53 protein-coding genes, 2 tRNA genes, 2 rRNA genes and 1 other RNA gene (2 of these 58 cut by a window edge) are annotated in these 56567 nt (G+C 56.1%); 33 read left to right on the top strand and 25 right to left on the bottom strand.

Going from position 1 to position 56567, the window contains the following annotated elements:
• On the bottom strand, positions 1–337 hold the 5' end (the start) of the coding sequence (locus tag D0C27_RS14675) for a pirin family protein (protein WP_086061432.1). 365 nt of this gene lie to the left of the window's left edge; only the first 337 of its 702 coding nucleotides appear in the window; the start codon lies at positions 335–337; its stop codon lies off the left edge, out of view.
• Positions 338–434: 97 nt separating this feature from the next.
• Here D0C27_RS14675 and D0C27_RS14670 point away from each other — a divergent pair, with 97 nt between their 5' ends.
• From D0C27_RS14670 to D0C27_RS14655, 4 genes are all read left to right on the top strand, one after another.
• Positions 435–1352, top strand: a complete 918-nt coding sequence (locus D0C27_RS14670) for a LysR family transcriptional regulator (RefSeq protein WP_088452283.1) — start codon at positions 435–437, stop codon at positions 1350–1352.
• A gap of 61 nt (positions 1353–1413) precedes the next feature.
• Positions 1414–1881, top strand: a complete 468-nt coding sequence (locus tag D0C27_RS14665; RefSeq protein ID WP_060186612.1) for a DUF1348 family protein — start codon at positions 1414–1416, stop codon at positions 1879–1881.
• 261 nt (positions 1882–2142) lie between these two features.
• Complete coding sequence (locus tag D0C27_RS14660) at positions 2143–3129, top strand: phosphate acetyltransferase (RefSeq protein ID WP_009454816.1); 987 nt, start codon at positions 2143–2145, stop codon at positions 3127–3129.
• Positions 3129–4316, top strand: a complete 1188-nt coding sequence (locus tag D0C27_RS14655) for an acetate/propionate family kinase (RefSeq protein ID WP_137431228.1) — start codon at positions 3129–3131, stop codon at positions 4314–4316. Before D0C27_RS14660 ends, D0C27_RS14655 begins: the two co-directional genes overlap by 1 nt.
• 15 nt (positions 4317–4331) lie before the next feature.
• Here the strand turns inward: D0C27_RS14655 and D0C27_RS14650 are convergent, their stop codons facing one another.
• The 4 genes from D0C27_RS14650 to D0C27_RS14635 all read right to left on the bottom strand — a co-directional run bounded on the left by D0C27_RS14650 (position 4332) and on the right by D0C27_RS14635 (position 8369).
• On the bottom strand, positions 4332–5633 hold the full coding sequence (locus D0C27_RS14650) for a sulfate adenylyltransferase subunit 1 (RefSeq protein WP_060186614.1): 1302 nt from the start codon (positions 5631–5633) through the stop codon (positions 4332–4334).
• Complete coding sequence (cysD, locus tag D0C27_RS14645) at positions 5633–6544, bottom strand: sulfate adenylyltransferase subunit CysD (RefSeq protein ID WP_009454833.1); 912 nt, start codon at positions 6542–6544, stop codon at positions 5633–5635. The genes D0C27_RS14650 and cysD overlap by 1 nt, the downstream gene beginning before the upstream one ends.
• 9 nt (positions 6545–6553) lie before the next feature.
• Positions 6554–7291, bottom strand: coding sequence for a phosphoadenylyl-sulfate reductase (locus D0C27_RS14640; protein ID WP_035273336.1), 738 nt, complete (start codon positions 7289–7291; stop codon positions 6554–6556).
• 187 nt (positions 7292–7478) lie between these two features.
• Positions 7479–8369, bottom strand: coding sequence for a DMT family transporter (locus D0C27_RS14635; RefSeq protein WP_026485485.1), 891 nt, complete (start codon positions 8367–8369; stop codon positions 7479–7481).
• Between the two features lie 152 nt (positions 8370–8521).
• Here D0C27_RS14635 and D0C27_RS14630 point away from each other — a divergent pair, with 152 nt between their 5' ends.
• The 3 genes from D0C27_RS14630 to ahpF all read left to right on the top strand — a co-directional run bounded on the left by D0C27_RS14630 (position 8522) and on the right by ahpF (position 12422).
• Positions 8522–9958 (top strand): PLP-dependent aminotransferase family protein, encoded by a 1437-nt coding sequence (locus D0C27_RS14630; protein ID WP_083054464.1) that lies wholly within the window; start codon positions 8522–8524, stop codon positions 9956–9958.
• A gap of 191 nt (positions 9959–10149) precedes the next feature.
• Positions 10150–10713, top strand: a complete 564-nt coding sequence (gene ahpC, locus D0C27_RS14625) for an alkyl hydroperoxide reductase subunit C (RefSeq protein WP_009454841.1) — start codon at positions 10150–10152, stop codon at positions 10711–10713.
• 116 nt (positions 10714–10829) lie between these two features.
• Entirely contained in the window at positions 10830–12422 is a 1593-nt protein-coding gene (gene ahpF / locus D0C27_RS14620; RefSeq protein ID WP_026485487.1) for an alkyl hydroperoxide reductase subunit F, read from the top strand.
• A 1258-nt stretch (positions 12423–13680) separates the two neighbouring features.
• Here ahpF and D0C27_RS14615 read toward each other — a convergent pair.
• Entirely contained in the window at positions 13681–14589 is a 909-nt protein-coding gene (locus D0C27_RS14615) for a LysR family transcriptional regulator (RefSeq protein ID WP_060186616.1), read from the bottom strand.
• 263 nt (positions 14590–14852) lie between these two features.
• On the opposite strand from D0C27_RS14615, the gene D0C27_RS14610 reads away from it, so the two are divergent.
• The 8 genes from D0C27_RS14610 to D0C27_RS14575 all read left to right on the top strand — a co-directional run bounded on the left by D0C27_RS14610 (position 14853) and on the right by D0C27_RS14575 (position 23276).
• Positions 14853–16376: an acetyl-CoA hydrolase/transferase family protein gene (locus tag D0C27_RS14610; protein WP_060186617.1), complete on the top strand. Its 1524-nt coding sequence runs from the start codon at positions 14853–14855 to the stop codon at positions 16374–16376.
• Positions 16377–16522: 146 nt separating this feature from the next.
• Positions 16523–17158: a leucine efflux protein LeuE gene (gene leuE, locus D0C27_RS14605; protein ID WP_026485490.1), complete on the top strand. Its 636-nt coding sequence runs from the start codon at positions 16523–16525 to the stop codon at positions 17156–17158.
• 63 nt (positions 17159–17221) lie between these two features.
• On the top strand, positions 17222–18208 hold the full coding sequence (locus D0C27_RS14600; RefSeq protein ID WP_009454851.1) for a diaminopimelate dehydrogenase: 987 nt from the start codon (positions 17222–17224) through the stop codon (positions 18206–18208).
• Between the two features lie 134 nt (positions 18209–18342).
• Entirely contained in the window at positions 18343–18534 is a 192-nt protein-coding gene (locus D0C27_RS14595; RefSeq protein WP_009454854.1) for a YqaE/Pmp3 family membrane protein, read from the top strand.
• An 86-nt stretch (positions 18535–18620) separates the two neighbouring features.
• The gene (locus tag D0C27_RS14590; RefSeq protein WP_080748106.1) at positions 18621–20207 is read left to right on the top strand and encodes an ABC transporter ATP-binding protein; all 1587 of its coding nucleotides are present in this window, start codon (positions 18621–18623) and stop codon (positions 20205–20207) included.
• Entirely contained in the window at positions 20194–21255 is a 1062-nt protein-coding gene (locus D0C27_RS14585) for an ABC transporter permease (protein WP_026485492.1), read from the top strand. The genes D0C27_RS14590 and D0C27_RS14585 overlap by 14 nt, the downstream gene beginning before the upstream one ends.
• Positions 21255–22172: an ABC transporter permease gene (locus D0C27_RS14580; RefSeq protein ID WP_009454860.1), complete on the top strand. Its 918-nt coding sequence runs from the start codon at positions 21255–21257 to the stop codon at positions 22170–22172. The genes D0C27_RS14585 and D0C27_RS14580 overlap by 1 nt, the downstream gene beginning before the upstream one ends.
• Positions 22173–22196: 24 nt before the next feature.
• A complete protein-coding gene (locus tag D0C27_RS14575; RefSeq protein ID WP_009454862.1) occupies positions 22197–23276 on the top strand; it encodes a BMP family ABC transporter substrate-binding protein in 1080 nt (359 codons plus the stop codon).
• A gap of 229 nt (positions 23277–23505) precedes the next feature.
• Here the strand turns inward: D0C27_RS14575 and D0C27_RS14570 are convergent, their stop codons facing one another.
• Positions 23506–24912: an MATE family efflux transporter gene (locus tag D0C27_RS14570; protein ID WP_035273323.1), complete on the bottom strand. Its 1407-nt coding sequence runs from the start codon at positions 24910–24912 to the stop codon at positions 23506–23508.
• A 3-nt stretch (positions 24913–24915) separates the two neighbouring features.
• Entirely contained in the window at positions 24916–25353 is a 438-nt protein-coding gene (locus tag D0C27_RS14565) for a PaaI family thioesterase (RefSeq protein ID WP_035273402.1), read from the bottom strand.
• A gap of 145 nt (positions 25354–25498) precedes the next feature.
• Here D0C27_RS14565 and D0C27_RS14560 point away from each other — a divergent pair, with 145 nt between their 5' ends.
• Positions 25499–25990: a copper chaperone PCu(A)C gene (locus tag D0C27_RS14560; protein WP_060186618.1), complete on the top strand. Its 492-nt coding sequence runs from the start codon at positions 25499–25501 to the stop codon at positions 25988–25990.
• Between the two features lie 66 nt (positions 25991–26056).
• Here the strand turns inward: D0C27_RS14560 and D0C27_RS14555 are convergent, their stop codons facing one another.
• The 9 genes from D0C27_RS14555 to D0C27_RS14515 form a co-directional block, all read right to left on the bottom strand.
• Entirely contained in the window at positions 26057–26863 is an 807-nt protein-coding gene (locus D0C27_RS14555; RefSeq protein ID WP_035273317.1) for an alpha/beta fold hydrolase, read from the bottom strand.
• Positions 26864–26953: 90 nt separating this feature from the next.
• Positions 26954–27643 carry a tol-pal system protein YbgF gene (gene ybgF / locus D0C27_RS14550; RefSeq protein ID WP_022983212.1) on the bottom strand — a complete coding sequence of 230 codons (690 nt, stop codon included), beginning with the start codon at positions 27641–27643 and terminating at the stop codon, positions 26954–26956.
• Between the two features lie 216 nt (positions 27644–27859).
• A complete protein-coding gene (gene pal / locus D0C27_RS14545) occupies positions 27860–28363 on the bottom strand; it encodes a peptidoglycan-associated lipoprotein Pal (protein ID WP_009454878.1) in 504 nt (167 codons plus the stop codon).
• Positions 28364–28397: 34 nt separating this feature from the next.
• Positions 28398–29708 carry a Tol-Pal system beta propeller repeat protein TolB gene (tolB, locus tag D0C27_RS14540; protein WP_009454880.1) on the bottom strand — a complete coding sequence of 437 codons (1311 nt, stop codon included), beginning with the start codon at positions 29706–29708 and terminating at the stop codon, positions 28398–28400.
• A gap of 15 nt (positions 29709–29723) precedes the next feature.
• Entirely contained in the window at positions 29724–30836 is a 1113-nt protein-coding gene (gene tolA, locus D0C27_RS14535) for a cell envelope integrity protein TolA (protein WP_137431227.1), read from the bottom strand.
• Between the two features lie 50 nt (positions 30837–30886).
• Positions 30887–31333 carry a protein TolR gene (tolR, locus tag D0C27_RS14530; protein ID WP_035273311.1) on the bottom strand — a complete coding sequence of 149 codons (447 nt, stop codon included), beginning with the start codon at positions 31331–31333 and terminating at the stop codon, positions 30887–30889.
• Positions 31333–32007 (bottom strand): protein TolQ, encoded by a 675-nt coding sequence (gene tolQ / locus D0C27_RS14525; RefSeq protein ID WP_009454887.1) that lies wholly within the window; start codon positions 32005–32007, stop codon positions 31333–31335. The genes tolR and tolQ overlap by 1 nt, the downstream gene beginning before the upstream one ends.
• A gap of 2 nt (positions 32008–32009) precedes the next feature.
• Complete coding sequence (ybgC, locus tag D0C27_RS14520; protein ID WP_035273401.1) at positions 32010–32435, bottom strand: tol-pal system-associated acyl-CoA thioesterase; 426 nt, start codon at positions 32433–32435, stop codon at positions 32010–32012.
• Between the two features lie 66 nt (positions 32436–32501).
• Complete coding sequence (locus tag D0C27_RS14515) at positions 32502–34238, bottom strand: proline--tRNA ligase (protein WP_060186622.1); 1737 nt, start codon at positions 34236–34238, stop codon at positions 32502–32504.
• Positions 34239–34302: 64 nt separating this feature from the next.
• Between D0C27_RS14515 and D0C27_RS14510 the strand changes: the two genes are divergently transcribed.
• Genes D0C27_RS14510 through D0C27_RS14500 form a run of 3 tightly spaced genes read left to right on the top strand, consistent with a single transcriptional unit; the run spans position 34303 to position 37056 of the window.
• Positions 34303–34869, top strand: a complete 567-nt coding sequence (locus D0C27_RS14510; protein WP_009454891.1) for an RNA pyrophosphohydrolase — start codon at positions 34303–34305, stop codon at positions 34867–34869.
• Positions 34850–35536, top strand: coding sequence for a response regulator (locus D0C27_RS14505; RefSeq protein WP_022983208.1), 687 nt, complete (start codon positions 34850–34852; stop codon positions 35534–35536). The genes D0C27_RS14510 and D0C27_RS14505 overlap by 20 nt, the downstream gene beginning before the upstream one ends.
• On the top strand, positions 35533–37056 hold the full coding sequence (locus D0C27_RS14500) for a sensor histidine kinase (RefSeq protein WP_137431226.1): 1524 nt from the start codon (positions 35533–35535) through the stop codon (positions 37054–37056). The genes D0C27_RS14505 and D0C27_RS14500 overlap by 4 nt, the downstream gene beginning before the upstream one ends.
• Before the next feature lies 1 nt (position 37057).
• Here the strand turns inward: D0C27_RS14500 and D0C27_RS14495 are convergent, their stop codons facing one another.
• Complete coding sequence (locus D0C27_RS14495; RefSeq protein ID WP_137431225.1) at positions 37058–37981, bottom strand: NAD(P)-dependent oxidoreductase; 924 nt, start codon at positions 37979–37981, stop codon at positions 37058–37060.
• A gap of 224 nt (positions 37982–38205) precedes the next feature.
• Between D0C27_RS14495 and D0C27_RS14490 the strand changes: the two genes are divergently transcribed.
• The 4 genes from D0C27_RS14490 (at position 38206) to D0C27_RS14475 (ending at position 43300) form a co-directional block, all read left to right on the top strand.
• The gene (locus tag D0C27_RS14490) at positions 38206–39243 is read left to right on the top strand and encodes an ABC transporter substrate-binding protein (RefSeq protein ID WP_009454900.1); all 1038 of its coding nucleotides are present in this window, start codon (positions 38206–38208) and stop codon (positions 39241–39243) included.
• An 83-nt stretch (positions 39244–39326) separates the two neighbouring features.
• On the top strand, positions 39327–40412 hold the full coding sequence (locus D0C27_RS14485; protein WP_022983206.1) for an ABC transporter ATP-binding protein: 1086 nt from the start codon (positions 39327–39329) through the stop codon (positions 40410–40412).
• 12 nt (positions 40413–40424) lie between these two features.
• Positions 40425–42110: an ABC transporter permease gene (locus tag D0C27_RS14480; RefSeq protein WP_022983205.1), complete on the top strand. Its 1686-nt coding sequence runs from the start codon at positions 40425–40427 to the stop codon at positions 42108–42110.
• Positions 42111–42265: 155 nt separating this feature from the next.
• Positions 42266–43300 (top strand): NAD(P)/FAD-dependent oxidoreductase, encoded by a 1035-nt coding sequence (locus D0C27_RS14475; RefSeq protein ID WP_137431224.1) that lies wholly within the window; start codon positions 42266–42268, stop codon positions 43298–43300.
• Between the two features lie 190 nt (positions 43301–43490).
• Here the strand turns inward: D0C27_RS14475 and D0C27_RS14470 are convergent, their stop codons facing one another.
• Complete coding sequence (locus D0C27_RS14470) at positions 43491–44996, bottom strand: tripartite tricarboxylate transporter permease (RefSeq protein ID WP_022983204.1); 1506 nt, start codon at positions 44994–44996, stop codon at positions 43491–43493.
• 17 nt (positions 44997–45013) lie between these two features.
• Positions 45014–45472 carry a tripartite tricarboxylate transporter TctB family protein gene (locus D0C27_RS14465; RefSeq protein WP_009454910.1) on the bottom strand — a complete coding sequence of 153 codons (459 nt, stop codon included), beginning with the start codon at positions 45470–45472 and terminating at the stop codon, positions 45014–45016.
• 340 nt (positions 45473–45812) lie between these two features.
• Between D0C27_RS14465 and D0C27_RS14460 the strand changes: the two genes are divergently transcribed.
• The 3 genes from D0C27_RS14460 to ssrS all read left to right on the top strand — a co-directional run bounded on the left by D0C27_RS14460 (position 45813) and on the right by ssrS (position 46769).
• Positions 45813–46217 (top strand): hypothetical protein, encoded by a 405-nt coding sequence (locus tag D0C27_RS14460; protein ID WP_035273300.1) that lies wholly within the window; start codon positions 45813–45815, stop codon positions 46215–46217.
• A 3-nt stretch (positions 46218–46220) separates the two neighbouring features.
• Entirely contained in the window at positions 46221–46532 is a 312-nt protein-coding gene (locus D0C27_RS14455; protein ID WP_009454914.1) for a cell division protein ZapA, read from the top strand.
• Between the two features lie 53 nt (positions 46533–46585).
• Positions 46586–46769, top strand: a non-coding RNA gene (ssrS, locus tag D0C27_RS14450) — 6S RNA.
• Positions 46770–46823: 54 nt separating this feature from the next.
• Here the strand turns inward: ssrS and lgt are convergent.
• Complete coding sequence (gene lgt / locus D0C27_RS14445) at positions 46824–47621, bottom strand: prolipoprotein diacylglyceryl transferase (RefSeq protein ID WP_026485505.1); 798 nt, start codon at positions 47619–47621, stop codon at positions 46824–46826.
• Positions 47622–47705: 84 nt separating this feature from the next.
• Here lgt and D0C27_RS14440 point away from each other — a divergent pair, with 84 nt between their 5' ends.
• A complete protein-coding gene (locus D0C27_RS14440; RefSeq protein WP_230940653.1) occupies positions 47706–48074 on the top strand; it encodes a c-type cytochrome in 369 nt (122 codons plus the stop codon).
• Positions 48071–48601, top strand: a complete 531-nt coding sequence (gene msrA / locus D0C27_RS14435; protein ID WP_060186626.1) for a peptide-methionine (S)-S-oxide reductase MsrA — start codon at positions 48071–48073, stop codon at positions 48599–48601. Before D0C27_RS14440 ends, msrA begins: the two co-directional genes overlap by 4 nt.
• Here msrA and D0C27_RS14430 read toward each other — a convergent pair.
• The 4 genes from D0C27_RS14430 to D0C27_RS14420 form a co-directional block, all read right to left on the bottom strand.
• A complete protein-coding gene (locus D0C27_RS14430) occupies positions 48598–49578 on the bottom strand; it encodes a hypothetical protein (RefSeq protein WP_009454922.1) in 981 nt (326 codons plus the stop codon). The two genes, msrA and D0C27_RS14430, sit on opposite strands and share 4 nt — an antisense overlap.
• Positions 49579–49808: 230 nt before the next feature.
• Positions 49809–49973 carry a hypothetical protein gene (locus D0C27_RS19300; protein ID WP_009454924.1) on the bottom strand — a complete coding sequence of 55 codons (165 nt, stop codon included), beginning with the start codon at positions 49971–49973 and terminating at the stop codon, positions 49809–49811.
• An 11-nt stretch (positions 49974–49984) separates the two neighbouring features.
• The gene (locus D0C27_RS14425; RefSeq protein WP_137431223.1) at positions 49985–51091 is read right to left on the bottom strand and encodes a YeeE/YedE family protein; all 1107 of its coding nucleotides are present in this window, start codon (positions 51089–51091) and stop codon (positions 49985–49987) included.
• A gap of 11 nt (positions 51092–51102) precedes the next feature.
• A complete protein-coding gene (locus D0C27_RS14420) occupies positions 51103–52068 on the bottom strand; it encodes a sulfurtransferase (RefSeq protein ID WP_009454928.1) in 966 nt (321 codons plus the stop codon).
• A gap of 969 nt (positions 52069–53037) precedes the next feature.
• Here D0C27_RS14420 and D0C27_RS14415 point away from each other — a divergent pair.
• From D0C27_RS14415 to D0C27_RS14395, 5 genes are all read left to right on the top strand, one after another.
• The gene (locus D0C27_RS14415) at positions 53038–53295 is read left to right on the top strand and encodes a hypothetical protein (RefSeq protein WP_137431222.1); all 258 of its coding nucleotides are present in this window, start codon (positions 53038–53040) and stop codon (positions 53293–53295) included.
• A gap of 807 nt (positions 53296–54102) precedes the next feature.
• Positions 54103–55639, top strand: a 16S ribosomal RNA gene (locus tag D0C27_RS14410).
• A gap of 93 nt (positions 55640–55732) precedes the next feature.
• Positions 55733–55809 (top strand) — tRNA-Ile (locus D0C27_RS14405).
• An 11-nt stretch (positions 55810–55820) separates the two neighbouring features.
• A tRNA-Ala gene (locus D0C27_RS14400) sits at positions 55821–55896 on the top strand.
• A gap of 378 nt (positions 55897–56274) precedes the next feature.
• A 23S ribosomal RNA gene (locus D0C27_RS14395) occupies positions 56275–56567 on the top strand (it continues 2590 nt past the right edge of the window).
• Together the 16S and 23S rRNA genes with 2 tRNA genes alongside form the textbook arrangement of a ribosomal RNA operon.

Genomic DNA, 56567 nt, shown 5'->3' with positions numbered 1-56567 from the left:
TCCGTGTCGTCCCGCTTTCCAGGTTGTACTCCGCATGGCGAATACCCGTGCCGGCACTCATCACCTGCACATCACCGGCTTCAGTACGACCCTTATTGCCCAAACTGTCCTGGTGGCTGATCGCCCCTTCACGCACATACGTAATGATCTCCATATCGGCATGATCGTGAGGTGGAAATCCGGTGTTGGACGCAATCGTGTCGTCATTCCAGACACGCAGGGCACCCCAGCTCATGCGAGCGGGATCGTAGTAATTAGCAAAAGAAAAATGGTGCTTGGCGTCCAGCCAGCCGTGGTTGGCGCCGCCCAGTTCATTAAAAGGCCGATGTTCAATCATGATGCGCTCCTTAATATTGGATACTAAAAAGAATTCTAGGCGTCTTGCTGATTGAATAAAATAGAATCAATAGCATAGAATTCATTCCAAAAACGACATGAAAACATTACCGGATCTACAGGCCTGGGCCATCTTTGCCACTGTGGCGGAAACCGGCTCCTTTGCCCAGGCAGCCGAAGTTCTGGGCCTGTCACAACCTACTGTCTCCAAGGCAATCACCCGGCTGGAAAAACAGCTGCATGTGTCCCTGTTCCACCGTACCTCCCGACGCCTGTCCCTGACAGAAACCGGGCAGGCCAGCCTGGAACAGGCCCAAGCCGTTCTGGCTGCCGGACAAAACGCGGAAGCCCTGGCACGCGACCAGAAAGAAAGCCTGCAGGGACGTATCAAGATTGCTGCCCCCATGTCCTTCGGGCTGGAGCATCTGGCCCCTTTGCTGCCCGCCTTCATGGAAAAGCACCCGGCCGTGCTGCTGGATCTGCACTTTAACGACGCTCAGGTCAACATCGTGGAACAAGGTTTCGACATGGCCTTGCGTATCTCGACCATGGATGATTCCAGCCTTCTGGTGCGCCGTCTGTGCAATTTGCGCCTGCGGCTGGTTGCCGCCCCCAGTTACCTGGCCAAGTACGGCAGACCCTCACACCCCAGCGACCTGGCTCAGCACATGAGCCTGCGCTACGCCTACGAGCGACGCGGCAGTGTCTGGCGCTTTCAGCAAGGGCAGGAGTATTACTCCCAAACCGTGCCCTGCGCTTTGCAAGTCAACAATGCCCAGGCCTTGATCCCACCCTTGCTTCAGGGCCTGGGGCTTAGCGTGCTGCCTCAATTCCTGCTGGGCGATATGGTCGAGCAAGGCCAGTTGGAAATCGTGTTGCCGCAATGGGATTTGCCCAGCCTGACCTTGCATCTGCTGACGCCTCCGGGCCGCTCGCGCTCGGCTCGTGTGCAAGCTTTTATCGATTTTCTGGTCGCAGGATTTGAACGGGCAGCCTGGGCAGATACCGGCCAGTAAGAGACTGCTTACGTTTTGCCGCTAGACTGTCCGGTCCACTCTTGTTTTCTAGGAGATCACTATGGATACACGTCCTCCCTTGCCACCTTTCGATCTGGAGAGTGCCCGCCAGAAAGTGCGTGCCGCCGAGGATGCCTGGAATAGTCGTGACCCGGTCAAGGTTTCGCAGGCATATACCGTGGATACGCGCTGGCGCAATCGCAGCGAGTTTCCGCAGGGGCGAGATCAGGTTCAATCTTTTTTAGAACGCAAATGGCAAAAAGAGCGTGAATACCGCTTGATTAAAGAAATCTGGGCCTGGCATGAAAATAGAATTGCCGTGCGCTTTGCTTATGAATGGCAAGATGAGTACGGTCAGTGGTGGCGCAGTTACGGAAATGAAAATTGGGAATTTGACGAGCATGGCTATATGGCGGTGCGCCATGCCAGCATTAATGATGTGGCAATTACAGAATCCGAACGCAAGTTCCGTTGGCCCTTGGGGCGGCGCCCCGATGAGCATCCGGGTTTGAGTGATCTTGGCCTTTAATTAGACCTGGGTGGCTGATCCTGGATACGTTCAGATTGCGGTGGTTCGGGACGAATAAGCCACCACGGAAATAAAAATCCGGTTTGCATTTGGCTAAACCGGATTTTTTTTAATATTTAATCTTTATGCTTCATTCTTCATGGTCTGGAAAGAATAAAGGGCGAAATATTGAAGTTTCCCTGTTCGCAATCAAAGACACACGCTTGGATAAATGGTTTAGTGTTGGGTTAGCCTTCGTTCATCTCCAAGGAGTCTTCTATCATGAATCACCCTGCTGGCCCGGATACGGCCGCCGTGGATCGCACTGGGCCTTCCAGTCATTATTCCCGATTGATCGAGCAAGCTCGCAAAGAGCACAGTCGAATTTGTGTGGTGGCTCATCCCTGCGATGATGTGTCCCTTGGAGCCGCCTTGCAGGCACGGGCCCAAGGCCTGTTCGAGATCGTGCTGGTTGGCCCGCAGGCCCGTTTGCATTCCGTAGCGGCAGAGCATGGTTTAAGCCTGGAAGGGGTCACCTTGATTGATACCCCCCACAGCCATGCCTCGGCAGAGCGAGCCGTAGAGGAAGTGCTGGCCGGCCGTGCCCAGTTGCTGATGAAAGGCAGCCTGCATACGGATGAACTGATTCAGGCCGTGCTGTGCACCCAGGGCAAAGGTTTGCGGACTGGTCGCCGTTTGAGTCATGTTTTCATCATGGATGTGCCCAGCTATCCGGAGCCCTTGTTTGTGACGGACGGTGCCATCAATATTTTCCCCGATCTGAGCACCAAAGCGGATATTGTGCAAAACGCCATTGATCTGCACCACGGCCTGGGCTTGGGCAAACCGTTGGTCGCCATCCTGTCTGCGGTCGAGCAAGTGACCGAAAAAATCCCGACCACGCTGGAAGCGGCGGCCTTGTGCAAGATGGCTGATCGCGGCCAGATTACGGGCGGTGTGCTGGACGGCCCCTTGGCGCTGGATAACGCTATCAGCCCCGAGGCGGCGCGCATCAAAGGAATTGTGTCGCCCGTTGCGGGCAAGGCGCAGATTCTGGTGGCCCCTGATCTGGAGGCCGGCAATATGCTGGCCAAAAACCTGACCTTCCTGTCCGGCGCCCAGGCTGCCGGTATCGTGATGGGGGCTCGTGTGCCTATCATTCTGACCAGCCGAGCCGATAGCGCCCAGACCCGCATGGCCTCTTGCGCCGTTGCCAGCCTTTACGCGGGCTATCTGGAACGTAAAGTTGCTGTGGAGGCTGCGCACTAATGAGCGAGCAGATTCTGGTCATTAACGCAGGCAGCTCCAGCCTGAAGTTTCATATGTACAAGGTCCAGCCGGGCGACCATCTGGATTTTGAGTTTGGCGGTCAGGTTTCGGGCATTGGCAGTAGCCAGCCAGCCTTCAAAGTTAAAGATGCCCAGGGCCAATCCATGGTCAAGCAGGATCTGGATGGCGAGCAGGCCAGGGACCTGCATACAGCGCAGGCTTTGGTGGCGCGCTGGCTGCTGGAGCATGTGGATGGTCGGCCTATTGCCGTTGGCCACCGTATTGTGCACGGGGGCGCCCGCTACGACAGCAGCGTTCCCTTGACCCCGCAGGTGCTGGAGTATCTGGACAGCCTGTCACCTTTGGCACCACTGCATCAGCAGAACAATCTGGCTCCTGTTCGCGTGATCTTCGAGCACTACCCGGAGATCTTCCAGGTAGCGTGTCTGGATACGGCCTTCCATCAAGGACATGCCCCGCATTTGCAGCACTTTGCCTTGCCTGGTCGGTTCTTTGAACAGGGCGTGCGCCGCTACGGTTTCCACGGCCTGTCCTATCACTATATTTCCCAGCACCTGCGTCGCGAAATTCCCGAACTGGCTGACGGGCGCGTCGTCGTTGCCCATCTGGGTTCCGGAGCATCGGCTTGCGCCTTGAAAGAAGGCCGCAGCGTTCACACCACTATGGGCTTTACGGCGCTGGACGGCTTGCCTATGGGGACTCGTCCGGGGCGTCTGGATGCCGGTGTCGTGCTGTGGATGCTGGAGCAGGGCATGGAGCACGACGAGATCCAGTCCGTGCTCTACACCCAATCCGGCCTGAAAGGCTTGTCCGGCGATCAAGCGGATATGCGTGCGCTGGAAGCTTCCGATGATCCTCGTGCCAAGCTGGCGGTGCAGTACTTCTGCTATCACACGGCAGAGAATCTGGCGGGTTTGTGCGTTGCCTTGAAGGGGCTGGACGCCTTGGTCTTCACGGCGGGGATTGGCGAGCACAGCCCGTCTATTCGGGCAGGCATCGCCAAGCACCTGGAGTGGATGGGGGTGGAGATTGATCCGGCTCGTAATCAGGCAGGGGAAACCGTGATTTCTACCGACAGCAGTGCCGTGCGTGTATTGGTGATTCCAACCAACGAGGAACTGATCATTGCTGAACAGTCCCTCGCCTTGGTGCGTGCCAAACAGTAGGCCCGCTACACGTTTTTAGGCGGTTTTTTGAACCAGACCGGCAGCCACGGTCTGGTTCGTGCTGGGGTCGATCAAGATAAAGGAGCCCGTGCTGGAGTGATCCTGATAATCGTCCAGCACCAGCGGGTCACGGCTGACCAGACTGACACGACCAATATCATTCAGGGATAAGCTGCCAGTGGCTTGCTGCTCTTGCAGGCTATGTACATCGCGCAAGGCATGAACGGCTTGCACCTTGGCTTGGGTCAGGCGTGTGCCTTGTTTTAACCAGTAAGAGCGGGTGGTGTTCAAGGCCTGCTCGTCCAGCCAGCACAGCTGCGCATCAAAGTGTTTGCTGGTGCTTACTTCTTCATGGGCCAGTGTCAGCAAATCGCCCCGTGAAATGTCCAGTTCACGATCTAGCACTACAGTCACGGCGTCCCCGTCGCTGACAGAAGTTTGTTCTGTGCCCGCGCGAAACAGCTGTGTGATCACCGCCGTTTTTCCGCTAGGCCATACCTGAACGCTATCGCCCACCTGGATGCGGCCGCCACTGAGCTGACCGGCGTAGCCACGGAAGCCATCAGCACGGCTGCCGCCATGACGCGCCACCCATTGCACAAACAAACGGGCAGGGCGCTGAATGTTCTCGCGCAGATCCAGCGATTCCAGCAAAGGCAGCAGTGGCAAACCTTGATACCAAGGCGTGTGTGGCGAAGCCTGGGTGATGTTCTCGCCCTTCAGTGCCGAGAGTGGAATGATATGAAAGTGTTCAATCCCCAGCTGGGTAGCCAGTTGGCGATAGGCTTCATGGATGCGGTCGAACACGGCTTGGTCCCAATCGACCAGGTCCATCTTGTTCACTGCCACCACGATATGGCGTAGGCCCAGCAGCTTGGCAACGGTGCTGTGGCGCTTGGTCTGGGTCAGCAGTTCACCGTCCTTGGCGCGGTGCGCATCAATCAGAATGATGGCGGCCTGGGCGGTGGAGGCGCCCGTAATCATGTTGCGGGTGTACTGCTCGTGACCGGGGGTATCGGCCACGATGAATTTGCGTTTGGGGGTCGCGAAGTAGCGATAGGCCACGTCAATCGTGATGCCTTGTTCGCGCTCGGCTTCCAGGCCGTCGGTCAGCAGGGCCAGATCGGGTTCGGCGTCCTCGCCACGCTTGTATTTGGAGCGCTGGATGGCCGCAATCTGGTCGGCAAACACGCCCTGGCTGTCTACCAGCAAGCGGCCAATCAAGGTGGATTTTCCGTCGTCCACGGAGCCAGCGGTAATCAGACGCAGCACGCCTTGATCGGCAGCCTGCAGCCAGGCGTCATTGACTGTGTTCATTAGAAATATCCTTGTTTCTTGCGGTGTTCCATGGAGGCTTCGGACGTCTGGTCATCCATGCGGGTCGCACCACGCTCGGTAATGGTGGCCAAGGCGGTCTCAGCAATAATGTCTTGCACCGACGCGGCAGTAGAGAGCACCGGGCAGGTGCAGGAAATATCGCCTACGGTGCGGAAACGCACATCGCGCCATTCGGAGGTTTCCCCATCCAGCAAGGGAGTCAATGGCGTGATGGGTACGATCAGCCCCTGACGCTCCACCACTTCGCGCGAGTGGGTGTAGTAGATGGATGGCAGATCAATGGCTTCACGCTGGATGTATTGCCATACGTCCAGCTCGGTCCAGTTGGAAATCGGGAAGACGCGCAGGTTCTCGCCCTTGTGAATACGGGTATTGAACAAGTGCCACAGCTCGGGGCGTTGCGCTTTGGGGTCCCATTGGCCGAATTCGTCGCGAAAAGACACGATGCGCTCTTTGGCGCGGGCTTTTTCTTCATCACGGCGGGCGCCACCGAAACAGGCATCAAAGCCAAACTCGGCAATCGCTTCCAGCAAGGTGACGGCTTGGGCACCGTTGCGGCTGGCGGTTTCATTGCGCAGCACCACGGTGCCGCGCGCGATGGAATCCTCCACGCTGCGCACAATCAGTTCGGCGTTCAGCTCGGCGGCGCGGCGATCCCGAAATTCGATCACTTCCGGGTAGTTGTGGCCGGTGTCCACATGCATCAAGGGAAACGGCAGCGGGCCGGGCGCAAAGGCTTTCTGGGCCAATTGCAGCAGCACAGCGGAGTCCTTGCCGCCGGAGAACAGCAGCACGGGTTTTTCAGCTTCAGCCGCGATTTCACGCAGAATAAAAATGGCCTCGGCTTCCAGCCAGTCCAGATGAGTACGGGTAGAGAGTGGTTCGCCCATGGGGTTCCTTCAGGTGTTGACACTGCTATTCAGATTGCTGGCATGCAGGCCGCATTCCAGGCTGTCGCGCTGTTCCCACCACCAGCGCCCGGCGCGCACGTCCTCACCGGGGCGAATGGCGCGCGTACAGGGCTCGCAACCTATGGAGGGGTAGCCCTGGTCGTGCAGCGGGTTGTAGGGGATGCTCAAGCCACGGATCACGGCCCAGACATCGTCCTGAGTCCATTCGATCAAGGGATTGAATTTCTGCAGCCCAAAGACGCTGTCGTATTCCTTGCTGGACAGTTCGGTGCGGCTGGCTGTTTGTTCGCGGCGCTGACCGGTAATCCAGGCTGATCGGCCTTGCAAGGCACGACGCAGTGGCTCCACCTTACGGATCGCGCAGCATTCTTTGCGCAGCTCCACGCTTTCGTAAAAAGCATGTGTGCCATGCGCGCTGACGTGTTCCTGCACCCGGTCCGGATCCGGGTGAAAAAACAGGATGGGGCGTTCGTAGTGCTGCTGGATGTCCCGCCCCAGCTGCAAGGTCTCTTCGTGCAGACGACCAGTATCCAGGGTGACAGTTTGCAACTCGGGGGTGTAGATGGACATGGCGTGAAACAGCACCATGTCTTCCGCAGCCAGAGAACTGGCCAGAACGGCATCCGTGTGTTCGCGCGCGATGTATTGCAGATCGTCGCGCAGCTGTTTCCACAGCATCAGTGGCCGGGCGCTCAGGGCAAGCGCGGCAGGGGCTTGGGCGGGCATGATCAGATGTCCTTGCGGCAATACCAGTACCGGCCCTGCTCAAAACGGAGTCACGTGGGCCGCGCTATCGCCTTTACATGGTTCATGAAGTGATGAGCCAGTGTGCTTGCGCGAGCCCTCGCTGGGAACGAAGTATTAGTTAGGTGAATATGCCCTTGCTGTATTTAGCCGCCTTGTCATTGTGTTTTCAGGCCCGTCGGCTGGCGGCAATAATGGCGATGATGACGATGCAGGACAGCCAGGTCAGCAAGTCCACTTGCTCGCTTAACCATACTGCCGAAATCAGCACGGTCAGGAAGGGTTGGGCCAGTTGTACCTGACCAATACGGGCCACACCACCCATGGCCATGGCCTTGTACCAGGGGAAGAAACCCAGCAAGGAAGAGAACAGGGCCAGGTAGAGCAGAGCCATGACAGATTGGGAAGAGGGCATTTCTGTCATGGGAAAAGTCAGCCACAGGGTGGCAGGAATGGTCAGCGGCAAGCTGGCTGCCAGGCACCAGCAGATGGTGCGCCAGCCACCCAGGGTACGGGCAACACGCCCCCCTTCGGCATAGCCTACGCCAGACATGAATACCGCCAGAGCCAACCAGATATCGCCGGTTTGCAGGGCGCCTTCACCGATATAGAAAGCGTAGAGCAGCACCAGTACGGCACCCAGCAGGCTCAGCATCCAGAAGCGGCGGCTCAAGGGTTCACCGCTGCGGGCGGAGGCAACAATGGCGGTGGCCAAAGGAATCAGCCCGCTCAATACGGCCCCGTGCGAGGAAGGCACGGTCTGCATGGCAATCGAGGAAAACACGGGCCAGCCTACGATCACACCTGTACAGGACAGGGCAATCCCGCGCCATTCCGACGCAGTGGGGCGACGGCTGCGGGTTGCCAGCAAGATGATGGCCGCAAACACCCCCGCGATACTGGCTCGTGCCATTCCGACCAGCCAAGGGTCAAAGCTTTGCACCGCCAGCCGTGTCATGGGCAAGGTGAAGGCAAAGACGGTAACCCCGATAAAAGCGTAGAGATAGATCAGCAATGCTGGGGCGGTACTGGGCATGGGAAGACTGGTGCTGCGGCTCATGAAAATCACCACGGATAAGAAATAGGTTTATCACAGCTTTGAGCTTAAAATAAATAAACAATACAGTTGCGATACAGTTCATCAATCAGTCGGTCAAGCTGTACTGGTCAAACTTCCGCTACAGTTGGTTTTCTCGCTTGGAGCTCAGCATCATGGAATGGTTGGATTGGCAGCCCGTGCGCGGTTCGGACGTGACACTTAGCGATCAACTGGTCGCCTGGGTGCAGCAGGCCCTGCATTTGCGGTATCGGGGCGGCAGTCGCTTACCCTCTGTGCGCCGGTTGGCGCAGTCTGCCGGGGTCAGTACGCATACTGTTGTGGCCGCGTACGACAAGTTGATGGCCTTGGGCTTGGTGGAGTCCCGGCCCGGTTCCGGTTTCTTTGTGCGGGTGCGCAGCCCTCGACGCCTGCGTTCCGAATCCCTGCATGTAGAAAAGAATGAGCCGCGCAAAATAGATGTGAACTGGATGTTGAACAGTTTCATGGGGCATAGCGACAGCGCGGGCATTCCCAGTCAGTGGCTGGATAACGAGATGATTCTGGCGGCCTTGCGGCAGGTCAGCCGTAGCGCCGGCTCCAACTTGCTGGGCTATGGGCATTCGCATGGCTACAGGCCCTTGCGTCAGCACATTGCGGGACAGCTGGAAGATAGCGGCATACAGGCAGATCCTGATACGCAGCTTTTATTGTGCAGTGGTGTTACGCAGGCGCTGGATTTACTTCTGCGCCATTGGTTACGGCCTGGTGATGCGGTTGTTGTGGAAGATCCGGCCTGGTATCTCTTGTTTGCTCGCCTGGCGGTGGTGGATGTGCGAGTGCTGAGTGTGCCACGCCGCGCAGATGGCCCGGACCTGGCGGTACTGGAACAGCTGGCGCGCGAGCATCGTCCACGTCTGGTCATTTTGAATACCGTGGTGCATAACCCCACCGGCTTTAGTTTGAGTCCGGCGGTGGCGCACAGCATTCTGACTTTGGCCCAGACCTGGGACTTTCACATTATTGAAGACGATACCTATAGCGAGCTGCACGCCAATCCAGCCTGCCGTCTAGCGCAATTGGATCAACTGAACCGGGTGACATTGGTGGGGGGCTATTCCAAAGTCATGGCAGCTGGTTTGCGGGTGGCGTATATGGCAGCTGCTCCTGAACTGCTGCAGTCTTTGGTGAATCTGAAAATGCTGGCAGGGCTGACGTCACCGGAGCTGGGTGAGCGGGTCATTCACCGGGTGCTGGTAGATGGACCCTATCGCAAACACCTGGAGCGGTTGCGCCGTCACGCCAACGCCGACAGGCATAAAACCCTGGAGCAATTGGCGCATGTAGGCCTGGCGCCGGACGCACCACCCCAGGCGGGCATGTTTGTCTGGGTGGATACGGGTGTGGATACGGAAAGTCTGGTGCGTGCTTTGGGGCGACCAGGGCATTTATTGGTGCCGGGGGCCTTGTTTTCCCCGCAACAGCAACCATCTACATATATGCGTATTAATGTTTCTTTAGGCGACGATGCGCAGTTTTGGCAGGATTTTGCCCGTTGTTTGTTCAACGCCAAGCAGTCCTCCAGCCCCGTGCCCAGCGAAGTAGCCTTATAGCTTGAACGCTGATAGTTGCACTGTCATCTAGCTCTGTTAGCATAAGTCTGTGCGACGCATAGAAAGAAGTTTTTATGCGACGCGCGATAGCTAATAGCAATGAACGTTATTGCATTAATCAATTTTACTAATCGGCAGTGGCTTCCTATAATGGCTTTACTGTCAATGATTAATCACTCACCGGAGCAAATATGTCTTTGATCAACACCGTCATCAAACCTTTTAAAGCACAAGCTTTTCACAACGGCAAATTTATCGAAGTCAGCAACGAAACCGTTGCCGGTAAGTGGGCTGTTTTCGTTTTCTACCCAGCCGACTTCACGTTTGTTTGCCCAACCGAACTGGAAGACCTGGCTGACCACTACGCCGAATTCCAGAAAATGGGCGTAGAAATTTACTCGGTGTCCACCGACACTCACTTTGCTCACAAAGCATGGCACGACACTTCGGAAGCCATCAGCAAAGTTAACTACCCAATGATCGGTGACCCAACTCATCAGCTGTCGCGCAACTTTGACGTGCTGATCGAAGAGGAAGGTATCGCTCTGCGCGGTACGTTCGTGGTGAACCCAGAAGGCGAAATCAAGGTCCTGGAAATCCACGACAACGGTATCGGCCGTGTGGCTTCCGAACTGCTGCGCAAAGTTAAAGCTGCTCAGTACATCGCCGCTCACCCCGGTGAAGTTTGCCCAGCTAAATGGGAAGAAGGCGCCAAGACGCTGACTCCTTCCCTGGATCTGGTTGGCAAGATCTAAGACCTTTTAAACACGGGTCTTTAGCGGTGGTCGGCGCGCTGCGCCGCCACCCCGGTGCCTGACCGGTTCAGGCACCTCAAGTTGTTTCGTTCAGTACAGGATAAAGGGCGTTTCACATGTTAGATGCAAACATCAAAACTCAATTGAAGGCATACCTCGAGAAGATCACGCAACCGATCGAGATCGTTGCGACGCTGGATACTGGCGCCAAGTCCGTCGAGCTGCGCGAACTGTTGCAAGAAATTGATGGTCTGTCCGACAAGACCAGCTATCGCGAAGATGCGGATGCGCAAGAGCGCAAGCCTTCCTTCCAAATTAATCGTCCCGGTACCGACATTAGCGTGAGCTTTGCGGGTATCCCGATGGGACACGAATTTACCTCTTTGATCCTGGCCCTGCTGCAAGTGGGTGGCCACGAGATCAAACTGGATGCCGCTGTGATTGAGCAGATCCGTAATCTGCCCGGCGACTTTGTTTTTGAAACGTATTTCTCGCTGTCGTGCCAGAACTGTCCTGACGTGGTGCAGGCCTTGAACGCCATGTCCGTGATCAACCCACGTATCAAGCACGTGGCGATTGACGGTGCCCTGTTCCAGGACGAGGTTCAGCAGCGCAACATCATGTCGGTTCCGGCTGTGTTCTTGAATGGCGAAATGTTCCATCAAGGCCGTGCCAGTGCTGAAGAGTTGCTGGCCAAACTGGATACGGGCGATAACTCGGCTCGTGCCGAAGCCTTGAATGCCAAGGACGAGTTTGATGTGCTGATTGTGGGTGGTGGTCCTGCAGGTGCTGCCGCTGCTGTGTACGCCGCTCGCAAGGGTATTCGTACGGGTGTATTGGCCGAGCGTTTTGGTGGTCAGGTTCTGGACACCATGTCGATCGAGAACTACATCTCGGTGGTCGAGACTAATGGTCCTGCGTTTGCAACGGCGCTGGAGCAGCACGTCAAAGCCTACGATGTGGACATCATGAATCTGCATCGTGCCCAAGGCATTCGCCGTGAAGGCAAGCAGGTCATTGTGGATGTGGATGGCGGTGCTCAGCTCAAGGCCAAGTCCGTGATTCTGGCTACTGGTGCCCGCTGGCGCGAACTGAATGTGCCTGGTGAGCAGGATTACCGTAACCGTGGTGTGGCGTACTGCCCGCACTGTGATGGTCCTTTGTTCAAGGGCAAGGATGTGGCGGTGGTTGGCGGTGGTAACTCCGGCGTTGAGGCGGCAATTGACCTGGCTGGTTTGGTCAAGCACGTTACCTTGATCGAGTTCGGTGATGCCTTGCGTGCTGACCAGGTCTTGCAGACCAAGCTGCGCAGCTTGCCTAATGTGACGATCATCATGCAGGCTCAGACCACTGAAGTTCTGGGTGATGGCACCAAGGTGGTGGGTCTGAATTACCTGGACCGTGCTACTCAGGAAGCCAAGAGCCTGAAGCTGGATGGTGTGTTCGTTCAGATTGGTCTGGTGCCCAACACGGAATGGTTGAAGGGCAGCGATGTGGGGCTGTCGCGTCATGGCGAGATCGAGGTTGATGCTCGCGGTGCGACTTCGCTGGCTGGTGTGTTTGCCGCTGGTGACGTAACGACCGTTCCTTTCAAGCAGATCGTGATTGCTGCTGGTGAAGGTGCCAAGGCTGCGTTGAGCGCTTTTGATTACCTGATCCGTAGTTCGGCTGAAGTTGAAGAGCCGGTTGCAGAGAAAGTGACTGCTTAATTATTTCTGATTGTTGGACCTGGCTGTTCAAGAGGGCCACCCTGTTTGGGGTGGCTCTTTTTTTGTCTGTGGGTGGGGTGACAAATAGTTGTTGTGTATCAGGAGTGCTTCAGCATTGAACCTGTTCTTTGAGAAAAGTCGTCTCAGGAAAGACGCCGCTCAAGCCGTCTGCCCCTGCCTCGGGGCTTGACTACTTGCCGGTGCTGCGCACCGGTACCCTTGTCTGTTCTGGAATCCGGGCGCCCTGTGAACTCCCGGGGTACTTGGTCCCCCGGACCAAGTACAAGCGTCCCGCTCGAACAACACAGGGCTTGCATCCCGGATTCCAGAACAGCCCGCGGCAAGCAGTCTGAATCGCCCCGAGGCAGGGGCAGACGGCTTGAACGGCTCGATGCATGAGATGGCGCGATTTTTCAGTCGTTTCATGTACGAGAAATTGGCAGGGATGTGGAACAAAAGAGGTGTTTGATTTCCTACGTTCCATGTGGAGACAACTGGCGGTTTGTGATGTGTCCTGAGCAGATGGTCATGATCCTGCCAACTAGCTGTTGATGGACGCTAAATTGGCGGGGTTTCTTGTTTTCTGTTGGTCTATCTACCTACCTACCTACCTGTCTGCTTGTCTATTTGGCTGTCTGTCCATTTATTTCTTCGTGTTTACTTGTCAGTCGATCTGCTTGTCTGGCAACTAAGCACCTACCCGCCCACATGTTTTTTGATGCAGTGGCAAATCATGATCATCTTGCTCTAATTTGAATGTGCTGATGCTGATTTGTGATTCAGCTCTACATGTAAATACTTCCTCACTGCATACACCGTCTCAGGCTTAGAAGTTGGCTTGATGCTTGCTGACGCTATAAACCACTGCTGCGGCCTGCGGGGGCGCGGGGCGATTCAGACTACTTGCCGCGGGCAGAAAGACAGGACGGGATGCAAGCATTCTGCTGTTTGAGCGCGACGCTTATAGCTCGTCCGGGGGACGAGCTATCGCGCGAGTTCAGAATGCGCCCGTCCTGTCTTTCTGACAAGGGTACCGACGCGTAGCGTCGGCAAGTGGTCAAGCCCGGCGCCCCCGCAGGCCGCAGCAGTGGTGCTTTACAGAGATTGCCTATGCATTAATCCAGGCTCTTCCAAACCGAAGCGACGTCACATAAGAAAGACATGCTCCTGCATGTACATAGCTATTCAATGCGATTGGGCCGGCCTTGGCCTAGTGTCGAGTACACGATGAGTATTCAAGGGCTAATAAATAGTCCTGCTATAAATCCCCTTCAAGCTCAGGCCAGTTCCCGCCCAATACATCCGCACAGACCTGCAGCCATGCTCTGGCCGCCTGCGACAGATACCGCCCATTCCACAGTAGCGCCACTTCCCAGTTCAATGCCGGTTCCACCACTTCTTTGGCAATCCAATCCCCCGGTTCCAGCCGAGAAAGAAACGGCTGGGGCAACAAAGCGACTCCCATTCCCGCCTGTGCCATGGAAGCCACCCAATCCCATTGATTGCTCTGGGCAGCAATATTCGCCCGCAAGCCCGCATGGGCGAAAGCACGTCGCAACATACGGGTCAGGGCATAGTCTTCGCCCAGGAATATCAAAGGATGTTTCTCCAACTCCCGTAGCTTGATCTTCTTTTGCGCACCGGACAGCGTATCTTTATGGCCAATCGCCCAAACCGCATGTTTGGCCACGGGGGTAGCCGACACATTCAGCTCGGGCCCCAAAGGCAGAATACTCAGCCCCATTTCAACCGTGCCCGCCGCAACCATACGCTCAATCCCCATGCCGGTTTCTTCATGCAGAATCAGCTCGATCTGCGGATGCCGGTTCTTGAAGGTCTTGAGCACTTCCGTAAACAGCACATTAATCATGGGCGGAATACCCAGATCCAGGCGGCCGCGTTGCAAGGCCTGAACTTCGTGAACCTCTCGCAGCAAGCCCTGCATGCTCTGCAGAACTTCCTGCCCCCGCTCCAGCACCACCTTGCCACAATCGGTCAACTGTAATTGACGGTGATCGCGAATCAGCAGGGGTTCGCCCAGCTCATCTTCCAGCTGCTTCACCATCTTGCTGATGGTCGATTGCGTCACGTTCAGGCTCTGCGCAGCTTGCGTAAAGCTTTGATGTTTAACGGTTTCAATGAAGTATCGCAAGGATCGGATGTCCATGATTGGCTGGCCTTTTATCTATGACTTTTACGACTTCTTGGGAGTTATTTTATTCATTATGGCGATGCTATGCTGGCTTTGTTCAAAAAACATAAACGCCTGTTGTCAGGGCGATTTCGGCTTTTTATCTCCGGCTTGTACAGCCCCTATTTTTAAAGCGTGATGTCGTTCTGTTGCGTGAAGATTTCGCCTGGCGCTTTCGGCCCTGGCTCCTTCCGAAAGCAACAACAGGTAGATCAATGACACAGAGACAGGAGCACACGATGTTCAAGGATCGCATTCGTTCCCCCGAATTGGAAGGCAAAGTCATGACCGCTCAGGAGGCAGTCGCCTTCTTCAAAGACGGGATGAATGTCGGGATGAGCGGTTTTACCCGTGCAGGGGACTGTAAGGTCATGCCTCGTGCCTTGGCCGAGCGCGCCCAGACCGAGCAATTAAAACTGAATGTGGTGACCGGCGCTTCGCTGGGTAATGATAGCGACGGCATGATGGCCGAGGCTGGTGTGCTGGCCCGCCGCTCGCCGTTTCAAGTGGACTCGGTGCTGCGCCGTCATATTAATGAAGGCAAGGTCCTGTTTACCGATCAGCACTTGTCCTTGACGGTGGAGCACATGCGTTCGGGCAACCTGCCTGCCATCGACATCGCTGTCATTGAAGCGGTTGCCATTACAGAAACTGGCGCAATTGTGCCGACGACCTCGGTAGGCAACTCGGCCAGCTTTGCCCAGCAAGCCAAACAAATCATTGTTGAGCTGAACCTGAGCATGCCAGTGGAAATGGAAGGCTTGCACGATATCTATGTGCCCGAGGCTCGCCCCAACCGTCAGCCTATTGAACTGACGGATGTGGACCAGCGTATTGGCACCACCGCCATTCAGGTGGATCCTTCCCGCATCGTGGGTATTGTGGTGACCGACGCTTTGGACAGCCCCTCCAGCGTGCTGCCACCTGATGAAGAAACCCAGGCAATTGCCGGTCACATTATTGAATTCCTGAAAGGCGAAGTAGACGCTGGCCGTATGAGCCATTCCTTGCTGCCCTTGCAGGTGGGAATCGGTACGATTGCCAATGCCGTCACTTACGGCCTGCTGGATTCTCCCTTCACCGACCTGAAGATGTACTCGGAAGTATTGCAGGACAGCGCAATTGCCATGTTGGACTCCGGCCAGTTGAGCTTTGCCTCGGCTTCGTCCTTGACGCTGTCTGCTCCCAAGATGGCGCAGTTCCTGGAAGGCCTGGAAAACTACCGCGACAAGCTGGTGCTGCGTCCACAGGAAATTAGCAATCACCCAGAATTGGTGCGTCGCTTGGGCATTATTGCGATCAACACCGCCCTGGAATTTGATATCTACGGCAACGTGAACTCCACGCACGTCTGTGGCACCCACATGATGAATGGCATTGGCGGTTCCGGCGACTTCGCCCGTAATGCGCACCTGTCCATTTTTGTCAGCAAGTCCGTTGCCAAGGACGGCGCCATCTCGAGTGTGGTGCCTATGGTGTCGCACGTCGACCACTGCGAGCATGATGTGGCCGTGCTGGTCTCCGAATGGGGCCTGGCTGATTTGCGCGGTTTGGCTCCTCGTGAACGTGCCCGCGTCATCATCGAAAAATGTGCCCACCCCGACTACCGTCCTGCTTTGCTGGACTATCTTGAGCGCGCCAGCCAACGTGGTGGCCACACGCCCCACATCCTGGAAGAGGCCTTGTCCTGGCACGTTCGTTTCCAGCAAGAAGGCACCATGAAACAGGAGCAGTTCCAGACCCAGGAACTTGCGACTGCGTAGTCCATCAGGTCTGGTAATGCGTAGCCGAGTCAGTCCGGCAGCGTAGACCTTACAAATTGACCTGATCGCCCCTGGCATTCCACCCGTGCCAGGGGCATTTTTTTAGCGCTAAAATTGCGGATTCTGCTGCGTTTAGCGAGGCCGGCGTGTTCGAACAAATCGGTATTGTCAATTTCTGGGCCTTTGTGGTGGGTACGGTGTTTATCGTGCTTTTGCCCGGACCCAATTCTTTATACGTCCTGGCCAGTGGCGCCGGACATGGCGTGCGCGAAGGCTATAAAGCAGCCTTGGGCGTGGTCGTGGGCGACGGCATTTTGATGACGCTGACGGCCTTGGGCGCTGCCTCGCTGCTCAAGACGCTGCCCATGTTGTATATGGGCATACGCTGGCTGGGTGCGGCCTATTTGCTGTATTTGGGTGTGCGGCTGTTACAGTCGGCCTTCAGGCAAGGCGGCCCGGTTCAGTCTGTGGACACGCGCTTGCGTCACGAGACCCGCTTTCGCAAGGCCTTGCTCCTGAGTTTGTTGAACCCCAAGGCCATCTTGTTCTTCCTGTCCTTCTTCGTGCAATTTGTGGACCCGTCCAAAGGTCACACGGGCCTGGCCTTTATGTTGCTGGGCCTGGTGGTGGAACTGATCAGCATTTGTTATTTGTCTTTGCTGATTTTTGGTGGTGATCGCCTGGCAGGAATTTTCCGACGCCATCAGCGTCTGTCCCGGATGGGCAATGGCTCGGTGGGGCTGCTGTTCATGGGCTTTGCCGCCCGTATGATCAGCGACTAAGCCAGTTGCTTCAGAGCGCAGCAGTTCTGACAGCACTTATTTATCAGTTTTAAGGAAAACACCATGAGTAGCAAAATCCGTGTCGGTATTGCAGGTTACGGCAATTTAGGGCGAGGCGTAGAGCTGGCCCTGGCACAAAACCCGGACATGGAGCTGGTCAGCGTTTTTACTCGTCGTGACCCTGCTTCCCTGCGTCTGCAAAGTGCAGGCGTGCCCGTGCGTGCCCTGGACCAGATCGAACAGTACCGCAATGATATTGACGTGCTGATTCTCTGTGGTGGCTCTAAAAATGACTTGCCCGAACAAGGCCCGGCCTTGGCCCGCTGGTTCACGACGGTAGACAGCTTTGATACCCACGCCCGTATCCCCGAATACTATGAAGCCGTGGATGCCGCCGCCAAAGGCGCAGGCACGACCGCCTTGATCGCGGTGGGTTGGGACCCAGGCCTGTTCTCGCTGAATCGCTTGTATGGCGAGTGTGTCTTGCCTGTTGGCCAGACGTACACCTTTTGGGGCAAAGGCTTGAGCCAAGGTCACTCCGATGCCATCCGCCGTGTGGCCGGTGTAGCCGGTGGTGTGCAATACACCTTGCCTATCGAAGCAGCGGTACAGCGTGTGCGCAACGGGGAGCAGCCCGAGCTGAGCACCCGTGAAAAACACAAGCGTCAGTGCTTTGTGGTCCTGGAAGAGGGCGCCAGCGCCGACGCCGTACGTGAAGCCATTGTGACCATGCCTGACTACTTCGCGGACTACGACACGGAAGTCAACTTCATTGACGCTGAAACCCTGGCACGCGATCACGCGGCCATGCCTCACGGTGGTTTTGTGATTCGTAGCGGTCAGTCCGGCGCGGGTTCGCAACAAGTGGTGGAATACGCCTTGAACCTGGGCAGCAACCCGGAATTTACCTCCAGTGTGCTGGTTGCCTACGCGCGTGCGGCTTACCGCATGAACCAGCAAGGTCAAATCGGTGCCCAGTCCGTGCTGGACGTGGCTCCTGGCCTGTTGTCGCCTAAATCGCCTGCGCAATTACGTAAAGAATTGCTGTAAATCCTGGTTTCAGGCTGCGGCCCGGCTCAGCTTGCCTGAGTCGGGCCGCAGGTCTTGCTGGTTTGCGCACAAATGATTCAGTGGGTCAATAAAGGGTAAAATAGCGCCCATTCCTCACTAAATTGAGTGTTCTCATGCGCTTATTGATCGCACTGCTCCTGCCCTGGTTGGTCTTTTTCACGATCGGTCGGCCTGTAGCGGGCATTATTTGCCTGATTTTGCAGTTGACCGTCATTGGATGGATACCGGCCGCTATTTGGGCGGTATATTCTCTTAGCCAATACAAAACTGACAAGAAAATCGAGCAAGCCCTGGGCAAGCGTTAAGCCCTAGGTTTTCCTTCCTTTTTGCACGTCTGAGCAGGCCATGATGCGCTTGCTCGGGCGTTTTATACTTTTTTGCTGATACAGCCATGACCCTATCGTCTCCCGTGGGCCATTCTTCTGAGTCCGGTGAGCAAACGGTATCCGTAGACCCCAAGGCTGTGCCACGCCTGGAACTTCGCAATATCACCAAGGCCTATCCGGCGGTGGTAGCCAACGACAATATTTCCCTCTCTATCCTGCCGGGGCAGATTCATGCCGTGCTGGGGGAGAATGGCGCGGGTAAATCCACCTTGATGAAGATCATCTACGGTGTGGTCAAACCCGATCAGGGCCAGATTCTGTGGGACGGCCAGCCCGTCCAGATCAGCAGTCCGGCGGCGGCCCGACAGTTGGGCATCGGTATGGTGTTCCAGCATTTTTCCTTGTTTGACACCCTGACTGTCACGGAAAACATTGCATTGGGTCTGCCTGCTTCGACCAATATGCAGGAGCTGGCTGGTCGAATTAGTGAAACGGCCAGTCAATATGGTCTGGATCTGGACCCCCAACGTCATATCCATACGTTGTCCGTGGGCGAGTGCCAGCGGGTTGAAATTGTGCGTGCCTTGCTGGGCAAGCCCAAGCTGCTGATTCTGGATGAGCCAACCTCGGTATTGACCCCACAGGCAGTACGCCGCTTGTTTGGCACTTTGCGTCAACTGGCTGCTGAGGGTTGCAGCATTGTCTATATCAGCCACAAGCTCGATGAAATCCGTGAGCTGTGCAATGCCTGTACGGTCATGCGTATGGGCAAGGTCACCGGCTATTGCGACCCTCGCGAAGAAACCACGGCCAGCCTGTCGCGCCTGATGATTGGCGCCGAGCCTCAGTCTCTGGGTGAGCGCAGCATGCAACAAGGCGGGACGCTCTTGCAGGTGCGTAATCTGCAGTTGAGCAAATCCCATCCTTTTGCCTGTGAATTGCAGGATGTCAGTTTTGATCTGCACCAGGGTGAAATCCTGGGGGTGGCGGGTATTTCCGGTAATGGTCAGCAGGAGTTGCTGGCGGCCTTGTCAGGTGAAGATACCCGCGCACGGGCAGACATGATTTTGCTGGATGGTCAGGCGATTGCCCAACGCGATGCGGCTTGGCGACGAGATCAGGGCATGGGCTTCGTACCTGAAGAACGCTTGGGACGCGGTGCTGTGCCGGAATTGTCATTGGCTCAGAACCTGCTGCTGTCTCATCAGAACCCGGAAACGGTGAAGCGCGGTTTTCTGCGTTTTCCCAGCATTCGCCGTCTGGCAGGCGGGATTATCAAGCGTTTCCGCGTCAAGACTTCCAACGAGCAGGCCGCAGCCAACAGCCTGTCAGGCGGGAATCTGCAAAAGTACATTATTGGCCGTGAGGTCACCCGTCAGCCTCGCATTCTGGTCATTGCCCAGCCCACCTGGGGGGTGGACGTAGGGGCTGCCGCCCAGATCCACGCCGAGCTGCTGGCCCTGCGCGATGCGGGCTGTGCCTTGCTGGTCATTTCTGAAGAGCTGGATGAATTGTTTGCGATTGCCGATCGCCTGATTGTTATCTCCAAAGGTCGTATGTCTCCCTCTATTCCCGTGGCGCAAGCCAGTGTTGATCAGATTGGGCAATGGATGAGCGGTTTGTGGGAGGAGGGTGAACATGCTCAGGCTTGAGACTCGTGCCACGCCCTCTACCTTGATGGCCTGGTGCTCCCCTTTGCTGGCTGTCTTGCTGACCATGGTGGTCGCCGGAACCTTGTTCTGGTCGCTGGGCAAGAATCCTCTGGCGGGTTTGAACGTATTTTTTCTGGAGCCTTTGCGTGACCTGAATGGTTGGGCCGAGGTGGGCGTCAAACTGGTGCCCTTGCTGCTGATCTCGGTCGGTCTGGCCATCTGTTTCAGAGCCAATATTTTCAACATCGGGGCGGAAGGGCAGTTGGTGATGGGCGCCTTGGCAGCCGGGGCCTTTATTCTGCAAGTGGACGATGGCGATAACGGTGGTTTTTTCCTGATTACCGTGGCTTTGGCCTGCGGCATGCTGGGCGGCATGGCCTGGGCTGCTATTGTGGCTTTCCTGAAAGATCGCTTCAATGCCAACGAGATTCTGGTGTCCCTGATGCTGGTCTATGTGGCCCAGCACTTGCTCAGCTATCTGGTACACGGTGCCTTGCGCGATCCCGATGGCTTTGGTTTTCCGCAGTCCAGCCTGTTCTCGGACGGCTTTTTGTTGCCCGCGGTCTTGCCCGGCACGCGCTTGCATAGCGGTATTGTGCTGGCAGTGATTGCGTCGGTGGCGGCCTGGCTTTTCCTGACACGCAGCATGGCCGGTTTTCGCTTGCGCGTGGGGGGTATGGCCCCATTGGCTGCTCGTTACGCCGGTTTTTCCTCCCGTAAAGCCTTGTGGAGTTCCTTGCTGATTTCGGGGGCATTGGCCGGTCTGGCTGGTGCAGCGGAAGTCATGGGCCCGGTTGGGCAACTGACTCCTTCGATTTCTCCCGGCTATGGTTTTGCGGCCATTATTGTGGCCTTTGTGGGGCGACTGCACCCGCTGGGACTGATTTTTTCCTCTTTTGTGATGTCCTTGCTCTATATCGGTGGGGAATTGGCCCAAAGTCGTTTGGGCTTGCCCAATGCGATTACCGGTATTTTCCAGGGCATCCTCTTGTTTTCCTTGTTGGCTTGTGACGTGCTCATCACCAAGCGTTTGGTCTGGAGAAAGTAATGGACGCGATTGCACCTTTGCTCGCCGCAACCATCAACGCAGGCACCCCTTTGCTCCTGGCAGCCTTGGGTTTGCTGATTAATGAAAAGTCGGGCGTCATCAATCTGGGCTCGGAAGGCATGATGCTGATGGCGGCCATTGTGGGCTTTGCGGTGGCCGTGCAAACCGGTAGCCCTGCTTTGGGCTTTGTGCTGGGCGCGGTGGTTGGCATGGTCATGGCAGCCGCCTTTGCCTGGCTGACCGTCTGGCTGGGCGCGAATCAGGTGGCTTGTGGTTTGGCCCTGTCCTTATTCGGGGTAGGGGCCTCGGCCTATATTGGCTTGCCCTTTACCGGCAACTCCCTGGTCGTGACCAAACTGTCCATTCCCGTGCTGAAAGATATTCCCCTGATCGGGCCTGCTTTTTTCCAGCAGCATTACATGGTCTATGTGTCCTGGGTGCTGTGTATTGCCGTGGCCTGGTTCCTGACTCGTACCCGCTCCGGTCTGGTGCTGCGCGCGGTGGGTGAATCGCCTGCCTCGGCGCACTCGCTGGGCTACAACGTGCGCTACATTCGCCTGGGTGCCTTGATGTTTGGTGGTGCCTGCTGCGGTCTGGCCGGTGCCTTCATCTGTCTGGTTTACACGCCCATGTGGGTCGAGAATATGGTTGCCGGGCGCGGCTGGATTGCGTTGGCGCTGACGACGTTTGCAACCTGGCGTCCCTGGCGCGTCATGCTGGGCGCTTACTTGTTTGGTGGGGTCACGATCCTGACCTATCATGCGCAGGCTCTGGGTGTTCCGGTAGCCTCGCAATTGCTGGCCATGATGCCGTATCTGGCCACGATTATTGTGCTGGTTTTAATTTCCCGAAACGCTAACTGGATCAGGTTGAATATGCCTGCATCGCTTGGCAAAAACTTCAATCCCAACAACTAGAGGACTGACATGACTGGAAACTTTATGCGCAAGGCTCTTTTGGCCGCTGCCATCGCTTCCCCCCTGGCCGCCTTGCCTGTGTCCGCTCAGGCAAACGATCAAGAACCCCTGAAAATCGGTTTTGTGTATGTCAGCCCTATCGGTGAAGCCGGTTGGACCTGGCAGCAAGACATTGGCCGTCGTGAAATGGAAGAGGCCCTGAAAGGCCGCGTGGTCACTCAGTACGTAGAAAACGTGCCTGAAGGTGCTGACGCAGAGCGCGTCATTCGCGATCTGGCCCAGCAAGGCAACAAGCTGATCTTCACCACCTCGTTTGGTTACATGAACCAGACGCAGAAAGTGGCCAAGCAGTTTCCTGACGTGAAGTTCGTGCACTCTACCGGCTACAAGACGGCTCCTAACGTGGCCACCACCAACGCCCGTTTCTACGAGTCCCGTTACCTGGCTGGCGTATTGGCCGGCAAGATGACCAAGTCCAATGTGGTCGGTTACGTGGGTGCTCACCCCATTCCTGAAGTGCTGCAAGGCATCAACGCCTTTGCCATCGGTTTGAAGAGCGTGAACCCCGAAGCCCAAGTGCGCGTGGTTTGGGCCAATAGCTGGTACGACCCAGGTAAAGAGCGTGACGCAGCGGTCACGCTGCTGGGTCAGGGGGCGGACGTGGTGACTCACCACACCGACTCCACCGCCACCGTGCAAGCGGCTGAAGAAGCTGGCAAGTACGCGATTGCCTACCACTCCGACATGAGCAAGTTCGGTCCTAAAGCTCAACTGGCTGCCGTGACCCACCACTGGGGTGATTACTTCACTCGCAAAGCCACTGAAGTTCTGGATGGCAAATGGCAGAACGACAGCACCTGGGGCGGCCTGAAGTCCGGTATGGCTGCTTTGGAAGGCTTCGGTCCTGAAGTGCCGGCTGACGTGAAAGAGTTCGTTCTGGCCAAACAGGCCGAGATCGTGGCTGGCACACTGCAACCCTTTGCCGCTCCTATCAAGGACAACGATGGCAAGGTGCGTCTGGAGTCCGGTTTCCTGGATGACGATGCCTTGAACCGCATGGACTACTACGTGGAAGGCGTGGCCAGCAAACTGCCCAAGCAGTAAGCTGCCCCGCAGTCTGTAGATAAACAAAGCCCCTTGTCGGACTCTCCGACAAGGGGCTCTGTTATAAGTGGCCCGTGTGGCTTTTCAGGCTGCTGCTGGGATCAAGCCCGAGCTTGTTCGGTGTTTGTTCCGGGGCTGGTTTGTCATCCGTTCAGGAAGACAAAGCTGACGCACAGAGCTGCAATACAGAGTCGCCATGCAAAATTGATCTATGGAACCGACCTCAGAACTATGCTGCCTGTGCAGGCCGCTTGCGGCCCAAGCGTGTCGATGCTCGCATCCAGCGCAGCGTCATCAGCACGGCAACCACAGACAAACCTGTCACCAGCCCGATCCAGATTCCCATCCCACCCATATTGAACTGGAAGGCCAACAAAGAGCCCGTAGGAACGCCCAGCACCCAATACCCTAGCAAGGCCAGCAGCATGGGTATGCGCGTGTCATGCAGGCCGCGTAGCATCCCTGCAGCCACGGCCTGAGCACCATCACTGATCTGAAACAGCGCCGCCAGCGCCAGGAAGGTAATGGCCAACTGAATAACGGCCTGGTTTTCGGCGACATCCAGATCCAGAAACAGGCCAATCAGGGTCAAGGGGGCGAACCAGAATACCAGAGCCGCCAGCCCCATGAAGCCTACCCCCAGAATGTAGGAAATCCAGCCGGCGCGGCGGGCACCCAAAGGATCGACCCGGCCTGCAGCCAGCCCCACACGGATGGTGGCAACCTGACTGAAGCCCAAAGGAATCATGTAGGACACCGAGCAGATCTGCATGGCAATCGCGTGTGCGGCCAGATCAGATTGCCCCAGTACGCCCATCATCATGACGGCGGCGTAAAACACCAGGGTTTCCAGGGTGAAGGTAATCGCAATGGGGATGCCCAGCGCCCACATTTTCCACAGACGCTTCACACTCCACTGCCAGGCATCGTTGAACAGGTAGTAGCGTCGGAAGCGCGGATCGCGCAGTACCACCCAGCTCAAACCTGCGAACATGAAGATGCTGGACAAGGTGGTGGCCAGACCTGCGCCTGCCAGTCCCATGGCGGGCATGCCCAGATTGCCAAAGACCAGGAGCCAGCCCAGCACGGCATTGATACCGATCGCGGTGATGGCCACCGCCAAAGTCCATCCCGGCTTTTCCATGGCGGCCAAGAAGGAGCGCAGCACGATGTAACCCAGATAGGGCAGCAAAGCCCATTGCAGGGTGTGCATATAGGTCACCGAGCGCGCCGCGACAACAGGGTCCTGGCCCATCATCAGCAAGATATGCTCGGCATTCCACAACACAATCCAGGCAGGCAGGGTAATCAGTAAAGCCGTCAGAAAGCCGTGACGGATGATTTGCTGGGATTCGCGTACATTGCGCAGTCGTCGGCCCAGCGTTGTGGCCAGCATGGGAACGACAGCGGACACCAGCCCCATGCTGAAAATCATGAAGGCCTGATACAGACTGGCGGACAGTGAACCGGCAGCCAGCTCATCAGGGCCCAGTCGGCCCATGTAAATCAGGTTGGTTGCCAACAGGCTGACTTGAGCCAGGTTGGTCAGAATCAGGGGGCCGCCCAATCGCAGGGAGGATTGCAACTCCGCCAACCAGAGCTGGCTCGGGCTGGTAGTTTGAGACTTTGCAAACATGGTTTATTTGGCGCGAGGCAGGGACCAGGTGCTGATAACTTGTGCGACTGCCGGGCCACCGTTGGCCGGTTCGAGCAGTACATCGCCCGCGCAGGTACGGCCGGTCTTGTGAATCCGGGCATGAGCCAGAATATCGCCGGGAGGGGCCTTGCGCAGGAAATTGATGGTCAGGCTGGAGGTGACAGCATCGGGGTTGCCCGTGGCTCCGACTACAGCGGCATACAAGGCCAGATCAGCCAGCCCCATCAGCATGGGGCCTGCCACCATGCCGCCCATGCGCTGGTGGGCATTGCGCTCGGGCAAGCGCAAACAGGCGTTGTCGTGGCCTATGTGGACAACATCAATACCCAAAACGGCGGCAAAGGGATGCAGACGCTCTAGAAGATCACGAAACTGAACAATATCGATTTTAGGCTCGGGTGCAGAGTGTGTGCTGGTCATGACGTCGTCACTGAAAAGAAGGCCGTTGTAAGAAGGGCATACTGGCTGGTACTGTATCAGATCGTCCCGCGTATCGGGGTAGTTCGGCGCCCGGCTGTTCAGGGCTGGACCCATTCCAATCGATCAACAAGAAGCGAGGAGCATCATGAAACGCAGCGCAATTGTGTTTGCCTTGAGTTTGCTGGCATCAACCGGCACCGTGATGGCACAGGGGCATGGAGGCCATGGTCATGGCACGCCCGAACCGGTACGCGCCTTGAGCACGCAGGTCCATGCCAGCCAATGCTGGGTGCGCATGATGCCCGAGCCCACACCTTCCGCCGCCTATCTGGAACTGGAGAACAAGGGTGAGCAGTCCGTAGCCGTGACAGGAGCCAGCTCATTGTCCTTTGGGCATGTGATGTTGCATCAAACTAGCGAGAGCGAGGGGATGGCGCGCATGTCGCATGTCTCCGAGGTGGAGATCCCGGCAGGGGGAGTATTAAGCCTGAAGCCGGGGGCTTTCCACGTGATGCTGGGTCAGGCCAAAGAAGACTTGGCCCTGGGGGAGCGCGTCATCTTGAGCATTCATCTGTCGGACGATACTCAGGTCCAGGCCGAGTGCGAGTTGCGACCTGCCAAGACACAGGCTTATTAAACGTAATTAGCGTTTGGATAGAGACCGGGAGCTGGCCGCTGCATGCGGCCAGTTTTGCATTGGGCTTCAGGCTTGCAGCGCGTCCAGCACCGCCTGGTTGAACGCCTTGGGATTGGCCAGATTCATACCGTGGGCAGCCAGCGGGATGCGGTGCATCTGATCCTCGCGTCGGTGCTGACGAATGATGTCCATGCAATGGTGATAGCGTGTGGGGCTGTTTTCGCCTGTGATGAAACTTAAGGGCGCCTTCATCTGCTTGAGCCACTCCAGATCCGGACCTTGATTGGGCTCTTGCTGCTGATCCAACATGGTGTGGGCGTTGTCCTGAATCATCTCGCGGAACCAGCGTGTCATTTGCTTCCACGTCCCCGAGCCATTGACCGTATCCACAAACAAAGCCATGGCACCATCGCGGTCGCCCTGTTCCAGGCGTTCGGCCACTTGCTGGAACAAGGGAGCATAGGAGTAGGCACCGGGAGTCGGAAAGCCGGGATCCGCCAGGGTCAGGCTGGCCACCTGCTCGGGCATTCTTTGAGCCAGCAGCAGGGCTACATGACCACCGCGAGAGTGCCCAACGATATGCACTTTCTCATCAGGAATATGCTGATCCAGCAGGGCCTGCAGGTCCTGGGCGTGTTGCGCCGTACTGAAGTGGCCGGGGCTGGGTGCTCCGGGCCAGTAGGAGCGCAGGCTGGGAGCCAGAACCCGATACTGGGTAGCAAAGGCGGGGATCTGCCAGCGCCAGTAGCGCCAGTCGCACAGGGAACCGTGGATCAGCAAAACGGGTGCGCCTTGTCCCTGATCCACAAAGGTGTGGCGATAGCCTTGCGCGGTCAGTTCAAGCGTGGAGAAATCGGCAAAAGGGTTTGTCATGGCAAGCAGTAGAGGTCAGGCAAGGATGGGCCACCTGAAAAAAACAGACCGGGTCTGAACCCGGTCCTTGTGGCACTGCGCGCTGGGTGATTATTCCAGCAATTTCAAGCGGCTGCGCGCGGTCTCGGCTGCCTCGGATTGTGGGTAGTCCTTGACGATACGCTGCAAGGTGGTTTTGGCACCGCTCAGATCGTTCAGTTCGATCTGGCTGGAGGCTGTCACCATCAGGGCATCAGCCGCGCGTGGGCTTTGTGGGGAGGCCTTCACAAAAGCCTGGAGTTTCTGAATGGAGGTCTTGAAGCTTTTGACGGCGTACAGGCTGCTGCCTTCGTAAAAGCGCACTTCGTCAGCCAGAACGCTGGAGGGGTAGGCGGCCAGAAAACCGGCAAAGGCATCGGCGGCGGGCTTGTATTGGCCAGCTCGGTAAGCGTCCATGGCACTATCAAAGACGGCTTGTTCTTGTGGGTCGGCGGCATGAGGGCTTTGCTGGCCGGGAGCCGGGCTATTGGCCTGGCCTTGGCCGCTGGCTTGCCAGCTCAGTTTTTCTACCTGGCCGCGCAGCGACACCACTTCGGAGCGCAGGGTATCAATTTGATCAGCCAATTGCAGGCGAGCCTGGGTGTTTTGCTCGTTCATCTGACGAATTTGCTGCCGCAGCTCCAAAATGGCGCGTCGGGCCTCGTCATCGGCAAAGGCCTTGGCCGGCAGGCTGGCGAACAGGGCGGCCGTAGCGAACAGGGCAACGGTCGCGAGACGAAAAGGCTTTTTATAAGCGTGCATAGTGAAGTCCGTTAAAAAATGTGCATCCGCAATGCGCAGGCTCCTCACCTGCCGGTTTCCCCTCTGTTGGGGGCTGTGATCTGGGGGCTTTGTGCCGGCCTGGCGAGCCCGCTGTCCAGCATAACGAATTTTCAGTGGATCGGGCACAGCGCCGATAAAAAACGCCGCGGCGTTAACAACCGCCACGGCGTCGGAACCACTTGGTCGATGCAGGAATTATCGTTGGTAAACGATGTCTGCGCGACGGTTTTCAGCGTAATCAGCTTCGGTGTTACCCAATGCTTTTGGACGCTCTTTACCAAAGCTCACAGCTTCGATCTGGCTGTTGCTTACGCCCAGCAGACCCAGCATGCGTGCCACGGCGTCGGAACGACGCTGACCCAGAGCCAAGTTGTACTCGGCACCACCGCGCTCGTCGGTATTACCTTCGATACGTACGGTTTGCTGAGGATGGCTGCTCAGGTACGAAGCGTGCATTTCTACCAGGCCACGGTACTGGTCGTTAACCACGTAGCTGTCGTAGTCAAAGAACACCGAGCGTTGTTGTGCCAGTGGGCTTTGAGGGTTGAAGGGGTCCATGATCTGGCCTGCGCTGGCAGAGTCCGATCCTGTACCGCCGGTTGAACCGGAGCCAGATTGATCCAGAGGAACCGAGCTGCAAGCAGCAAGGGCGGCAGCCATAACGGCGAGGGTAAGACTTTTAAGAATGCGCGAGCTCATTTGAATTCCTTTTGAAAAAGAGTCACACAGGATGTCAGTTGGTAAATGGTCCCCAGGTGGGTTCGCGTACTTTGCCATTCAAAGACGAGAGGGTCTGACGAACGCGACCGTCCACGGATGTCACAGCTAGGACACTGCGGCCCCCCTGAACAGAACTATATAAGATCTGCATCCCATTAGGGGCGAAACTCGGAGACTGATCGTCGGGACCTGTCGTCAGCAGTTGCTCAGCTCCTGATGCCATATCTTGAGTGGCAATTCGGAAAGCACCGTTTCTGCGTGTGACGTATACAAGCCTAGTACCGTCTGCAGAGACCTCCGGTGAAATATTGTAACTCCCGTTGAAGGTAATGCGCTGTGCATCGTCACCACCCAGGCTTACTTTGTAAATATTGGGAGCGCCACCACGATCGCTCACAAATACAAGGGAGTTGCCATCGGGCATAAAACTCGGTTCAGTATCGATCAAGGGAGAACGCATCACGCGGCGCAATCCGGAGCCGTCCGTATTTAGCGTGTAAATCTGCGAAATACCGTCTCTGGAGAGCACAACAGCGACCTGATTGCCGTTGGGAGCCCATGCTGGACTACTGTTATTACCCTTGAAATTAGCTAACGGTTCGCGGTGACCGGTGGCCAAAGTTTGCACATATACAACAGGTTTGTCGTTTTCGAAGCTCACATAAGCCAGCTTTTTACCGTCAGGAGACCAGGCTGGGGAGATGATTGAGTGTCGAGAACGCAACATTACTTGCGGATTTTGCCCGTCCGCGTCAGCAATTTGTAACTCGTAGTTGTTGCCTGTTTGCAACACGTAGGCCAGTCGAGTCGAAAAAACACCGCGCACGCCGGTAATTTTTTCATAAATCCGGTCTGCAATCTGGTGGGAAATACGGCGCAGTTCTTTTTCACTGCCCGCAAAAGCCACCCCATCCAGTTGTGTTTGACGGACCGAATCCACCAGGCGATAGCTGATGGAATATTGGCCGCCGGTCTGGGCAACCGAACCATAGGCCAGGTAATCGGCACCGCGATTGCGCCATTCGTCGTAGGCAATCGTGCTTTCTGCATTCAGACCAGCACCAGTGGCATTGATCAATTGGAATTGACCCGAACGGGTCAGGTCGGCACGGATAACTTCAGCTAGCGATTGGCTGGCTGGGTTGTCAGCAAAATCGGCGATCGCGATGGGGTACTGGGTAGCACCCACACCCGATATATCGACCCGCAGTTGGGCCTGGGCCGGTTGGCTGGCGAACATGCCAGCGGCCAGGGCAAACGCTCCAGTGGCCGTGGCGCGCCAATGACGACCTAAGGTCGCCAGGGCTGGGGTAGCGGCGGTCATTATGCAATCTCCTGATTAATCGAACATGCGGTATTCGCCATCAATATACGATGGATACTGCCCGCTAGGCGGTTTGGGGAAAGGGCTGCAACGGGCAAGACCCTTGGATACGGCATCATCGAACTGCGCGATGCCGGACGATCGTTTGATTTGAACGCGGTTAGGCGTGCCATCGGCATTCAGGTCCACGCGGTACTGCAGTGCAGGGTTGCCACGTACTTCAGAGCGGGCAGGGGTGCTGTAGACCACGCCAGGCTGCACGCAAGCGCGCACCTTGGCGGCATAGCCACCATCACCACCACCGCCTCCGGCCTGGTTGCGGTCTGCTGTACCACCGGGACGTCCGGGGGCACCTTCACGCATGGCACGGCGGAATGCTTCTTCCTTGGCCTTGCGCTCGGCATCGGCACGGGCTTTGGCGGCGGCCTCGGCACGGGCTTTACGTTCCGCGTCTGCTTTGGCTTTAGCTTCGGCATCCGCCTTGGCTTTGGCTTCTGCATCGGCTTTGGCCTTGCGTTCGGCATCGGCCTTGGCTTTCGCGTCGGCTTCTGCTTTAGCCTTGCGCTCTGCGTCTGCCTTGGCTTTGGCTTCAGCTTTTTCCTTGCGTTCCTGTTCCTGCTTTTCCTTTTGTTCGCGTTCGCGACGTTCAGCAGCTAGCTTGTCCTGACGCTGTTTCTCCTGACGCTCCTGTTCCAGCTTTTCTTCACGCTCTTTTTTCTCGCGTTCCTTGCGAGCCTGCTCCAGGGCGATTTCGGGATCAACCTCAGGTTCAGCAGGAGGGGTGACCTTTTCAGGCTCTGGAGGCGGCTTGGGAGCCGGAGCCGGTTCAGGTTTGGGCTCGGGCTTGGGTTCTGGCTCTGGAGCCGGTTCAGGCTCAGGCTGCGGCTCGGGTTCGGCCTCGGGGGCTTCGGGATCAGCATTGACGGCCGCATCGGGTGCGACACCGTCCATCCACAATTCGACCTGCACCGCATTGGGGGTCTTGGGCGCAGAAAAAAGGGCTCCCGCCAAAATGGCGAGCAGCAACAGCCCGTGCAGACCCAGGGCGATGAGCAAGCCGCGCCGATCTTCCTTTTGCTCAGGCGAGCGCAGCGCCTGATTGCGGGTATTGCGTGTTCTGTGCTTCATTCAGTTCAGGTTTTTCGCGCCGGACGGCGAGCACGCTATCCGGCCAGAGGTTATTTGCGAGCGTCAGGATCGCTGTTGCGATCGACGATCAGACCCAGGCGGTTAATGCCATTGGAGCGCAGTTCATCCATCAAGCCCATGACGGTCTCGTAGGGAACCTTGCCGTCGGCGGCAATGACAACCGGGCTGTCGGCCTCCATACGCGAGCGCACTTCATTGAGCAGTGTGGACTTTTCGATGTTCATGAACTCGGAGCCCGCATCGCGCAAGCGAATGGCCAGTTTGCCGTCCTTATCAACCTGGATTTCCACCGGCTTGGCAGGCACTTCGGAGGCTTGGCCTACCGAAGGCAATTCCACCAGACCGGGGGTAATCATGGGAGCAGTGACCATGAAGATCACCAGCAGCACCAGCATCACGTCGATATAAGGGACGACGTTGATTTCATTTTTCATGCGCCGGCCGTGACGGCCGGTGCTTCCACGCATCGATGGCATCAGTTCACCTGCCGCTGCAAGATGTTCAGGAATTCGTCGATAAAGCTGTCAAAGCGGATCGAGATACGATCGAGCTCGTTGGTAAAGCGGTTGTAGGCAACCACGGCAGGGATAGCGGCAAACAGACCGATAGCTGTGGCGATCAGGGCTTCGGCGATACCGGGAGCCACCGAGGCCAGTGTGGCCTGCTGCATGCCGGACAAACCGATAAAGGCGTGCATGATCCCCCAGACGGTACCCAGCAGCCCGATGTATGGGCTGACCGAACCGGCAGAGGCCAGGAAGTTCAGGTGTGTTTCCAGTGTGTCCATTTCGCGCTGGTAGCTGGCGCGCATGGCACGGCGTGGACCGTCCAGCAGGGCTGGGCCCGAGCTCTGGCTGCGACGGGCCTTGATGAATTCGGTCATGCCGGCTTCAAAAATACGGGCCAGTGCACCGTGTTCGGCGCGACGCGAGGAAATGGATTGCTGAAGCACGGCCAGATCGCCACCTGCCCAGAAGTCGTCCTCAAAGCGGCGGGTCTGTTCCAGCGTGCGTTTAAGTGCAGCCCGTTTACTGAAAATATAGGCCCACGAGAGAATCGAGATTCCCAACAGAATCAGCATGACAAGCTGAACGGGAATACTGGCATCGAGAAGTAGCGAAATCAGCGACAGGTCGCTAGTAGCTTGCATGGTCAGTCCTGAACCTTTTCCAAGAGGGTACGTAAATCAGAGTCCAGCTTGCTTGGACGAAGCGTGTTGGCGTCAACGCAAACAATTTGGATGGTGCTTTGGCATAACAGTTCCTCACCTCGCAGGGCACCTTGTTCGAAATGGATGGTAGCCGAACCCAGCTGGGTAATACGGCTGCGCACCGAGATCAAATCATCGAGCCGGGCAGGTTTGAGATATTGTATTTCAACCTTCTTGACTACGAACAGGCGTTGATTCTGCTCGGCCACATCGGATTGGTTTACGCCCAGGTTCCTGAGCCATTCTGTGCGCGCACGCTCAAAGAATTTCAGGTAGTTGGCGTAATATACGATCCCCCCAGCGTCGGTGTCTTCGTAATATACGCGAATATCAAGCCGAGCCTGGGTGTCCCACTTGTCATTAAGCATGTCGTTCGTAAAAGAGTTTATGTTGACGGGCAGGGCATGGCGCACGGCCAGCCCTGCTTGGAGTCCTTACAGCGTGGCCAAACGCTCCAGGCTGACCTGGGCAATCTGGTCCACCGGCACGTTGGTGCTGCTGGCGTCACGGCGTGCCTGCATTTCAACCATGCCTTCTTTCAGGCCGCGCTCGCCAATGGTAATGCGCAGTGGCACACCAATCAGCTCCCAGTCGGCAAACATGATGCCGGGGCGGGCGTCGCGGTCGTCCAGAATGACATCCACACCTTGCTCTTTGAGCTGGGTGTACAGATCAGTAGCAGTCTGACGCACAGCATCGCTTTTGGTAAAGCCGATCGGGCAGATCACCACTTCGAAAGGAGCCAGGGCACGAGGCCAGATCATGCCGCGTTCGTCGTGGTTTTGTTCAATGGCAGCAGCGGCAATACGGCTGACGCCAATGCCATAACAACCCATTTGCATGACAGCCGGTTTACCATCAGTTTCCAAAAAGGTGGCGTTCAGCTTCTTGGAGTAGACATCGCCCAGGAAGAAAACGTGGCCCACTTCAATACCGCGCTGGATGGCCAGCTTGCCGCCTTCGGGGGCTGGGTCGCCGTGAACCACGTTGCGCAGGTCTGCCTTGATGGGCTCGGGCAGGTCACGACCCCAGTTCACGCCCGTGTAGTGGAAGCCTTCTTCGTTGGCACCGCACACAAAGTCGCTCATATTGGCTACGGTCAGGTCGGCAATCACTTGCACAGGCTGACGGGTGCCGATCGGACCGAGGTAACCGGGCTTGCAGCCAAAGGTGGCCACAATTTCCTCTTCCGTGGCCAGACGGTGGCCTTTTTCAAAGCCGGCCAGCTTGGAAACCTTGATGTCGTTGACTTCATGGTCGCCACGAACCAGCAGCAGGTGGACGGTGCTCTTGGTCTTGCCGTCTTCTTCGACGTCCGTTGCCAGCACAACCGACTTGACGGTTTGGCTCAGGTCACAGCCCAGGAATTGGGCCACCAGTTCACACTTGGGGGCATCAGGCGTGGCGGTCTTGACCAGGGCTTGGCCAGGAGCGGCACGCTCGGCCAGCAGGCAAGGGGCGGGAGCCAGCTCGATATTGGCAGCGTAGTCGGTGTCAGGGTTGTAAACCAGCAAGTCTTCGCCGGTATCGGCAATCACCTGGAATTCATGGCTGCGCGAACCGCCAATGGAGCCGGTATCAGCGGCCACGGCACGGAAGTTCAAGCCCAGGCGCCCAAAGATGCGCATGTAGGCGTCGTACATATTGTCGTAGCTGGCTTGGGCGTCCTCGGCATTGCGGTCGAAGGAGTAAGCATCCTTCATGGTGAATTCGCGGCCACGCATCAAGCCAAAGCGGGGACGGCGCTCGTCACGGAATTTGGTTTGAATGTGGTAGAAGTTGATGGGCAACTGGCGCCAGCTGTGGATTTCGTTGCGGGCAATGTCCGTGATCACTTCTTCGGAGGTAGGCTGCAGCACGAAGTCGCGCTGGTGGCGATCCTTGATTCGCAGCAGTTCGTCACCATATTTTTCCCAACGGCCCGACTCTACCCAGAGTTCGGCAGGCTGGACGACTGGCATCAGCAGCTCAATGGCGCCGGAGCGGTCCATTTCCTGACGGATGATGTTTTCAATCTTGCGCAGCACGCGCAGGCCCATCGGCATATAGGTATAGATACCGCCGGCGGCTTTACGGATCATGCCGGCGCGCGTCATGAGCTGGTGGCTGGCAACTTCGGCCTCGGTAGGCGCTTCTTTCAGGGTATTAATGTGATACTGGCTAGCATGCATGGTAGGGAACTCGTCAGGTACGTATAATCAGATCTAATTGTATTGAATTCGTTAGAGGTGGCCTATGTTAGATCGTGAAGGCTACCGTCCTAATGTCGGAATTATCCTCGTTAATCGCAAGAACGAGGTTTTTTGGGGCAAGCGTATTCGGGAACATGCCTGGCAGTTCCCGCAAGGCGGTATTAAATACGGTGAAACACCCGTACAAGCGATGTACCGCGAACTGCATGAAGAAGTGGGCTTGCTGCCTGAGCATATCCGTATATTAGGCCGGACGCGAGATTGGCTTCGCTACAACGTGCCCAATCATTTTGTACGTCGGGAGGCGCGTGGCCATTACAAGGGCCAGAAACAAATCTGGTTCCTGTTGCGGCTGGTAGGGCGAGACAGTGATGTCTGCCTGCGTTCCTCGTCGACGCCGGAGTTTGATGCATGGCGCTGGAGTCAATATTGGGTGCCACTTGATTCAGTGATTGAGTTCAAGCGGGAAGTCTATCAGCAAGCGCTGAACGAGCTGTCGGATATTTTGTTCCGACGACGGCAGGAAAATCGTTATTTACGTCAGCGCCTGCAAAGCGCAGTTGATGCCGATACCTTAGATAGCAGGGATCATGCGCATATTATTGGTTGAAGATGAGCGGGAAATGGCCGCATGGCTGGAGCGGGCCTTGGCGCAAAGTGGTTTTTTGCCCGATCCCGCTCATGACGCCCGCTCGGCAGAAGTACTGTTGGCGGCCCATGAGTATGATGCGGTCGTGATGGATTTGCGCCTGCCCGACAAACACGGGCTGGTGCTTTTGCGCGAGATGCGTGAACGCGGCGATCACACTCCTGTGCTGATTCTGACCGCTCAAGGTGCCTTGCAGGATCGCGTTCGTGGTCTGAATCTGGGTGCCGATGATTTCCTGACCAAACCCTTTGCCCTGGAAGAGCTGGAAGCTCGCCTGGCGGCACTGGTACGGCGTAGCCGTGGTCGTGTGGCCCCGGTGGTCAGCTGTGGTTCTTTGGAATACAACCCTGAGAGCCGAGCATTCCTGCTGGACAATGCCATTGTGCATTTGACGCCGCGTGAGCATGCGGCCTTGCTGGTTCTGATCAGCCGCTCTGGCATGCCTGTAGAGAAGTCTCAGTTATTTGCCCGAGTATTCGAGCACGATAGCGATGCCAGCCCTGATGCTATCGAGGTTGTCCTGCATCGCTTGCGCAAGAAACTGGCCAATAGCGATGTGCACATCGTGACGGTGCGTGGTCTGGGCTACATGCTGGAAGTGCTTGAGGCGGAATCCGGCGTTTCATGACGGCCCCTTCTCCGCCCCCCGCCAATGCCTGGCAAGGCAGTTTGCGCTTTTGGCTGCTGGTACTGCTGATACCGGGGGTGGTGGCTTTACTGCTTTACGACAGCTGGGAAGACTACCTGGCCATGAACGCGGTCACGGAAAATGTCTACGACAGCGCCTTGCTGGAACCGGCCAAAGTGCTGGAGACCAGCGTGGAGTTCAATACTGACGGCAGTTTGCGTATTGATCCGCCTTTTTATGCGCAGGTCATGCTGGAATCCCGACCGGGTAATCGCAAGTATTTCCGCGTCGAAGAAATCACCCCTTTGGTGCGTAACCTGGGCGGTGTTGATGCCAATCAGTTAAAAGGGCGCACCTTGCTGGGGATGGAAGGGCTGCCGCGTCCTTCCAATCTGGCCGACCATGAAGGCGTGCCGGTTTTCTACGATTCGTATTTTCGCAATGACACCGTGCGCATGGTGGCCTTGTGGCGGGACCTGCACTACAAAGGCCAGCATAGACAGGTTCTGGTCATGGTGGGTGAAAGCCTGGATTTGCGTTTGCGCACCCAGCAAGAAGCCTGGCGCGAAGGCATTTTCCGCAATTTGCGCATGTTGCTGCTGGCTGTGGCGTTGGTGTGGTTTGCCGTAGCGTGGGCCTTGCGCCCCCTGCAGGCCTTGCGACAGGAAGTGCGTAACCGTAGCGTGGACGACTTACAGCCTTTGGACGAGCGTGATGTTCCTCGTGAAGTAGTGCCTTTGGTGCGTTCGGTCAATCACCATATTGAGTTGTATCGTTCCGTGCTGGATCGGCAGGCCCAGTTTCTGGCCGACGCCTCGCATCAATTACGCACCCCTTTGGCGATCATTCATACCCAGGCCCAATATGCTCGCCGTGAACCGGATATCGAGCGCGTCCGCGAATCCCTCGGGGCGATCATCAAGCAATTGGGGCAGGCGACTCGCCTGACCGAGCAGTTGCTGGCTTTGGCTCATGCCAGTCATACCACCACCATGAGCCAGGGGCAGGTTGACCTGGCCAGTCTGGGGCGCGAGGTGGTGTTGCAATATCTGCCTTTGGCCCGTGAGCATCGTCAGGATCTGGGCTGGATCGGGCCAGGAGAAGAGGGCGAGCAGGCACCTTTGTGGGTGTATGCCAGCGATGCCGAGATCCATGAGTCCGTTTCCAACCTGATTCACAACGCCATCAATCACGCTGGTAGTGGCAGTGCAATTACGGTTTCTGCCGGGCATGACGACAAGCTGGCCTGGATCAGCGTTACCGACAACGGCATGGGCTTGGCCGCCAGTTTGCGTGAAAGCGTATTTGTACGTTTTGACCGGGGCGGCCCGGCACGCAAGGGTGGACGGGGTTCTGGCTCCGGGCTGGGTCTGGCCATTGCGCTGGCTTACGCCGAGCGCAATGGCGGCACGATTGTGCTGACCGATGGGGAGCCCAACGATATGGGCGGCTACGGTTTGAAGGCGACGCTACGCTTGCCCTTGCTGCAGTCCGAAGCGCCTAAACCAGAAAACACGTGAATTAAGCCGCGTCGTTTGGACGGGCCAGCAGATTGAACAGGGTAGAAATATCCCAATCGCGATGGCCCTGCTGGGCAATCTTCGCAAACTGTTCCTGAATCAAGCGGGTTGCGGGAAGCTGGGCCCCATTACGCTGTGCCTCCCGCTGCACCAAATCCAGGTCCTTCAACATCCAGTTCACGGTAAAGCCGGGCTGAAAGTCTCTGGCCAGCATTGTGGGGCCTTTAGTTTCCATTTGCCAGCTGCGCGCCGCACCCTTGCTCAATACAGACAGGGCCTGCTCCATATCCAGTCCGGCCCGTTCACCAAAAGCCATGGCTTCGGCCAACCCCTGCAAGAGTCCGACGACGGCAATCTGGTTCACCATCTTGCACAACTGCCCGGATCCCAAGGGCCCCATCAGGGTGCAGGCCTGGGCGTAGCTCATCATCAGGGGGCGGGCGCGTTCCATATCCTCAGCTTGCCCACCGCACATAATGCTGAGCATGCCTTTCTGAGCACCAGCCTGCCCGCCGGAAATCGGGGCGTCGATAAATGCAACTTGCTGTTTGGCAGCCAGTGCTCCCAATTCCTGGGCCACTTCGGCCGAGGCGGTGGTGTGATCGATAAACAGGCCACCTGCCTTCATGCCTGCCAGCGCACCGTCCGGTCCCAGAAAAATCGAGCGCAAGTCATCATCATTGCCTACGCAGGCCATAACAATGTCCGCTTGTGCGGCGGCCAGGGCCGGAGTAGCGGCCCATTCCTGTTTGAACTCCTTACTCCATTGTTCCGCCTTGGCTGGATTGCGGTTGTACACCGTGACTTGATGCCCTGCCTGGGCCAGATGTCCTGCCATGGGATAGCCCATCACCCCCAGACCAATGAACGCCACTTTTTGCGGGCTGGCGGGTTCATAGTGTTTAGGCTGAATGAATGGGGTCATGGCGCGGGCCTCCTTGAAAATAATCTGTTCGATCGTACAGCTTAGCGCAGCTTTATCGGCTTGATCTTTGCCTGCCCGAATAAGCGGCAAAACGTTTTAGGCTTGACGGCGTCAGGCCCCTCATGTTCTAAACCAAACATAGATCTGTAATAAATGGAATTTGCCTGTCTGGATTATGATGGGCGCACATAATTTCCTGGCTAATTAACTGGAACTTGAATCCTATGACCACTTTTGATCGTCGTCGTTTCTTGAAGCTGGCAGGTGCCACCGGACTGGCGTCTATGAGTACCTCTTTGCCATGGGCGGCGTGGGCGGCAGACGCAGCCGTACTGGAAAAAGCAAAGGCTCAAGGCCAGGCTGTTTTCTACGCCAACATCACGGCGGTAGAGCCCATCATGAAGGCCTTGCAACAAGCGCAAGGCATTGAAGGCAAATACACCCGTATTTCCAGCTCCAAGTTCATCCCCACCATCCTGACCGAGTTCAACGCCGGCAAGTTGATGGCGGACGTGGTTCAGGCTCCCTTGCCCATGCTGCAACTGCTCAAAGAGCAGGGCGTGCTGATTCCTCATCAGTCCGAAGCCGTGCAGGGCTACCCCGAGTGGGCCATTCAAGACGATTCGATTATTCAATTTGGCATCGAATATGTGTCTTATATCTATAATACGGACCACCTCAAGGCCGAGGATGCGCCACAACGCTACGAAGATCTGGCCGATCCCAAGTGGAAAGACAAGATTGTGATGGCCAACCCTTCCAACCACCCCTCCACCATTGGCTGGCTGATTGGTTTGAAGGAAAAGGTCTTTAGCAGTGAAGAGCAGTGGCTGGACTTCCTGAAAGGCCTGGCTGCCAACAAGCCCATGTTCGTGGCCTCGTTTGGCCCAACTCCGGCTCCTATTGAAAGTGGCGAGAAGTTGATTGCCATTTCCATGCCCAAGTACATCGTGACCAAGTCGCCTGCGCCATTGGCCTGGGGCCCCATGTCGGATCAGCCCTTGCTGGGCTCCCCACGTGCCATCGCCCTGACCAAGAATGCACCGCATCCTGATGCTGCTCGCGTGTTCCTGGACTACTGGCTGGGTAATGAAGCCATGGGCATTCTGGCCAACAAGGTTGGCGAATACGTCCTGGCTCCAGGGGTACACCCTCCGGTTGCGGGGATCGATAAAGCCAAGGTCGAGCCTATTCGCGACCTGAGCGACGAAGAACTGGTCCGTTGGGGCCGCGAATTCAGCCGTATCTTCGCCGTCCGTTAATCGGGACGACAAGAACGACAGGTTCGTCTAGAACGGGGCGCCTTGGCGCCTCGCCTTATTTTTATTGAAAACATTTACTCATTATGCAAATTGAAATTACCGGCCTAAGCAAGACCTATGTCTCAGAGGGCAAAACCTTCAAGGCTTTGGACAATATCAACCTGACGATTCCCGCTAATGAGTTTTTCACACTGTTAGGGCCCAGCGGCTGCGGCAAAACCACGCTGCTGCGGTGCATTGTTGGTCTGGAAACCCCAGACGAGGGTGAAATCCGCATTGGGGACGAGATCGTCTGGTCCAGCGCCAAGAATATTGCTGTGCCGGTGGAAAAGCGCGGTTTGGGCATGGTGTTTCAGACATACGCCATCTGGCCGCACATGACGGTGTTCGACAATATTGCTTACCCCTTGCAAGTGCGCGGCGAGCGCAAAGAGGTGATTCGTGAAAAAGTCGCGAACATCCTGAAGTTTGTGCAGCTGGAAGGGGTGGATCAGCGTTCCGCAACGCGTCTGTCCGGTGGTCAGCAGCAGCGTGTGGCATTGGCCCGAGCCCTGGTGGCCGAGCCTAAAGTCATTTTGTTTGATGAGCCGCTCAGTAACCTGGATGCCAAGCTGCGTGAAGAAACCCGTAAAGAACTGCGCGAATTTCTGAGCCGTCTGGACATTACCGCTGTGTACGTGACGCATGATCGCGTCGAGGCATTGGCCTTGTCCAACTCCATCGCTGTGATGCGAGGTGGCAAGATTCTGGAAATTGGTACGCCAGAAAAAATTTACTTTGATGCCGATCACCGCTTTGTGGCCGACTTTATTGGTCGTGCCAACCAGATCAGCGCCAAAGTGCTGGAGCAGCGTGCAGACTCCACCATTGTGGAATGCGAACTGGGCCAACTGCATTGCAAGAAGCGTGACCTGCCCGTGGGCACCGAAGTTACCTTGTGCATTCGCCCGGAATTTATTCGTGTCAGCAGCCAGGCCAATGAAGTGGGGCAGAACCTGTTCCACGGTCAGGTCCAGGCCCTGGAGTTCGTCGGTGAGTCCTACGAGGCCGAGGTCAAAGTGGGTAAAGAGCAGCTTCTGGTGTGTATTGATCCAGACGTGAAGGTGAAAGAGGGCGATACCGTACGCTTTAACCTGCACCCTGAACACTGCATGCTGTTGTCGGCATAAGGGCGGGGCATCATGAATCACACACGCAGACCACTTAGCTGGTCGCTTATTCTGATCGTCGGCTTTCTGACGCTGTGCCCGGTCCTGATGTTGCTGCTGGGCAGCTTCTCGCAGGGCCTGACGGCTTTTGGCTCCTTTACCACGGCTAAATACGTAGCCGCCTACACCGATCCCTTCTTGCTGGAAGTCACCTTCAATACGGTGGTTTTCGTGCTGGGCTCGTCCCTGTTCTCTACTGCGCTGGCTGTTTTCCTGGCCTACCTGAATACGCGTACGAACATGCCCATGAAAGGGGTGTTCACGGTGCTGTCCATCGTCCCCATGATGATTCCGCACTTGCTGTTCTCGGTGAGCTGGGCATTGTTGCTGAACCCGTCCAACGGCCTGATCAATATGTTCTTGCAGGACACATTGGGCCTGCAGGAAGCGCCGCTGAATATTTATTCCCTATGGGGCATGATTCTGGTCGAAGGCTTGTTGAACATGCCTGTGGCCTACCTGATCATTGCGCCTGCCATGGCCTCTTTTGACGTTTCCATGGAAGAGTCCTCGCGTGTGTTCGGGGGCGGTCTGTGGCGTACCTTGACGCGGGTTACCCTGCCGATTCTGCGTCCAGCCATCATGGCGGCTTTCATTCTGGCGATTGTGCGGGCCTTGGCTTCCTACGCCGTGCCACGTGTTCTGGGTACCCCAGGTCGTGTGGATGTGCTGGCCACTTATTTGTTCGAGATGATCTCTACCGGCTTCGCTCCGGATTACGGAAAAGCGGCGGCGCTGGGCATGAGTGTGCTGTCGGCCTCCATTGCCCTGATCGTTCTGTATCGCTACATGACGAAAGAAAGCAGCAAGTATGTGACGATCTCCAGCCGTGGTTTCAAACCCACTCAGCTGGAATTGCGTCGCGCGAAAATCCCCTTGTTCATCATTGTGGGCATTATCAGCTTGCTGATGGTGGTGCTGCCTGTGGCCGTGCTGCTGTACACCTCCATGATTCCGTATTCCATGGTGCCTAGTGCTCGCGCCTTCTCCTTGATGAGCTGGGCGAACTGGATTGATGTCATTCAAGATCCGATCTCCAAAGTGGCCATGAAGAACAGTTTGTTCCTGGCTGTGGTCGGAGCCAGTCTGGGTGTATTGCTATCGCTGTTTGTGGCCTATGTGGTGGTCAAGTTACGAACGCGGGCGGCGGCGCTGCTGGATACCTTGAGCTTCCTGTCCTTTTCCTTCCCGGGGATTGTGATTGGTATCGGCTTTATGTGGTTCTTTGTGCAAACGCCTTTGTATGCCACGCTGACCGCTTTGCTGCTGGCCTATATCGCCGCTTATCTGCCTTACGGTATCCGACCCTTGTCGGCCGCTTTTGTGCAGGTCCATGCCCACCTGGAGGAGTCCTCGGCCGTTGCCGGGGCCAGTTCCTGGACCACCATGCGCCGCATCATTATTCCTTTGCTGATTCCTGGTGTGGTGTCGGCCTGGATCTTGATGGCAACCATGTTCATTCGTGAGCTGACGGTGTCGGTGGTGCTGTCCCGTCCCGGTACGGAAGTGCTGGCGGTACAGGTGCTGGGTTATGCCGAAGATGGGTTGTGGGGCAAGCTCTCGGCGCTGGGGATCATCATGATTCTGATCTCTACCGTGCTCGTGCTGCTGGCCATGTATATTGGTAACTTTTACAAGCGCCGCCAAGGCACGATGTAAGTTGGACTGATCTCAAGGGCCTGAATTCTGCAAGGGATTCAGGCCCTTGTTGTTTTTGCTGAGAGCAGACCGTATCTTGTTGCCTGGCTGGTTGTTCGCTTGTTCATGCGCACAAGGGGCTGGCTGTTTTTTTGTTTACTCATTAGTAGAAAGCTATGACGCATAAATGCAAAGTGCTGGTCGTCGGTGGTGGTGTGATGGGGGCGTCGGTCGCCTGGCATCTGACTCAAGCGGGTGCCGCAGTCACTTTGATCGATCAGGGTTCGGGTAGTGTGCCCAGCGCAACCGCTGCCTCGTTTGGATGGGTAGGAGCCAGCGCCAGTACACCTTCTGATGACACTGACGCCTTTGCCTTGCGTCTACACGCTCTGGAAGAGTACACGCGTCTGAAGCAGAGCTTGGGGGCATTGCCTATGACCGTGCGTGGAGCCTTGTCCTGGGGGGAAACGACGGACGAGACAGCCGCCTTGATTGCCGAGCATTTGGCAGCCGGTTCCAGGGTTGAAAGCCTGTCAGCCGCGCAAGTGCGTCAGAAAGAACCGTCGTTGGCAGCCGTACCGGATTTGGCAATGTGGGCGCCCGATGATTTCGCCTTGGAGCCAGTAGATCTGGCACGTTGTTTTATTCAAGCGGCGCAAGCGAATGGCGCCACGGTTTTGTCCGGTACGGTACAGCGTGTGTTGTCGGCAGGAGGGCGAGTGAACGGTATAGAAGTGCAAGGGCAAGTCATCGAGGCCAACAAGGTGGTGCTGGCCAATGCTTATGGTGCCTTGGCTTTGGCAGCCAGTGCAGGGGTAGCGTTGCCTATAGAGCAACAGCCCGCCGTGTTACTGCGCCTGGATGCTGATAGAAATCGGGTCCGGCATTTACTCTGTGCTCAGGATCTGGAGTTGCGACCGGGCAAAGAAAGAGGGTTGATGTCGGCGTTGGATTATCCTTTGGAAGGCGAGGCAGGTTTGCAGCGTCTGGCCGAGCAAACCTGTCAGTCCATTGCCCAGTTGCTGCAACTACCTTCTGTCCCGCGCATCTTGTCGATAGAGGTCGGGCAGCGCCCCATGACTAGTAACAAGCAGCCATTGTGTGGGCCTATTGGGACTGTAGATGGTTTGTTCGCCGTCGTGGCTCACCCCGGTGTCATTCTGGCTCCCCTGCTGGGAAGCTTGTGTACGCAGGCAGTTCTGGCTGCCTGAGGCTTGTTTCCTGACGTAGGGCTGTGCGCTCTTTCAAAGATTTGGCTGTCTTGAAAGCAGGCAGCGAAATCAGCTGACAAAGAAAAAGGCCTGATTTCGTGGAGAGACGAAATCAGGCCTTCTTGTTGACTGCGCCGGTTTGAATGCTCCCTTTCAGCGGGAGCGTTCAAACCAGAGAACGGACGGTGTTTTAGTCCTCTTCGACGAAGGTCTCTTCGCGTTTCTTTTTCACCGAAGGCAGGGCCACAACCACAACCAGGAAGGCAGCCAGGACCAGCAGCGACAGGGACAGAGGACGTGTCACAAAGGTGGTGTAATCACCGCGGGACAGTAGCAGGGCACGACGGAAGTTTTCCTCCATCATTGGTCCCAGGACCAGACCCAGCAACAGCGGAGCACCTTCACAACGCAGCTTGGACCAGACGTAGCCCACCAAACCGAAGGCGGCGGTGACCAGAATGTCAAACACGTTGTAGTTCAGCGAGTACACACCCACCGTGCAGAACACCAGAATGGCGGGGAACAGCAGGCGGTAGGGCACTTTAAGCAGTTTCACCCACAGGCCTACCAATGGCAGGTTCAGGATCACCAGCATCAGGTTACCAATCCACATGGAGGCGATCAGACCCCAGAACAGTTCAGGGTGGCTGGTCATCACTTGTGGACCAGGCTGAATGTTGTGGATGGTCATGGCACCAATCATCAGCGCGGTCACAGCGTTACCGGGGATACCCAGGGTCAGCAGCGGGATGAAGGAGGTTTGAGCGGCAGCGTTGTTGGCAGACTCGGGACCGGCCAGACCAGCAGGGTGACCTTTACCAAAGCGTTCCGGGTTCTTGGAGATTTTCTTCTCCAGTGTGTAAGACGCAAAGGAGGACAGCACCGCGCCACCACCGGGCAAGATACCCAGGCAAGAACCCATGGCGGTACCACGCACGACAGCAGGCCAGGACTCCTTGAACTCTTGCTTGTTGGGGTACAGCGAGCCGACCTTGCCAGTGATCTCCACGCGTTGATCGCCCAGCTCCAGGTTGTTCATGATTTCGGAGAAACCAAACACACCCATGGCCACCACGGCGAAGTCGATACCGTCCTGCAGTTCTGGAATACCGAAGTCGTAACGGGCAACACCGGAGTTCACGTCGGTACCGACCATACCCAGCAGCAGACCCAGCAAGATCATGCAGATAGCTTTGGGCAGGGAGCCGGAAGCCAGCACCACAGCACCGACCAGGCCCAAGACCATTAATGAGAAATACTCCGCAGGTCCAAACTTGAAGGCGACTTCAGCCAAGGGCGGAGCAAAAGCGGCCAGCAGCACGGTGGCCACACAACCGGCAAAGAAAGAACCCAGAGCAGCAATCGCCAGGGCAGCACCGGCCCGGCCATTACGGGCCATCTGGTGTCCGTCCAGCACGGTGACTACGGCCGAAGTTTCCCCCGGCAGGGCGACCAGAATGGCGGTTGTGGACCCACCATATTGGGCGCCATAGTAAATACCGGCCAGCATGATCAGACCGGCTACGGGCGGCAGTACATAAGTAATGGGCAGCAGCATGGCAATGGTTGGCACAGGGCCAATGCCTGGCAACACGCCAATCAAGGTGCCCAGTATGCAACCGAGCAAAGCGTAGGCCAGGTTCTCGGGCGTGATCGCCACCGAGAAACCCAGCATCAGGTTGTCAAATAATTCCATATTCGTTCACCCCCTAATCAGGCCAGAAAACTTGGCCACAGGGGGAACACCAGCCCCAGGCCCTTGATGAATGCCAACCAGACGAACAGCACCAAAAAGACGGCTGCGCCCAGTGCAACAGGCCAGCTAAATTCATGGCTGGCAAAGCTGCTGATCAGTACAAGCAGGAAAATGGAGATGTAAACACCCAGCGAGTTCAGTGTCAGACCGCAAAGCACGACCGCGCCGATGATAACGAAGAGCACTTTCCAGTTAAACTTCTCTACCTCGGTGCTTTCTGCTTTGGCAGACATCGAGCCCAAAGTGACAACCGCCCCTAACAAGCTCAGGCATACACCAAGCCAGAAGGGGAAGTAGCCGGGCCCCATGCGGGCGGCTGTTCCCATCGAGTAGCTGGTGGCCCCGAGCGCGAAAGCGGCGCCCACGACCACGAACATGACCCCGGACCAGAAGTCCTGTTTATTTTTAATTTGCATAAGGTGGATTCTCCTTGTCTGCCTTGCGCATTGGTTTTCCTTTTTCCTGTGTCAGCTTCTTTATAGTGGAGCGGGCTCCATACTCTGCGTGTGCCGACTGCATTGAACAGAGGTGACGCATGGTAATGGAGCACTTGAAGACTGGAAACCCTGAGATGACCCTAGTTTTTAAGGGTTTTCCCGGTAATTCCGGAAATTTAGGGTTTTTTGGGAGCGTGTTCGTAGGTGGATGGCAGGCTTTGAAAGAAGTTTGAAAGGTAATGGAAAGATGGGTGAAAGGTTATCATTAGTATGAAATTCCTCTACCCAGTAACGCTAGCAATGGTTTACGATAAGGCCCATGTTGCAAGATCTCGACTTTCTCGCTGACCGTATCGGTCAACTGGTAGAGCAATCTCGTCAGCTCAACGCTGAACGCGCTCAATTATTAGCTCGTCTGAAAACTCAGGATGCCGAGCTGGACGCCTTGCGCCAGCAAAATCGTCGTCAACAAGATGAGTTCGAGTCCCTGTCCACCGGTGTTGCTTCGCATCAGCGTCAACTGGATGTGGTGCAGCAACAAGCGCAGGCTGATCAGGCAGAACTGAAAAAGCTGCTTGAACAGGAACAGGCCCAGGTAGTTGCCTTGCGTCGCGAGTTGGACAGCGCACGCGCGGGTATGGGTGTGTTGCGTGATGTAGCAGGACAGGCTCGCGACCAGATTGGTTCGATCCTGATGCGTTTACCCGGTGCCGTACAGGAGTAAGTCATGGAACGAGTCGATATTTCCCTGTTGGGCCGCGATTACTCTCTGGCATGCCCTCCTTCCGAAAAAGCGCGCTTGCTGGAAGCTGTCAAACTGGTAGACCAGCGCATGCAGTCTATCAAGGGTTCGGGCCGTGTCTCTGGCAACGAACGTATCGCCGTCATGGCCGCCATTCAGATCGCCAGCGAGTTTTTATCCGCTAAAGCACCTGATGGTCCTCTGGCTAATGTTGCTTTTGGCGATTTCAAGCGTAAAATTGAAGACATGCACGCAATGATTGACGAGGTCATCGAACCTTCGGGTACCGCGCGCTAAACCAAATTTGAAAGCAGTCCCTTGTTGTCCCTCGCGGGCCGCTTCATCCCAGTAAGTCCCTGCCGTGTTCGTGACACGACCATACATTCCTTGAACCAATGCTTTTGGCATACAGGTTGTTGGATTAGCCAGTAGGAGCGATCGTCCTCGTCGACGAACCCGAAGCTGGCTTGATGACAGCCGATCTTGGACCCTCGGTTCCAGGATGCCGGTCTTGACGGCAATGGTGGGGCACCTACAAAAAAAGCCCGTCCAGATCTGGACGGGCTTTTTTCTTTTCTGCTGTTTTGTTTATTTCTGACTGCCAGGCGCAACGTCTCGTTTGCTGGCATACGCAAACAGAGCCAGGCCAGCGACAATCATGGGCAAGGACAACCACTGCCCCATCGACAAGCCTGCGCTGAGCAGACCCAGGTAGCCGTCGGGCTCGCGGGTGTATTCCACCATGAAGCGGAAGAAACCGTAGCCGATCAGGAACAGGGCACTGGTCTGACCGACGGCGCGTGGACGACGCGTGAACCACCACAGCAAGATAAACAGGGCAATGCCCTCCAGGGCCATCTCATACAACTGCGAAGGATGGCGGGGGGTTGCATCCACTTGCGGAAATACCATGGCCCAGGGCACATCACTGGGGCGACCCCATAGTTCGCCGTTAATGAAATTACCCAGGCGGCCCACGGCCAGCCCCAGGGGAATCAGGGGAGCCAGAAAATCGCTGACTTCCAGAAAACGCCGTTGACGGTTTCGAGCAAACAGCGCAATTGTCACCAGCACACCGATCAGACCACCATGAAAGGACATGCCACCTTGCCAGACATACAGAATCTCCAGCGGGTGCGACAAGTAGTAAGAGGGTTGGTAGAACAGGGTGTAGCCCAGACGCCCACCTGCCACCACGCCCAGGACGCAGTAAAAGATCAGGTCTTCCAGGTCCTTGCGGGTCAGCAAGTCATAGCCCGCACGGATACGCGCTGTGCCAGCCAGCCAAACCAGGCCAAAGCCCACTAAATACATCAAGCCATACCAATGAATGGCAAGGGGTCCAAGTTGTATGGCGACGGGATCAAACTGCGGGTGAATTAACATGCGTGCCCATTACAGAGATGAATATCAGATAATAGCGTGACTGCGAGCCCAGACCAGGGCTGGGTAAATTGTAAGGGAAGGATCATGCTGCATTCAGTCTCTTGGGCCAGACGTTTACCATTAGTAGTTTTTTGTGGATTGATGATCTTTAATCCGGTGGCAAAGGCTGATACGGTAGCGCTGATGGATATCGTGCAGGTGCAGTGCTTGTCCTGTCATCAAATTGATCGTAAACGGGTCGGGCCCCCTTTTCGGGAGATCGCCCAACGCTACGCGTCGGGTCCGGCGCAGGAAACTCAGGCGTATTTGCAGCGACAAATTCAACAGGGTAGTCGGGGGAACTGGGGAGCTATTCCCATGCCCGCTCAAAACCGGATCAGCGCCGAGCAAGCACAAGCTATTGCAGCCTGGTTGCTGAGTCTAGCCAATTCGTCAACAAAGGAGAATTCATGAAGGAAACAGCCATATTAGGTGGCGGATGTTTTTGGTGCACTGAAGGGATTTTCAAAGCCTTGCGAGGAGTGCAGTCTGTGGTGCCCGGATATTGTGGCGGCCATGTAGAGCATCCCACCTATGAGCAGGTTTGCGGCAAGCAGACCGGCCATATTGAAGTGGTCAAAGTGGAATTCGACCCTTCCGTCATTTCCTATCGGGATTTGCTGGAGGTATTTTTCCTGACCCATGACCCTACCACGCCGGATCGTCAGGGCGCTGACCAGGGACCACAGTATGCGTCGGCAATTTTTTGTCAAAATGAAGAACAGCGCCGCCAGGCCTTTGAAGTCATCGAAGAAATCAAATCGCAGTTTGATGCACCGATCGTGACCCATGTGCTCGACAGTTCCACTTTCTGGGAGGCCGAGGATTATCACCACGATTATTTTGCATTGCACCCCGAGCAAGCCTATTGCCAGATGGTCATTGCGCCCAAGCTCAAGAAGTTCTACCAGCGTTTTCAGGATCTGCTGGTCAAAAGCTAAGCATCCTGAGGGTGCGAGGCAGAAGCAAGGTAGCGTCTGTACAGGGCGCTACCTGGTAATGTCAGACGGGCCATCAGGCCAATAATCAACAAGGTCAGAACAAGTCGGCCGACCAGGGCCACCCAGATGTTGGCACCCAGAGCCAGAATAAGAATGGTGTCTTCAATCAGGGAGTGGCTCAATGACAGCCAGGACAAGGCCAGCAAGCGTGTTCTGGGACTGTAGTTCTGCTGGCGGGACTCATCAATAATCAAGGCACCGCCGTAGCTCAAGCCCAGCAATACGCCAATCGTGGTGGTGGGGGCGACTCGTTCTTCCAAGCCTGAAAAGCGGAGCAAGGGAAGCAGGAGTCGAGTCAGCAATCGGGTGAAGCCGATTTTCTCCAGGACTGACAGGATCAGGAGCAGGCCAAGAATAATCAGCCAAGTCATGAATAGCGAGCTGGCCGTTCCCCACAACCAGTCTACCCAGCCTTGCCAACCGCCTTGTGTGGCATTGGATTGCCCATAAAGCCAGGCAAGGGATACGGGTTCCTGTAACAGCCCGGCGCTATTCAAACCCCAGGCCAGCAGGCCACCGTAAAGCAGGGCGCAGACAATCCGCAGCGTGGCGGTAAACCAGAAGCTGGCTCCGGCCCGACGCACAATGGCCTGTTCCATAGGCATATTGTGTGCAAACAGCATCATGGTGCCCAAGACGCTGATTTGAGCCACGTTGAAACTCAAGCTGTCGCCCAAGGCCGCCATTGATCCTATGCCAGCGTAAATACCGGCCAGAGCAGTGGTTGCCCAGACAATACCGGCTTCGGCAGGCAGGCCAACCAGTGCCATGATCGGGCCTATCAGTTTACCGACTTGCTCGATCAGACCCAACTGCGCGGCAATACGCACCGCAATCATGATGGGGAGCATGATGCGCGCAACGGTATAAAACATGCGCAGGCTGCGGCTAAAGGTGGTGCGAAGGAAGGTCAGCATGACAACAGAGGGTTGGGAAATCTGATTGATGCTAGCACGGCTCTGTGCTTGCTTTGTCGTGCACTGGCGCTTGTGTGGGGGCGGGCAATGCAGGCTGTCGGTTTGTCACTACAAGCGGATGCGCTTTCCTTCACCCAAAAGAAAACCCCTGATGGTGAAACCCGATGCAGCCAAGTAAGGCTGCCAGGTTTTCTCCCATCAGGGGTGTTACAGGCCGGGTAGGCCCCGGCTTATCGACCCGAGCAGTGGCCGCCGCTAGCGGCCTGTCCACTACCCCAGGCAATGGGGGCGGGCTCGGGGCGGTAGGGATAGTCTTGCAGGCTGTCCATGACAACTAGCAAGACAACGACCAGCCAGAAGGTACTGGTAATAAGGCGGAAAGTAGTTTTGCTCATGCTTGCACGACTCAAGGATTAACGCGGCGACGAATGCGCACGCCTATGATGGACCCGGCAAAGGCCAGTGCAAACCAGACCCAGCCATGGATGCTGGCCGAGGCGATGCCTCCCAGGAATGCGCCCACATTACATCCGAAGGCCATACGGGCACTGTAGCCCATCACCAGGCCCGCAATTGCGCCTACCCACAAAGTGCGGGCATTGGGGGATTTGAAATTGGCAGGATGATTCCAGCGTGAGGCTGCCATGGCGCCCAAAATCAAACCAAAGTTGGTGACCGAAGTAACGTCAGCCAGGACGGGTTCAGCCAGACGTTGTGCATGTGGAGCCACGCCCCAGAACGCGTCGCCAACTGGGGACCAGCCCAGAGCCGAGAATACTTTTGCGCCCCACAAGCCAATACCATAGACGATGCCCCAGGGTTGGCCTGCGACGATCATGTGAATGGCATACAGCGCGGCCAGCAGCAAAGCGCCCATCCACCAGCGCATTTCCCATTTGGCAGGTGGGCTGTTTTGCTCTTTCCGATGGCGACGTGCACCTCGGCCGACGAACCAGGATACGGCGGCGCAGCCTAGTACGGTAATCAATAAGGCAGTGGGCCAGCCCAAGGACACAGTCAGGTCGATAGCGGGTAGGCCGCCCAGGGCAATCCAGCCGGGCTGGTGCGATGCGCCTAGAAAGCTACCAATGGCAAAGGTAGGCAGAACCGCAAAGGAAATCGGTGCGCCTGCGCCTGCTTTATAGAGAGTGCCGGAACCGCAGCCATCGGCCAGTTGCATGGCAGCGCCAAACAGAAAGGCACCCAATACCAGGCTGATGGTCAATGGGGCAATCGCGCCAACCAGCTCACCGCCACTATCGGCGATCAAGGGTAGGGTGAAGGCAGCGGCCAATACCAGCAGGAGCATTTGTGCCCAGATACCTTGAGGGTCACGGCGCTCGATATAGTTGCGCCAGCCGGTCGTGAAACCGAAACGGGCTCCTTGCAGTACGGCACCAAAGCCAATCCCCAACAGGGCGAGCAGGCCTTGGCGCAGTCCACCTACCAGAGCGACCCCAACAATCAGGGCCAGGCTGGCCAGGATAAAGCCCAGTCTAGTCAGATAAAGCATGATCGATTTCTTTAGTTAATGGCGCGTTTGGCATCGAGTTTCAGAACTTCGAAACGGGAGGGCTGGTTATCCATAGGCAAGTTGCTGCGGCTCCATTCCACGACGGACTCGGGGTAGAGCTTCACGTTAGGGTTGCCGGCCAGTTCGGACAGGACAAACCAGTTCGTGGCAGCCCAGTGCCCGGTATTGCAGAACGAAACGGTGGGTTTGTCGTCCAGGCCTTGTTCTTTGACGATCTTGACGAGTTCTCCGGTGTCTTTCAGGACAGGTTTGTCGCTACGGAAAAAGCTGTTGAAGTCCAGCTCGCGTGCGCCGGGCAGGGTGCCGTAGCGGGCGGCGGCGTCAACGCGCTTTTCGCCTTTGAAGAATTCGGTTGGGCGAGCGTCCAGCAGGACGGGAGCCTGGCCGTTCTTGATGTAGTCAGCGACTTCTTGTGTGCTGACCACCATGTCTTTGTTGTAGTGGTAGCTGAATTCGGTGGGGGTGACAGTGGGGGTGTCTTTGCTCAGGGCTTTGCCTTCGGCTTCCCAGGCTTGCAGGCCGCCGTCCAGAATGGATAGCTGGGTCAGGCCGCCAGCTTTTAGTGTCCAGTACACGCGTGCTGCTGCGCCGAAGTCTGTGGGGTTGGCGCCCGCGTAGGTGACGACAACGTAGCTGTCCTTGGAAATGCCGGCTTTGCTGAACAGGGCAGACAGCTCGGCTTCGGAGCGCAGAGCACCGGCGTTTTCGGCCGGGCCGCGGTAGGCTCCATATGGAGTGTGGACGGCACCTGGTACGTGGCCTGCTGCATATTCTTTGTCTGTGCGGATATCCAGAATGCGCAGATTGTTTTGATCCAGCTTGGTGGCCAGGTCGCCAGCCGAGATCAAGGCGGCTGGTTTGGCTGCCGTGTCGGGTGTGCTTGGCTCTGCGGAAGCAGTCGGTGCCAGGACCGCGCTGAATGCAAATGCCAAGGAGATGAGGATTGGTTTGATCATTATTACTCTCTTGAGTAAGCAGAGGCCTGCTTAGAGGATTAAGTGCATAAGGAATGGTAATGAACGTGGCTACAGAAAATAACAATGAATTGGGGATTAGCTTATTGCTTGGGGGCGTAAGGAGGGGAGGATCTCTATATATAGAGTAGATAGGAGGGGGAGCTGTGTTTGTAGCCCTGCCTTGGGTAAGCTTGTGTCTCTGTAGTTGCTTTCTGCAGGTGTGTCTTTGTCCTCTATATAGAGAGAGCGTGTCGGTGTAGAGGACGTTCTATCGGTGAGAGAAAGCTGGGTTTTTTCTACTAGAGGGGATGTGTTGAGATGATTGGTGTTCTCATGGGTGCAGACTTAGAGACTTAGAGACTTAGAGACTTAGAGACTTAGAGACTTAGAGACTTAGAGACTTAGAGACTTAGAGACTTAGAGACTTAGAGACTTAGAGACTCGGAGACTTTAAGATCTAAGCAAAGAGACTGAGAACCAAAGGGCTATTGAAGGTCAGTGAGGATAGAGGGGGGGATTGGATTACTTTTTGGGGAGGCTCACCACCCAACTATATATAGAGGGTTGAGTCGCGACGATGAATGGCCCTTCTATATAGAGAGGGCGCTCATTGTTTCAACCGCTCTACGTAGGTCGCCACTCGAGGCCCCGGGACCGGGTGTTGGGGCGGACTACTTGCCGGCGCAATGCGCCGGTCCCCTTGTCGCAGTCATGATCGGGGCGCAGTCTGAACTCGCCCAGTGATTGGTCCCCCGGACCAATCACAAACTTTGGGCTCAAACAGCAGACTGCTTGCATCCCCGATCATGACTGCGACTGCGGCAAGTACTCTGACTCGCCCCAACACCCGGTCCCGGGGCCCCGAGCGGCTAGCAGCCCTGCATAATGCTCGATCTTGGAGGTCATTCAACTCGCTATCTATATAGAGACACTGTTGATTGGAGGGCATAGGGCCGATGCAGTGTTCGTGTGGTCGTTCTTTTGTCCGTTATCCATCCATCCATCCATCCATCCATCCATCCATCCAGCAAGCAAGCAAGCAAGCAAGCACAAGGGCTGATGACTGGTGTGGGTGATGAGTTTCGCTGTCTCTATATAGAGAAGGGGCTATTAGGCGGCTGGAGAATATCTAGCCAATTTTCACGAGAAAAACAGCGGTTAGGTCTGGAAGATGCGGTTGAGGATGGGCTGGCCGCTACCAGGGGAAAAGAACTGAAGTTAAGCTAAAAATTATTTTTATAGTTATTCTTCATAGTTATCAATCAGCTACATCGTTTTACGGAGTTTTCTCTCCTGAAATGCCAAGAAAAATCCCATGAAACGCTTGCAAAGCGGAAAATCCTCGTGCTATAGTTCTTTTCTCGCTGCAGCACACAGGGTTTTCCCCGAAGCGCCGCAGAGAGCAGTTAGACAAGTTTCACCGCCTTGGCCAAGAGGCCCGCACCGAAGCTTGAATGACTGGTCAGGAAACTGACAGGGTGTAAAACCCGGAGCTTGACAAATCAGAAAATTCTGTGTTAAAGTTCTAGGTTCTGCTCCAGAGAACGCAACGTTAAGTTTTTAAGCGGTTTTGCAGGTTGAAACGGTTTTGAGAATTTACCCTTGTTTGTGAAGTTGGATGGTTAGCCTCACGGTTGATTGTTCAGTAGGTAGGACAGAACGAAAGTTCTGGTTTAAGCGGGATAGGTTAGACAGTTTTAAAACTTTCTAGCTTCTTCAAAAAAACGCTTGACACACTGCCTGATCTGCTTCATAATCTCATTTCTCTGCTGCTAACACAGCAAGGCACGAAGCGCTAAACGCGACGAGCCAGCCGGGTTAGCCAGTAGAACGACAGGCAACTGTCACTGCTCTTTAACAATTAACAGCCGATAAGTGTGGGCGCTTGGAATGAGCGAGTCGAACCCTTCGGGGATCGCCACAAGTTTGTATCAAGTGCTCACAAACGAAAGATGAAGAATTACCTTGTGTAACTCTGAATTTTTCTTTGAGACACAATCGGTCTCGTCGCAAGACGGGACAACCACAGAGATTAAACTGAAGAGTTTGATCCTGGCTCAGATTGAACGCTAGCGGGATGCTTTACACATGCAAGTCGAACGGCAGCGCGAGAGAGCTTGCTCTCTTGGCGGCGAGTGGCGGACGGGTGAGTAATATATCGGAACGTGCCCAGTAGCGGGGGATAACTACTCGAAAGAGTGGCTAATACCGCATACGCCCTACGGGGGAAAGGGGGGGATCGCAAGACCTCTCACTATTGGAGCGGCCGATATCGGATTAGCTAGTTGGTGGGGTAAAGGCTCACCAAGGCAACGATCCGTAGCTGGTTTGAGAGGACGACCAGCCACACTGGGACTGAGACACGGCCCAGACTCCTACGGGAGGCAGCAGTGGGGAATTTTGGACAATGGGGGAAACCCTGATCCAGCCATCCCGCGTGTATGATGAAGGCCTTCGGGTTGTAAAGTACTTTTGGCAGAGAAGAAAAGGTATCCCCTAATACGGGATACTGCTGACGGTATCTGCAGAATAAGCACCGGCTAACTACGTGCCAGCAGCCGCGGTAATACGTAGGGTGCAAGCGTTAATCGGAATTACTGGGCGTAAAGCGTGTGTAGGCGGTTCGGAAAGAAAGATGTGAAATCCCAGGGCTCAACCTTGGAACTGCATTTTTAACTGCCGAGCTAGAGTATGTCAGAGGGGGGTAGAATTCCACGTGTAGCAGTGAAATGCGTAGATATGTGGAGGAATACCGATGGCGAAGGCAGCCCCCTGGGATAATACTGACGCTCAGACACGAAAGCGTGGGGAGCAAACAGGATTAGATACCCTGGTAGTCCACGCCCTAAACGATGTCAACTAGCTGTTGGGGCCGTTAGGCCTTAGTAGCGCAGCTAACGCGTGAAGTTGACCGCCTGGGGAGTACGGTCGCAAGATTAAAACTCAAAGGAATTGACGGGGACCCGCACAAGCGGTGGATGATGTGGATTAATTCGATGCAACGCGAAAAACCTTACCTACCCTTGACATGTCTGGAAAGCCGAAGAGATTTGGCCGTGCTCGCAAGAGAACCGGAACACAGGTGCTGCATGGCTGTCGTCAGCTCGTGTCGTGAGATGTTGGGTTAAGTCCCGCAACGAGCGCAACCCTTGTCATTAGTTGCTACGCAAGAGCACTCTAATGAGACTGCCGGTGACAAACCGGAGGAAGGTGGGGATGACGTCAAGTCCTCATGGCCCTTATGGGTAGGGCTTCACACGTCATACAATGGTCGGGACAGAGGGTCGCCAACCCGCGAGGGGGAGCCAATCTCAGAAACCCGATCGTAGTCCGGATCGCAGTCTGCAACTCGACTGCGTGAAGTCGGAATCGCTAGTAATCGCGGATCAGAATGTCGCGGTGAATACGTTCCCGGGTCTTGTACACACCGCCCGTCACACCATGGGAGTGGGTTTCACCAGAAGTAGGTAGCCTAACCGTAAGGAGGGCGCTTACCACGGTGGGATTCATGACTGGGGTGAAGTCGTAACAAGGTAGCCGTATCGGAAGGTGCGGCTGGATCACCTCCTTTTAGAGCGAATGGCTCGCAAAGCGAAAGCGTCCACACTTATTGGCTGTTAGTTAATGTCATGACCATTGAAGGTATCGCCCACTGGTGATAGATGGGTCAGTAGCTCAGTCGGTTAGAGCACCGTCTTGATAAGGCGGGGGTCGTTGGTTCGATTCCAACTTGACCCACCAACGATTACCTCGGGGGATTAGCTCAGCTGGGAGAGCACCTGCTTTGCAAGCAGGGGGTCGTCGGTTCGATCCCGTCATCCTCCACCACCGCTTTTGTGGTTGGTTGTCGATACAGCAAGGTTCATGACAGAGTATAGGGCACAGGACAACAACGGTTGACCTGGCGCTAGATTCAACGAAGAGTGTTCTTTTTTAAGAATACTGCTCGTTGGGTTATGCAACCCACGAATTGCTCTTTAACAATTAGGAAGAAGCACAACGAAGGTGTGTTGTCTAATAAACGCAAGACGATTAGTCGACTTGTGATGACAATACACGGGTTGTGATTGCAACAGAACAAATTATGTTCAACGAAAGTTCTCAAAAATATAGACGTTGTCTGATCTTCGGATTGGATAACAGCTAAGGATTGATGAACGGCAACAACGTATACTCATATTCCTATAACAGCATCAAGCGTTATAGGATCAAGCGAATAAGTGCATATGATGGATGCCTTGGCGATCACAGGCGATGAAGGACGCGGTAGCCTGCGAAAAGCTACGGGGAGCTGGCAAACAAGCTTTGATCCGTAGATGTCCGAATGGGGAAACCCACCGTAGTAATACGGTATCCCATGCTGAATACATAGGCATGTGGAGGCGAACCGAGTGAACTGAACCATCTCAGTAACTCGAGGAAAAGAAATCAACCGAGATTCCGGAAGTAGTGGCGAGCGAAACCGGACCAGCCTGGATGTTTTAGCGTAGTGAATAGTC

Origin of the sequence: Alcaligenes faecalis (genome assembly GCF_005311025.1) — a bacterium.
In the GTDB taxonomy this organism is placed as follows: domain Bacteria; phylum Pseudomonadota; class Gammaproteobacteria; order Burkholderiales; family Burkholderiaceae_B; genus Alcaligenes; species Alcaligenes phenolicus.
This window is presented reverse-complemented; position numbering and strand designations above follow the sequence as displayed.

Coding starts and splice junctions, on each gene's coding strand:
- D0C27_RS14465 (WP_009454910.1), bottom strand. CDS start 45,472: ATGCAAATTAAAAATAAACAGGACTTCTGGTCCGGGGTCATGTTCGTG.
- D0C27_RS14560 (WP_060186618.1), top strand. CDS start 25,499: ATGAAACGCAGCGCAATTGTGTTTGCCTTGAGTTTGCTGGCATCAACC.
- D0C27_RS14460 (WP_035273300.1), top strand. CDS start 45,813: ATGTTGCAAGATCTCGACTTTCTCGCTGACCGTATCGGTCAACTGGTA.
- D0C27_RS14420 (WP_009454928.1), bottom strand. CDS start 52,068: ATGATCAAACCAATCCTCATCTCCTTGGCATTTGCATTCAGCGCGGTC.
- D0C27_RS14505 (WP_022983208.1), top strand. CDS start 34,850: ATGCGCATATTATTGGTTGAAGATGAGCGGGAAATGGCCGCATGGCTG.
- D0C27_RS14470 (WP_022983204.1), bottom strand. CDS start 44,996: ATGGAATTATTTGACAACCTGATGCTGGGTTTCTCGGTGGCGATCACG.
- D0C27_RS14630 (WP_083054464.1), top strand. CDS start 8,522: ATGGAATGGTTGGATTGGCAGCCCGTGCGCGGTTCGGACGTGACACTT.
- D0C27_RS14580 (WP_009454860.1), top strand. CDS start 21,255: ATGGACGCGATTGCACCTTTGCTCGCCGCAACCATCAACGCAGGCACC.
- D0C27_RS14600 (WP_009454851.1), top strand. CDS start 17,222: ATGAGTAGCAAAATCCGTGTCGGTATTGCAGGTTACGGCAATTTAGGG.
- pal (WP_009454878.1), bottom strand. CDS start 28,363: ATGAGCTCGCGCATTCTTAAAAGTCTTACCCTCGCCGTTATGGCTGCC.
- D0C27_RS14610 (WP_060186617.1), top strand. CDS start 14,853: ATGTTCAAGGATCGCATTCGTTCCCCCGAATTGGAAGGCAAAGTCATG.
- D0C27_RS14555 (WP_035273317.1), bottom strand. CDS start 26,863: ATGACAAACCCTTTTGCCGATTTCTCCACGCTTGAACTGACCGCGCAA.
- D0C27_RS14635 (WP_026485485.1), bottom strand. CDS start 8,369: ATGAGCCGCAGCACCAGTCTTCCCATGCCCAGTACCGCCCCAGCATTG.
- D0C27_RS14565 (WP_035273402.1), bottom strand. CDS start 25,353: ATGACCAGCACACACTCTGCACCCGAGCCTAAAATCGATATTGTTCAG.
- D0C27_RS14440 (WP_230940653.1), top strand. CDS start 47,706: ATGCTGCATTCAGTCTCTTGGGCCAGACGTTTACCATTAGTAGTTTTT.
- D0C27_RS14455 (WP_009454914.1), top strand. CDS start 46,221: ATGGAACGAGTCGATATTTCCCTGTTGGGCCGCGATTACTCTCTGGCA.
- tolB (WP_009454880.1), bottom strand. CDS start 29,708: ATGACCGCCGCTACCCCAGCCCTGGCGACCTTAGGTCGTCATTGGCGC.
- D0C27_RS14425 (WP_137431223.1), bottom strand. CDS start 51,091: ATGCTTTATCTGACTAGACTGGGCTTTATCCTGGCCAGCCTGGCCCTG.
- D0C27_RS14655 (WP_137431228.1), top strand. CDS start 3,129: ATGAGCGAGCAGATTCTGGTCATTAACGCAGGCAGCTCCAGCCTGAAG.
- tolR (WP_035273311.1), bottom strand. CDS start 31,333: ATGCCATCGATGCGTGGAAGCACCGGCCGTCACGGCCGGCGCATGAAA.
- D0C27_RS14650 (WP_060186614.1), bottom strand. CDS start 5,633: ATGAACACAGTCAATGACGCCTGGCTGCAGGCTGCCGATCAAGGCGTG.
- D0C27_RS19300 (WP_009454924.1), bottom strand. CDS start 49,973: ATGAGCAAAACTACTTTCCGCCTTATTACCAGTACCTTCTGGCTGGTC.
- tolA (WP_137431227.1), bottom strand. CDS start 30,836: ATGAAGCACAGAACACGCAATACCCGCAATCAGGCGCTGCGCTCGCCT.
- ybgF (WP_022983212.1), bottom strand. CDS start 27,643: ATGCACGCTTATAAAAAGCCTTTTCGTCTCGCGACCGTTGCCCTGTTC.
- D0C27_RS14495 (WP_137431225.1), bottom strand. CDS start 37,981: ATGACCCCATTCATTCAGCCTAAACACTATGAACCCGCCAGCCCGCAA.
- D0C27_RS14665 (WP_060186612.1), top strand. CDS start 1,414: ATGGATACACGTCCTCCCTTGCCACCTTTCGATCTGGAGAGTGCCCGC.
- D0C27_RS14585 (WP_026485492.1), top strand. CDS start 20,194: ATGCTCAGGCTTGAGACTCGTGCCACGCCCTCTACCTTGATGGCCTGG.
- D0C27_RS14670 (WP_088452283.1), top strand. CDS start 435: ATGAAAACATTACCGGATCTACAGGCCTGGGCCATCTTTGCCACTGTG.
- msrA (WP_060186626.1), top strand. CDS start 48,071: ATGAAGGAAACAGCCATATTAGGTGGCGGATGTTTTTGGTGCACTGAA.
- D0C27_RS14475 (WP_137431224.1), top strand. CDS start 42,266: ATGACGCATAAATGCAAAGTGCTGGTCGTCGGTGGTGGTGTGATGGGG.
- D0C27_RS14575 (WP_009454862.1), top strand. CDS start 22,197: ATGCGCAAGGCTCTTTTGGCCGCTGCCATCGCTTCCCCCCTGGCCGCC.
- D0C27_RS14615 (WP_060186616.1), bottom strand. CDS start 14,589: ATGGACATCCGATCCTTGCGATACTTCATTGAAACCGTTAAACATCAA.
- cysD (WP_009454833.1), bottom strand. CDS start 6,544: ATGGGCGAACCACTCTCTACCCGTACTCATCTGGACTGGCTGGAAGCC.
- D0C27_RS14490 (WP_009454900.1), top strand. CDS start 38,206: ATGACCACTTTTGATCGTCGTCGTTTCTTGAAGCTGGCAGGTGCCACC.
- tolQ (WP_009454887.1), bottom strand. CDS start 32,007: ATGCAAGCTACTAGCGACCTGTCGCTGATTTCGCTACTTCTCGATGCC.
- D0C27_RS14510 (WP_009454891.1), top strand. CDS start 34,303: ATGTTAGATCGTGAAGGCTACCGTCCTAATGTCGGAATTATCCTCGTT.
- D0C27_RS14595 (WP_009454854.1), top strand. CDS start 18,343: ATGCGCTTATTGATCGCACTGCTCCTGCCCTGGTTGGTCTTTTTCACG.
- D0C27_RS14500 (WP_137431226.1), top strand. CDS start 35,533: ATGACGGCCCCTTCTCCGCCCCCCGCCAATGCCTGGCAAGGCAGTTTG.
- D0C27_RS14430 (WP_009454922.1), bottom strand. CDS start 49,578: ATGCTGACCTTCCTTCGCACCACCTTTAGCCGCAGCCTGCGCATGTTT.
- D0C27_RS14640 (WP_035273336.1), bottom strand. CDS start 7,291: ATGCCCGCCCAAGCCCCTGCCGCGCTTGCCCTGAGCGCCCGGCCACTG.
- D0C27_RS14515 (WP_060186622.1), bottom strand. CDS start 34,238: ATGCATGCTAGCCAGTATCACATTAATACCCTGAAAGAAGCGCCTACC.
- D0C27_RS14480 (WP_022983205.1), top strand. CDS start 40,425: ATGAATCACACACGCAGACCACTTAGCTGGTCGCTTATTCTGATCGTC.
- ahpF (WP_026485487.1), top strand. CDS start 10,830: ATGTTAGATGCAAACATCAAAACTCAATTGAAGGCATACCTCGAGAAG.
- lgt (WP_026485505.1), bottom strand. CDS start 47,621: ATGTTAATTCACCCGCAGTTTGATCCCGTCGCCATACAACTTGGACCC.
- ybgC (WP_035273401.1), bottom strand. CDS start 32,435: ATGCTTAATGACAAGTGGGACACCCAGGCTCGGCTTGATATTCGCGTA.
- D0C27_RS14590 (WP_080748106.1), top strand. CDS start 18,621: ATGACCCTATCGTCTCCCGTGGGCCATTCTTCTGAGTCCGGTGAGCAA.
- D0C27_RS14660 (WP_009454816.1), top strand. CDS start 2,143: ATGAATCACCCTGCTGGCCCGGATACGGCCGCCGTGGATCGCACTGGG.
- ahpC (WP_009454841.1), top strand. CDS start 10,150: ATGTCTTTGATCAACACCGTCATCAAACCTTTTAAAGCACAAGCTTTT.
- D0C27_RS14570 (WP_035273323.1), bottom strand. CDS start 24,912: ATGTTTGCAAAGTCTCAAACTACCAGCCCGAGCCAGCTCTGGTTGGCG.
- D0C27_RS14485 (WP_022983206.1), top strand. CDS start 39,327: ATGCAAATTGAAATTACCGGCCTAAGCAAGACCTATGTCTCAGAGGGC.